We start from the raw sequence: 44,948 nt of genomic DNA on the forward strand, positions 1-44,948 counted from the left end.
GGTGGAGCGGATGATGCGGGACGCGAAGATCACCCAGATCTACGAGGGCACCAACCAGGTCCAGCGGATCGTGATGGCCCGCAACCTCCCGTAACGGGGTGCGGTCGGCCCCCGTCCGCGTGCCGCGGCCGGGGGCCTCCGACTGTCACACTGTGGCACATGGAGGCCAACCACTTCTCGCTCACCAGAGTCAGACTCAGGCACTACCGAAGCATCGCTTCGGCGGACGTCCGACTGGGTAACCTGCTGCTGCTCGTCGGTCCGAACGGCTCGGGCAAGAGCAACTTCCTCGATGCTCTTCGCCTGTTGTCGGAATCACTTCAGACCTCGCTGGACCAGGCACTCCGAACGCGCGGCGGTGTCGCGGAGGTGCGGCGACGCTCCACAGGCCATCCGACGCACTTCGCCATCGACCTTGAGTTCCAGGGGGTGGGCTTCAGCGGCGAGTACGGCTTCGAGGTCGCCGCTGTGAAGGGAGGTGGATTCCGTATCTCCCGCGAGAGCTGCCGAGTCTGGTTCGGCGAGCGTGACGGTGAGGGGCGTCGGAGCGCCGACGCGGAATTCCGTGTCGAGAACGGAGCGCTGGTCGCGCAGACCGAGCCGGTGATGCCGCCGGTCGGGGAGTATCGGCTGTACCTGGTCTCCGCGGCCGGGCTGGAGGTCTTCGCGCCGGTCTTCGACGGGCTGGCCGGCATCAGTGTCTTCAGCCTGAATCCTGACGTCATGCGCCAGCCGCAGACTCCGGACTCGGGGGACTTCCTGCACCGTGACGGCTCCAACATCGCCAGCGTTCTCCACCGCCTGGAACGTAGCCAGCACGGGCAGGTCGACAAAGCGCGGATCGAGGAGTATCTCCAGCAGATCGTGCCGGGTATGCATGGCGTCTCACGTTCGGAACTCGGCAACTGGGAGACGCTTGAGTTCGCGCAGGATGTGCCGGGATCCAGGAACCCGTGGCGCTTTCAAGCCCAGTCGGTATCCGACGGCACTCTCCGGGCACTGGGTGTGCTGGTCTCCTTGTTCGCCGGCACCGGACGGACGTTGAGCACGGTCGGGATCGAGGAGCCGGAGAGCGCACTGCACCCAGCAGCCGCCGGGGTTCTTCTCGACGCACTGCGGGACGCGAGCGAGCGCCGCCAGGTGATCGTCACCAGCCACAGCCCCGATCTGCTCGATCGGGACGACTTCGACCCCGACCAGTTGCGCGCGGTGCGGTCGATCGCGGGCGAGACGAAGGTCGCCGGCCTTGACCGGGCGGGTGCTCTGGCGCTTCGGGAACAGCTGTACACCCCCGGTGAGCTACTGAGGATCGATCAGCTCCTCCCTGATGTCTCGGCGGTTCGCGGGGCTGCCGAATGAGCGACGTAGTGATCGCGCCGATCGTCGAGGGGCACGGAGAGGTCAAAGCGGTACGTGACCTCATCACCCGGATCGCGATGGAGTACTGCGGAGCATGGGTCGAGGTGGCCCAGCCGTTCAAGCTCGACTCCAACAAGATGAGAAAGCCCGACGAACTGGCCCGGGCCCTCAGGGTGCAGGCGGCGCGCGTGCCGTCGCGGGGCGGCGTGCTGGTCCTGCGCGACGGTGACGACAAGGACGTCGACTGTCCTGTCGCGCTGGCCAGGAGCCTGGCTCCCGCGCCGGAGCTGGTCGGCGTGCCCGTGGAGATCGTCATCGCCCATCACGAGTACGAGGCGTGGTTCCTGGCGTCGATGGAATCGTTGCGTGGGCACTCGGCCGTTCGGGATGACGCGGTGTCGCCGTCGGAGCCGGAGGCCAAACGGGACGCCAAGCGTCAGCTGGAAGGCCTGATGAACGAGTCGTACAAGGAAACCCTCCATCAGGCGAAGTTCTCCGCGCTGGTCGACCTGCGGGCGGCCGCGGTGAGCAGTCGGTCGTTCCGTCGGATGGTCCATGCGGTCGAGTCCCTGGTCGGTGGGCTCGGGTAGGTCCGCGGAGGCTCGCCCGGACCGTCTGTCGCTGTGGTCCGGATCCCCGTCGACTCGTCCTTCCGGCAGGTGAGTGGCCAGGGACGAGCGGCTGTCCGCGGGAAGTCCACTGGTCGGAAGGGGCGCGGTCGGACAAAACCGCGCGACGGCGGGCAGCCGCGCTCCGTAGGCTGCCCGCCATGCCGATCACGCCCTCCCCGCTCAGCCTGGCCCCCCTCACCCCCGGGAACCTCGACGCCGCCCTCGCCCTGCGGGTCCGTCCCGACCAGGAGCACCTGGTCGCGCCGGTGGTGAAGTCACTGGCCGAGGCGTACGTCCACGGGGAGGCCGCCTGGCCCCGGCTGATCCTGGACGGCGGGCGGCCGGTCGGCTTCGTGATGGCCTTCTTCGACATCACCTTCTACCCCGACCGCCCCGGCGACGGCCCCCGCTCCGGCCTGTGGCGGCTGCTGATCGACGCCGGGGAACAGCGCGGCGGCCACGGCCGCTTCGCGGTCGAGCAGGTCTGTGCCGAGATCCGCCGCCGCGGCGGCAGCCGCGCCACCGTCACCTACCACCCGGGCCCGGACGGCCCGGAGGAGTTCTACGCCCGGCTCGGCTTCCGGCCGACCGGCGAGACCAGCGGCGGCCAGACGGTGGCCGAACTGGACCTCCCGCCGCTCAGCTGAGCAGCGCCGCCGCCTGCTCCCGCGCCTGCCGCAGCCAGCCGGCGCGCTCGGCGGCGGGGGAGCCGGTGACCGTGCGGAACACCGTCCGCCGTACGTCGGTGACCCCGACGTACGGCAGGACGCAGGCCGCCCAGATCCGCTCCAGCGGGTCGCCGAACTCCTCGCGCTCCCGGGCCTCCGGGGTGTCCGAGGTGTTCAGCACCAGGGCCCGTCCGGCCCGCAGCAGCCCGGCGGGCTCGCCGTCGGCCGTCCCGAGCTTGTACGCGACGCCCGGCACCAGCACCCGCTGCACCCAGCCGGTGAGCACCGCGGGCGGCATGCCCCACCAGTTGGGGTGGATCAGCACCAGCGCGTCCAGGGTGGCCACCTCGGCGCGGTGCAGGGCCAGCCGGGGATCGGCGGGCCGCTCCGCCGCGGCCACGGTGCCGGTCTCCTCGGCGGTGAGCAGTGGCGCGAAGTCCTCCGCGTACAGGTCGTGGGCGCGCACCTCGCAGCCGCGTCCGCGCAGTTCGCCCACCACCGCCCCGTACAGCGCGTGGTTGAAGCTGCCCGGCCGCGGATGCGCCAGGTAGACCCCGATCGTGCTCATCTTCCGTCCCCCCTCGGGCTGGTTGGCGGGAACGATGCTACGGCCGGGCCGCGGCGGGTAGGGTCCCGGGCCATGACCGAGCCGGACTTCATCGTCGAGACCAGGGCGTTCTACGACGCCGTCGCCACCGAGTACACCGACCTCTTCCGGGACCACCTGGGCGGCGCGCCGGTGGACCGGGCGATGCTGGCGCTCTTCGCCGACCTGGTCCGCACCGAGCGGCCGGACGCCAGGGTCGCCGAAGTCGGCTGCGGACCGGGCCGGATGACCGGCCCGCTGCACCGGCTGGGCCTGGACGTGCAGGGGATCGACCTCTCGCCGAGAATGGTGGAACTGGCCGGGCAGGCCCACCCCGAGGTGCCGTTCGTCGTCGGCTCGATGTTCGACCTCCCGTTCCGGGACGGGGAGTTGACCGGCGTGGTGGCCTGGTACTCGATCATCCACACCCCGGTGGAGCGGCTCCCCGAGGTGTTCGCCGAATTCGCCAGGGTGCTCGCCCCCGGCGGCCACCTGATGCTCGCCTTCCAGGTCGGCGACGTGCCCTCGCGCCAGGAACGGCCCTTCGGCTACCCGGTGACGCTGGACTTCCGCCGGCTGCGGCCGGAGCGCGTCGAGGAACTGGCCGGGGAGGTCGGGCTCGCGGTCACCTCCCGTACGGTCCGCGAGCCGGAGGGGGAGGAGCCGACTCCGCAGGCGTACGTGCTGGCCCGCAAGCCGAAGGCCTGAGGGCCCCCCGAGGGCGCCTACGCGGCCTCGGACGGCGGCCGGGCGGACGGGGGCTGCGCGGACGGCGGCCGGGCGGACGGCGGCCGGGCGGAGGCGGCCGCGATCACCTCGTCGAGCACCTCGCGGGAGCGCAGCAGGTCGCCGATCGTCCGGTCGATCCGCTCGCGCTCCGCGGTGAGCTCCTCGACCAGCATCGGGGTGGCGATCTCGTTCGGGCTGCCGTCGGAGTCCCGCATGCAGGGGAGGATCCGGTGGATGGTCCGGCTGTGCAGTCCGGCCGCGAACAGCTCCTGGATGTGCACGACCCGGTCGACCGCGGCGTCCGGGTACTCCCGGTGTCCGCCCTCGGTGCGGCGGGCGGCCAGCAGGCCCTGCTGCTCGTAGTAGCGCAGCGAGCGTTCGCTCACACCCGTGCGCCGGGCCAGTTCGCCGATCCGCATGCTGCCCACCCCGTCGTCCCGGTCGTCGTCCCGGGTGTCGTACCGCGCCAAGGTCCGAAGCCGACAGCGATGTTAGCGTTCCCGGCACCGGTGTGGAGCGGCCTGGACCGGGCCGGGAAAGCCGGGCCGGGCAACCGGATAACACAGCCGCTTCCGGCCTCGCCCGGCCGGGGGCGGCGCGCGGCGAACAGGTGATCGTGCCATCATCCCTGCATGTCTTCCAACGTTTTCTTCGACATCGAGATCGACGGCAAGTCGGCCGGCAAGATCGTCTTCAAGCTGTACGACGACGTCGTTCCGCAGACCGCCCGCAACTTCCGCGAGCTGGCCACCGGCCAGAACGGCTTCGGCTACGAGGGCTCCGGCTTCCACCGCGTGATCCCGGCCTTCATGCTCCAGGGCGGTGACTTCACCAACCACAACGGCACCGGCGGCAAGAGCATCTACGGCGAGAAGTTCGCGGACGAGAACTTCAAGCTCAAGCACGACCGCCCGGGTCTGCTGTCGATGGCCAACGCCGGCCGCAACACCAACGGCTCGCAGTTCTTCATCACCACCATCGTCACCGACTGGCTGGACGGCAAGCACGTCGTCTTCGGCGAGGTCGTCGAGGGTCTGGACATCGTGAAGAACATCGAGTCGCTCGGCTCGCAGAGCGGCCGCACCTCGGCCAAGATCACCATCGCCAAGTCCGGCGTGGTGGAGTAGTCACCACCGCCACCTGGCACGCACCGCCCCGGGGCGGGACGTCGGAGTTTCCGGCCTCCCGCCCCGGGGCGGTTCCGTGTCCGGATCCGGATACGGAACCGATGCCGCGCCCGGCCCCGGGCGCGGTGCGGCGGGCAGGGTAGCCCGGAGCGCGCTCCTTGGGGCCGGAACCGGGCAATCGCGCGGTCCTTCGCCGCCGGCGTCCTACGCTCGAATCGGACGCGGCCCCAGCCGCGGCCGAACTCGACTCCGCGGCAAGGTGGTTGACCGATGATGGAGCAGGGCGCCGACGACGGCGAGGTGACCTACGAGCAGGTGACGGTGGTATCCCTGGCCGGCTGCGAGCCGGTCGGCCCGGCGCGGTTCGCCGTCCGGGTCGTCCGCGAAGGCATGACCGTCAAGCGGGTGGCGGGCTACTGGGTGCGCTGGGACGAGTGCCGGGACGAGGAGGAGGTCCGCCACCACGCGCGCTGGGTCGCGGACGAGGAGTACGTGCGGCCGGACACCGGCAGCCTGGACGGCACGCTCGCGGTGATGGTCGCCGCGTACTGGACGGACCCCGCGGGCGCCTTCCCGCGCCGCCCGAGCACCGAGACGGCGGTGACCTTCCGGCCCGGCGAGACCGAGCACGAGCTGGTGCTGGAGCAGTGCGCCCCGCCCGGCCCGGCCGCCGCCGCGCACCGCCCGGCCTCCCTGTCGGTGCAGCTGACCCACGCGAGGTGGCTGAGCGGCGAGGGGCAGCCGATCCACTACGGCTTCTCGGGCGCGACCGAGGAGGCCGGCGGCGAGGGGGAGTGGCTGGTCCGCTTCCCGGAGTGCGGCACCGGCCTGCTGCCGTACGTCTGAGGCCGCCCGGAGGGGCCAGGGGCGGGCGGGGCCGGAGAGGGCCCCCAGGTGCCCGCCCGCATCCCCACCTTGCGGGCCGGCACCCCGGCCCAGATCTCCCCGGGCCCGGTGGAACGGGTGAGCACCGCGTTGGCCCCGACGACGGTGCCGGCGCCGACGGTCAGCACGCCCTGCTTGCACACCACCTTGGCGCCCGCGCACAGCACCGCGCCGTCCTCGACCACCACCCGCCGCATCGCGCTCTCCTCCTGCGGCACCCACGGGTCGGCCCGGCCGATGGTCACGCCGTTGTAGAGCGTCACGCCGGCGCCGAGGGTGGTGTACGGGTGCAGCACGGTGCCGAAGCCGCGGTGGAAGACGGCCAGCCCGGGCCCGATCTCGCAGGCGGCGGGCACCTCCATGCCGTAGAGCGCGAGCGCCTCCTGGACCAGGCGGCCCAGGAGGCGGTGGCGGCGGCGGTGGATCAGCGCGGTGACGAGTGACATCCACTCATTGTGGCGGCCCGGTCACCGGAAGTGGCCGGTTACTTGAACTCGGGCACCGCGGTGTCGTTCTTGAAGGCGTCGAAGAGCTGCTTGGACTTGCCGGCGTCCCACAGCACGGCGGACTCGCCGGTCTTGGTCCGGTAGTCCGGGTTGCCGATCGGCACGGTGAGCGACTTGCCGCTGCCGCCGTTGACGTCCTTCATGGCGAGGAAGAACGAGCCGAGGTCGGTCAGCCCGCAGTCCTCGTCGACGATCAGGGTGCCGAGCGCCGAGTCGACCAGCGGGTAGAAGGTGAACGGGTTGACCAGGTTGCCGGGGGAGGCGGCCTGGTGGGCGAGGGCGCCGAGGAACTTCTGCTGGTTGCGCATCCGGCCGAGGTCCTGGTCGGCCATCTGGTGGCGCTGGCGGACGAAGGCCAGTGCCTCCTTGCCGGTGAGGGTCTGGTCGCCCGCCTTGAGGTCGAGCCCGGAGTCCTTGTCCTTGATGTCCTGGTCGATGTGCATCTCGACGCCGCCGATCGAGTCGACGATGCCGACGAAGCCGCCGAAGCCGATCTCGGCGTAGTGGTCGATCCGCAGGCCGGTGTTCTGTTCGACGGTCTGGACCAGCAGCCGGCCCCCGCCGTTGCCGAAGGCCGAGTTGATCTTCGCGGTGGTGCCCTTGACCGGCTTGCCGTTGCCGCCCGGGTGCTCGGGGATCGGCACCCAGGAGTCGCGCGGGATGCTCATCAGGGTGTTCCCGGCGTCCCCGACGTGCAGGATCATCATCGAGTCGCTGCGCTTGCCCTCGGTGTCGTGCCCGGTGTGCAGGTCGTCCTGCTCGGAGTCGGTCAGGCCCTGGCGGCTGTCGGACCCGACGATCAGCCAGTTGGTGCCCTTGCCCGCGGCCGGGCGGCCGGGGTAGTCGGCGAGCACGTTCTCGTGGTTGAGCTTGGAGTCCGCCCAGAACCAGGTGGACACCGCGGTGACCATGACGGCGATCAGCACGCCGAAGACCGACCACTTGACGATCCGCCGCCGCGGCCAGCGCCGGGGCCGGGTGCCGGCGGGCCGGGCACCGCCGGGCCCGCCCGGGCGGCCGGGACCACCGGAGCCGCCGGGCCCGCCGGGGCGCCCCGGGCCCGCGGGCCGGTCGCCGGGCGCGCCGACCCCCTGCGGCGGGACGCCGCCGAGCCGGGACGGACCGGGCTGCCCGGGCTGTCCCGGGTGCCGCGGCGGGGGTGCCGCCGCCCCGCGCGGGTTCAGCGAGGCCGGCAGCGGCGGCTCGGCCGCGCCGCTCCCGCCGTACGGGTTCCCGCCGCTCCCGCCGTTGCCGCCGTACGGGTTCCCGCCGCCCCCCGGGCGGCCCTCCTGCCACGTGTTCATGCCGATGAGGATGCCCGACCCCGGTCGGGCTGACTCCCCCCGGGGTGCCCGCCGGGCCTCTTGTAGCAGTTTTGATGCACGTACCGGATCGTTCCGCCGAAACGTCCGGACACCCGGCGTTCCACCTGCTGAAACGTTTCTTGACCAGCTCGAACACAGCGTGTTTGCATTTCCGGCATGGACCAGCGTTGGGCACTCACGCGTCGGCGGCACGTCGACCTGCGGCGCGGTGTGGCCTGTTCGCTCTGTCGCGGCTGACGCTCGCCCGCCGAGTCCCCGCCCTTCCCGCACCCCCCGCACGTCCGCCGACGTAGCGCCTCCCCGGTGCCGCCTTCCCGCACCACCCCGGGTCCCGGCCCCCGGCACCACGCCGGATACCGGCCCCACCACGGCGCCCTCCACCGCCGCGCCGCGCCGCCCCGCTTCCAGCCAGAGGTGAACCCATGGCCGTCGTCCTGTCCGTTTCCGGCTCCCCGTCCGCGACCTCCCGCACCACCCGCCTGCTGCGCCACGTCGACGCGCGGCTGACGGAGCGCGGCCACCACGTCATCCCCTTCGAGGCCCGCAGCCTGCCCGCGCACGCGCTGCTGTCGGGCGACTTCGACCACCCCGGGATCGTCGCCGTCACCGAGCTGTTCGCCCGCGCCGACGGCGTGGTCATCGGCACCCCCGTCTACAAGGCCGCCTACTCGGGCCTGCTGAAGGCCCTGCTGGACGTGCTCCCGCAGTACGCCCTCGCCGGCAAGACCGTCCTGCCGCTGGCCACCGGCGGCTCGCCCGCGCACGTCCTCGCCGTGGACTACGCGCTGCGCCCGGTGCTCAGCTCGATGGGCGCCGGCCACATCACCCAGGGCTGGTTCGTGCTCGACCGCCACATCACCGCGGGGGAGGACGGGACGACCCTGGTGGAGCGCGAGACCGAAGCGCTGCTGGCCCCGGTGGTGGAGGGCTTCGCCACGGCCCTGGAGCGGCAGGCCGCACCCGCGCTGACGAGCTGACGGACCGTCGCCGCCGGCCCGTACGGGGGGTCCCCGAGACGGGCCGCGGCGACCCCTAGGGGGATGCGCTCCGGGCCCCGTAGAACCTTGGTTGAACCGCTTCATTCCGGCGGATGACGAGCCCTCCGCCGACGGCTCCTAACGTGGTTCACACATCCCCACCCGCCAGAAGAAGGCCCGGTCGCGTCGGGCCCGGTGGCCAGGTCCACCGGGAGGGTGGAGACAACTCCCGGTCGGGGACTACCGCCTGCGCCATGTCGCGGAGGCGGGTCAGCCCGCGAGGCTGGGGGCCAACGGGTGAGCGCATCTTCTGAGGAGACTCCAGTGACGACGGCCGCAGCCGTGTACGACCCCCAGCTTCCCGGCGGTGCGTCCGCCGTCGCCGCGTCGGCCCGTCAGGTCACCAAGGCCTACGGCGCGGGCGAGACCAGGGTCACCGCGCTCGACGCGGTCGACGTCGACATCCAGCGCGGCCGGTTCACCGCGATCATGGGCCCCTCGGGCTCCGGCAAGTCCACCCTGATGCACTGCCTGGCGGGCCTCGACACGGTGACCACGGGGCAGATCCGGATCGGCGACACCGAGATCACCGGCCTCAAGGACAAGCAGCTCACCCGGCTCCGCCGGGACAAGATCGGCTTCATCTTCCAGGCGTTCAACCTGCTCCCGACCCTGAGCGCGCTGGAGAACATCACGCTCCCGATGGACATCGCCGGCCGCAAGCCCGACCAGGCCTGGCTGGCCCAGGTGGTGGAGACCGTCGGCCTGGCCGGCCGGCTCAAGCACCGCCCGACCCAGCTGTCCGGCGGCCAGCAGCAGCGCGTCGCGGTGGCCAGGGCGCTGGCCGCCCGCCCCGAGATCATCTTCGGCGACGAGCCCACCGGGAACCTGGACTCCAGGGCCGGCGCCGAGGTGCTGACCTTCCTGCGCCGCTCGGTGGACGAACTGGGCCAGACCATCGTGATGGTCACCCACGACCCGGTCGCCGCCGGCTACGCGGACCGCGTGCTCTTCCTCGCCGACGGCGTGATCGTGGACGAGATGTACGCGCCCACCGCCGACTCCGTCCTCGAACGCATGCGCCGTTTCGACGGCAAGCGCACCAGCTGAGCGGCGGGAGGACACCATCATGCTGCTCAAGACCTCACTGCGGAGCTTCTACGCCCACAAGGGCCGGATGGCGCTCTCGCTCATCGCCGTGGTGCTGTCGGTGGCCTTCGTCTCCGGCACCCTGGTGTTCTCGAACACCGCCACCGGCACCTTCGACAAGCTCTTCGCCGCGACCTCCTCCGACGTCTCGGTCCAGCCGCCCAAGCCTGCCGAGGACGAGGGGCAGCAGGCCGCCGTCAAACCGCCGACCGTCCCGGTCGAGCTGGAGAGACAGGTCGCCGGGCTGCCCGGGGTGAAGTCCGCGGTCGGCCAGGTCATGGTCGAGAACGCGGTCCTGGTCAACCCGGCCACCAACAAGCTGGTCGGCCCGACCACCGGCGCGCCCACCCTGCTCGCCAACTGGACGGACACCCCGGGCAACCCGGTCAGGCTCACCTCGGGACACACGCCGCGGGGCCCGACCGAGCTGGTGCTGGACGCGGACACCGTGAAGAAGGCCGGGCTCGGCCTCGGCGACCGGCTCAGGGTCGACAACCCGACCGGGCGGCACGACTTCACCGTCGTCGGCATCGGCACCTTCACCACCACCAACCCGGGCGCGGCGCTCGCGTTCCTGGACACCCCGACCGCCCAGCAGGTGCTGCTCGGCGAGCCGGCCTTCAGCACGATCGAGGCGTACGGCGACGGCAGCCGCAGCAACGACCGGCTCAAGGCGGACGCGCTGGCCCGGCTCGGCGGCGGGTACCAGGTCAAGACGGCGGCCGAGCAGAAGGCCGACCGCAGCGAGCAGGTCGGCCAGGGCCTCGACTTCATGAAGTACGCGATGCTCGGCTTCGCCTTCGTCTCGGCGATCGTCGGCGCCTTCCTGATCGTCAACACCTTCTCGATGCTGGTCGCCCAGCGCACCCGTGAGATCGGCCTGCTGCGCGCCGTCGGCGGCAGCCGGAGCCAGGTCAACCGCTCGGTGCTGGTCGAGGCGCTGATCCTGGGCGTGCTCGGCTCGACCCTCGGGGTCGGGGCCGGTCTGGGCGTGGCGGTCGGCCTGATCGAGCTGATGGACGCGATCGGCATGGACCTCCAGGCGGCCGACCTGCGGATCGGCCCCGACGTCTTCGTCGCCGGCTACGCGCTCGGCATCGTGGTCACCCTGGTCGCGGCCTGGTTCCCGGCCCGCCGGGCGAGCCGGATCTCGCCGATGGCCGCGCTGCGCGACCACGGCACCCCGGCCGAGGGCAGGGCCAACCTGATCCGCACGGTGCTGGGCCTGCTGCTGACGGCGGGCGGCGGCGCGCTGCTGGCGCAGGGCGCGAGGGCGGAGAAGGCGTCCGCCGGCGGCCAGTACCTGGGCCTCGGCGTGGTGCTCACCCTGATCGGCTTCGTGGTGCTCGGCCCGCTGCTGGCCTCGGCCGTCGTCCGGGTGCTCGGTGCGCTGCTGCCGGCGCTGTTCGGCCCGTCCGGCAGGCTCGCCCAGCGCAACGCGATGCGCAATCCGCGCCGCACCGGTGCCACCGCCGCCGCGCTGATGATCGGCCTGGCGCTGGTGATCGCCTCCGCGGTGTTCAGCTCCTCGGCGGTCAACTCGACCAGCGCGCAGATCGACAAGTCGGTGGGCGCGGACTACATCGTCTCCGGCGGCCGCACCGCGATCACCCCCGAGGTGCTGGCCGCGGTCGAGCGGACCCCGGGCATCGACCACGTCACCACCCAGCGGTTCTACCCGGCCAAGGTCCGGCTGCCGGACGGGCAGCAGGCCAAGACCTCGCTGACCGCCGTGCCGCCGGCCTTCTTCGGCACCGACTTCCGGCCGACCGTCGACTCCGGTGCGGTGGACTCGATCCAGCGCGGCTCGCTGGGGATCGGCGCGGCCTTCGCCAAGGACCACGGCCTGAAGGTCGGCGACCAGGTCACCGTCGACTACGGCCGGGGCCGTACCCAGGTGGTGCCGGTCGGCGCGGTCTTCGGCAAGGGCGAACTGTTCGGCGACGGCTCCTTCGTGGCCATGGACACCGTGGACAAGGTCGTCCCGGCCGCCGAGCAGCCGCCGGTGTGGACCTTCTTCGCCAAGGCCGCCAAGGGCGCCGACGTCGACCGGACGCTGACCGCCCTCCAGGACGGGCTGAAGGAGTACCCGCAGCTGACCATCAAGGACCGGGCCGGCTACAAGGAGCTCGTCCAGTCCCAGATCAACACCCTGCTGTACCTGATCTACGGGCTGGTCGCCCTGTCCATCACGGTCGCGGTGCTCGGCGTGGTCAACACCCTGGCACTGTCGGTGGTCGAGCGGACCCGCGAGATCGGCCTGCTGCGGGCGATCGGGCTCTCCCGCCGCCAGCTGCGCCGGATGATCCGGCTGGAGTCCGTGGTGATCGCGGTGTTCGGCGCGGTCCTCGGTACCGGGCTGGGCCTCGCCTGGGGCGTCACCGCCCAGCGGGTGCTGCGGGACCAGGGCCTGGGGACGCTCTCCGTCCCGACCACCACGGTCGCGATCACGCTGGTCTCCTCGGTGGTGATCGGTCTGTTCGCCGCCCTCTTCCCGGCCTTCCGGGCCGGCCGGATGAACGTTCTCGCGGCCATCGCGACGGACTGACCCGGCGTCGGGGGGCGCCGGGCACAGGCCCCGCGGGGCCGGGGGAGCACGGGGGAGCACGGGGGAGACCGCGGGGAAACGGGGAAGCGGGGGGACGGGGGCCGGGTGCGCACAGCGCCCGGCCCCCGTCGTGTTCCGGGCGCCCGGAACACGGCGGGCCGGCCACCGGACTGCTGAGATGATCGTCCGATGTTCCCCTCGGACGCTCCGCCGCTGCCCAGCGCCGCTCCCCTCACCGCGGCGGCCGCCGCCCGCTGGCGCGCCGCCAGGACCGCCTGGCGGCTGGACGGCCGCTGGCTCGCGCTGGCGCCGATCGGGTTCGTCATCCTGGCCGGCGCGGTCGAGCCCGAGGCGGTCCGGTGCAACGCCCAGGGCATCTGCCGGGACGCCTGGGGCTCGGCGCTGGCCGGCTGGTCGGTGCTGGCCGAGGTCCTCCTGCTGGCCACCAGGGCCAGGGTCAGGGTGCTGGTCCCGCCGGTCGTCCTGGCGCTGCTCTGGTACCTCCCCGAGGGCCTGGTCACCCCGCTCGCCCGGTGGTCCGCGGTGCTGCTCCACGTACTGCTCACCGCCGTCCTGCTCGGCGCCGAGGCCGGCCGCCGCCGCGCCCGCCAGCAGCTCGACGAGCTGATGGCCCCGCCCGTCGACTACCCCTGGACGGCCGCCGGCGCGCCCTCGCCCGTCCACCGGGACGGCCCGCCGGTGCTGCGCCGCACCCTCGGGGCCCTGCTGCTGGTGGTCGCGGTGGCCTTCCCGGCGTACGGCCTCTGGGAGCAGGCCAGGGCGGACTCCGCCGCCGAGCGGGCCACCCGGATCACCGGCACCGCGGGCACCAGCGACCGGGACGGCGTGCTGACCGTCCGCTTCCAGCCGCCCGGCGGCGGCCCCGAGCGCACCGCCGCCCTGGACGTCCGGTGGCAGCGGCAGCCGCAGCCGGGCGAGCCCGTCCCGCTGCTGGTGGACGGCGACTGGGTGCGCGCCCCGGGCGACGACTACGACGTCTCCGGCCAGCTGAGCGCCGGCGGCCTGATCGCCCTGCCCGGCCTGGTGCTGCTCGGCGCGGCCGCCGCCGCGAGCGCCCGCAGGACCGGGCCCGCCTTCGTCGGCGCCGCCCCCGCGCTCGCCGTCCGGGTGCGCGCCGACGAGCGCGGCGACCTGCTGGTGCTGCCGCTGGACGGTCCGCCCGACGGCCCCGGGCTCTGGCGCCTGGTCGAACACGACCGCTACCGCTGGGCCCGCAACGGCGCCCCGGACGGCGAAGGACCGGCCTGGGTGCCCGCGCACCTGGAGACCGAGGAGCAGGACGAGGACTACCCCGACCCCCCGGTGCCCGACTACGACGAGGAAGAGGAGGAGTACGAGGACCTGGTCCACCGGGCGACCCCGGCCGAGGCCGCCGAGTGGCTGGCCAGGGCCGGCCGCAGCGTGCCCGCCGTGCTGTACGTCGGCCCGGACGGGCCCGGCCACCAGCTGCTCGTCCGTCCCGGCGTGCTCGACTGCGACCCGCACTGGGTGGCCACCGTGGTCGCCCCCGCCGCCCGGGCCCCGCGGTTCGGCCGGCGCTCCGGGCGCTACCGCGAGCGCGACCTGGCCGTCGCCGCGCTGACCGCCGAGACCGTCGCCGCCGCCCCCGCGGCCGGCCCCGGCACCGCACCGCTGGCCGCCCGGCGCTGGGAGATGCCGCTGCCGCTGCGGGCGGCGGCCGGACCGCTGGCGGCGCTGGTGGTCGCCACCGCCGTGGTGCTGCTCGACGAGGACGGCTGGTGGCAGGGGCTGCTGCACCCGCTGTGGATCGGATCGGCGGCGATCCTCGCCTGCGCCCAGACGCTGTCCTGGCAGGTGGTGGCCGACCGCCGCGGGCTCCGGGTGGCCACCGCGCTGCGCACCCGCAGCTACCGGTGGGCGGAGGTCTCCGCGGCGGCGGTGCACCGGAACCTGCTCACCATCCGGCTGCACAGCGGGCGGGAGTTCTCCTTCGTCTGCCGCCCGACGGGCCGGCTGGCCGAACTCCTCGGCGACCGGTACGACCCCCAGGCGCTGGCCAGGACCGTCGCCACCGCGGCCCACCGCCCGGACCTGCGCCCCGAGCAGGCGCTGCCGGAACGGCTGGGCGGCCCCCAGCACCTGCTGAACCGGCTCGCGCTGACCGGCTACGCGGTGTTCACCGTCGCCCACTACGCACTCTGAACCCGCCCCGGATCGGCACCGGATCCACACCGTCCCGGGCTCACCCGTACGGGGGAGTACGGTGTTCTTGATCACAGTGCCCGTGTCGCGCCGCGAAGCGGGCGCAGCCGCCCTGACCGGGACAAGACGGGGACGCGTCCGCACCGGTACGGTGGGCCCCGATGAACACCAAGGCTGCTGAGGAGCTGCCGGCTGTTTCCGTGATCATGCCGGTGCTCAACGAGGAACGTCACCTGCGCACGGCGGTCAGGCGCATCCTGGACCAGGAGTACCCCGGGCCGATGGAGGTGGTGATCGCCCTCGGTCCCTCCACCGACCGCACCGCCGAGATCGCGGCCGAGCTGGTGGCCGAGGACCCGCGGGTGCGGACGGTGGAGAACCCCACCGGCCGGACGCCGGCCGGGCTGAACGCCGCGATCCGGGGCTCCAGGCACCCGATAGTCGTGCGGGTGGACGGTCATGGACTGCTCACCCCCGGCTACATCACCACGGCGGTCGGGCTGCTCGGGGACATGGAGGCGGCCAACGTCGGCGGCATCATGCACGCCGAGGGCGAGACCGAGTGGGAGAACGCGGTCGCCGCCGCGATGACCTCCAAGATCGGCGTCGGCAACGCCGCCTTCCACACCGGCGGCCTGGCGGGCCCGGCGGACACCGTCTACCTCGGGGTGTTCCGGCGCGAGGTGCTGGAGAAGCTCGGCGGCTACAACGAGGAGTTCGTCCGCGCCCAGGACTGGGAGCTGAACTACCGGATCCGCCAGGACGGCGGCCTGGTCTGGTTCACCCCGCAGCTCAAGGTGACGTACCGGCCCCGGCCCTCGGTGCGGGCGCTGGCCAAGCAGTACAAGGACTACGGGCGCTGGCGCCGGGTGGTCACCCGCTACCACCGCGGCTCGGTCAACCTGCGCTACCTCGCGCCGCCGTCCGCGCTGCTGGCGGTCACCCTCGGGCTGGTGCTCGGCGTCGCCGTCCACCCGGCCTTCCTCGCGGTGCCGGGCGGGTACCTGCTGGGCATCCTCGGCGGCGCGGCCGTCGAGGGCCGCGGCCTGTCGTTCAAGGCCAGGGCGCTGCTGCCGGTGGCCCTGGCGACCATGCACCTCAGCTGGGGCTTCGGCTTCCTCACCTCGCCGCGCTCGCTCGCCCGGAGGGTGATCGCCAGTGTCGGCCCGTCCTCCGAGGACGTGCTCTCGAAGACCGGCTGATTCGTTTCGGCACCGCTATCGTCGGTGCGCATGGCGACAGTTGAGGGCGGGTCGGGTGCGGCCAGGATCGAGCCGAGCGCGGACGTCGACGAGCGGGCCGCGATCGGCGCCGGGACGACGGTCTGGCACCTCGCCCAGGTCCGCGAGGGCGCGGTGGTCGGCGCCGGCTGCGTGATCGGCCGCGGCGCGTACGTCGGTCCTGGCGTGCGGATCGGGGACCGGGTCAAGGTGCAGAACCACGCGCTGGTGTACGAGCCGGCGGTGGTCGAGGACGGCGTGTTCATCGGCCCGGCCGCCGTCCTCACCAACGACCGCTATCCGCGCGCGGTCACCCCGGAGGGCCGTCCCAAGGGGCAACTCGACTGGCGGGCCGAAGGAGTGACGCTCCGTCAGGGCTGCTCGATCGGCGGCCGGGTGGTGCTGGTCGCCGGGGTGACGGTCGGCCGCTGGGCGCTGGTCGCGGCCGGCGCCGTGGTGCACCGGGACGTCCCGGACTTCGCCCTGGTCGCCGGCGTCCCGGCCCGCCGGATCGGCTGGGTGGGACGGGCCGGCGAGCCGCTGCGGCCGGCCGGGGACGGCCTCTGGCAGTGCCCGGGGACCGCCGAGCGCTACCGCGAGGAGAACGGAACCCTCGTGCTCCTCTAGGGCGTGTCGGACACGCCCTGGCTACTTGGCGCAGGCGTCGACGTCGTCCGCCTGCACCCGCTGGAGGTCCTCGGGCGCCTCGGTGGGCACCGCGGGCGGGGCGGCGGGGGCGGTCAGCACGTCCTTGCCGAGCACCAGCAGCAGCCCGCCCTTCGGGTCCGGCTTCGCGGCCGGCCGGACGGCGTCGCCGGGCAGGCCGAGGGCGGCGGCCAGGGCGTTGGCCTCGGCCTCCAGGCCGGCCGGGTAGGACACAGTGGTGGTCTCGGCGAGCGGCGCGTCGCTGCCCACCGCGGCCTTGGCGAAGCCCTTCGTCCGGAGCTTCTCCGCGGTCGGCCCGGACTGCCCGCGGGTGCCGCTGCCGTTGCGCACCGTCAGCTGGACGCCCTTGGTGTCGGCGGGCGGGGCGGCGGCCGACTGGGTGGCCGGTGCGGCGGGGGCGGCGCCGGTGGCCGGGGCCTCGGGGGCGGCCGGGGCGGCGGTCTCGGTCAGCGAGCGGTCGCCCGCGATCATCGCGAACAGCTGCCCGGCGTCCGGCTGCTTGAGCACCAGCCGGTCCTTGTCCTTGGGGTCGTCCAGGACGGGGACGGTGGCGAAGGTGATGTTCTTGGTGTCCACCTTGCTGATGTCCAGCGCGAGGTCCTTGAGCTTGTCCACGCTGCCGATCCCGGAGTCCACGGTGAGCGCCTTGGTGGCGGCGTCCGCGAGCTTGTAGAGCTTGGTCGGGCTGGTCAGGGTGTCGTCGCTCTTGATCTTTCGGATCATCGAGCTGATGAACTGCTGCTGGAGCGGGATCCGGGTGAGGTCGCCGCCCTGGCCGACCGCGTGCCGGGTGCGGACGAAGGCGAGCGCCTCCTCGCCCTGCACCACGTGCCGGCCCTTGGTCATCCTGAGGTGGGAGCCCGAGTCGTTGATGTCCTTGGCCGCGCAGACCTCGACCCCGCCGACCGCGGTGGACAGGGACTTCACCGCCTCGAAGTTGACCTGCACGAAGTGGTCGACCCGGATGCCGGTGCTCTTCTCGACGGTCTTCCAGGTGCAGCCCGCGTCGCGGCCGTCCTGGCCGAGGCTGGTGTTGAACATGTCCCGGGCCGAGCCCGGGATCTTCTTCCCCTGGGCGTTCTGGCACTCCGGGATCGGCAGCATCAGGTCGCGCGGGAGGCTGACCACCGTCGCGTTGGTGCGGTCCTTGGCGATGTGGAACAGCAGCGTGGTGTCGGCGTGCCCGGCGCTGCCCTCGTCGCCGTACTCGCGCCCGAGGCCCTCCCGGCTGTCCGTGCCGATCACCAGGATGTTCAGCGCGTCCCCGGCGGCCTGGGGGCGCTCGGCCTCGTCGCCCAGCTGGACCTTGACCGAGGTCAGGTTGTCGTTGAAGTGCCGGTAGAGGTAGTACGCCCCGCCGCAGCCCGCCACCATCACCAGGGCGCCCGCCCCGGCGGTCCACTTGAGCACCCGTCGGCGCCGGTGGCGCTTGGCGACGGCGGCCGCCCGCCGCCGGCTGTCCCGGCGGCCCTCCGGGGCCGGTGCCGTGGGCTCCTCGGTGCCCCGGTGACGCTGCCGGGGGACGCCGGGGGCCGGGTCCACCCGGTAGCGGCCGGATTCCGGTTGCTCCTCGTGCACGGGGTTCCCTACGTTCGACCGGTACGGCTCGGGCCCACCCGTACGAACGGGCCGATCCGGACACAGTAGACGAGCCGGACGAGACAGTCGTTCCCGGTGTGATCTCCGCCATGTTCCGGCCGTGCGAGGGCAAATACCGTTCGTGGCCGCGCAATTGCGGAAAGACCCGGCTCGGCCTGCGGTGCGGCCCCGGGCCGTCCGTCCGGTCGGCTCAGTGCGGCGCGCAGGCGTCCACGTCGGCGGTGCGTCCCTCGAAGGTGGGCGAGGCGCCCGCCGAGGGTGACGCGCTCGCCAACGCCGCCGCCACCTCGGCGGTCGGGTCCGACCCGGGGTCAGTCCCGGGTCGCGGCGACGGGGACGCCAGGGACGACAGGGTGGACGGGGACCGGCCCGCGCCCGGCGAGGCCGCCGGCCCGGGCGGCCGGACGGCGACCGGCCGGTCGTCCCGCAGCGCGGTGAACAGCTGCCCGGTCTGCGGCTGCACGAACTCGTCCCGGTCCGAGTCGTAGCGGTACGGGCGGCGCGGCGCGGTCAGGAAGACCACGTTCGCCGAGGGGATGCCGCGCAGGTCCTGGGTGAGGTCGTACAGCGCGCCGAGCGAGGACAGTTCGCCGTCCGCCCGGACCGAGGAGGTGGCCGCGTCCAGCACCGGCCACAGCTTCGCCGGGTTCAGCAGCACGCCCTGCGACTGCACCCTGCGGATCAGCGAGGCCAGGAACTGCTGCTGGCGGCCCATGCGTTGGGTGTCGCTGCCGTCGCCCAGGCTCTCCCTGGCCCGGACGTAGCCGAGCGCCTGCTCGCCGTGCAGGGTCTGTCGGCCGGCGGGCAGGTCGAGCCTGGCGTCCTTGTCGTGGATCGGCTGCGGCACGCACACCTCGACCCCGCCGATCGCGTCCACCATCGTCTTGAAGCCGCTGAAGTCGAGGATCACGTAGTGGTCGATCCTGATGCCGCTCAGCTGCTCGACGGTCCGGATCGAGCAGGCGGGGCCGCCCGTCTCGAAGGCCTGGTTGAACTGCGCCAGCGCCGGCCTGCTGCGAGTGCCGTCCGGCTTCTCGCAGGCGGGGACGGTGACCATGACGTCGCGGGGGACGGAGACCGCCGTCGCGTGCTTCCGGTCGGCGGCCAGGTGCAGCAGGATCGTGGTGTCGGAACGCTCGGTGCCGGCCTCGCCGCCGTAGGAGCCGTTCGCCCCGGAGCGGTCGTCGCTGCCGATCAGCAGGATGTTCTCGGCACCCCTCGCCCCGGCGGTGCGGCTCGGCCGTTCGGCCTCCAGCTGGGCGAGCAGCCGGTCGGTGGCCGAGTCCGCGCGGATGTTGCCGTCCAGCTTGCGGTAGGCGATCCAGAGCAGCGCCCCGGTGGCGACCAGCAGGAACGCGACGACGCCGGCGGTGATCGTCAACCACCGCCGGCGCCTGCGCGGGCGTCCGGTGCCGCCCGGAGGAGCGTCCGCCGCCGGGCCGTCGTGCGCCGGGCCGTTCGTCGGGGGAGTGGCGGTCGGGGGGTGCTCGGTGTCGTCCTCGGCCATGGCAGCGATCCCTACCCGCAGGGCCGGGGCCGGGGGTTAGCCGAGGCGCAGTGTCACCCGTTCGGATTCCACCCGCTTCTCCCACTGCCCGGCGTCCAGCCCCTGCGAGTTGCGGCACAGCACCACCGAGGCGCCGGCCGCCAGCGGCGCCAGCAGGCCGGCCTCCAGACCGGTCCAGTCGTCGAACGAGAGGGTGGACAGCACGCGGTCACCGGGGTTCAGGCCGAGCCGGACGGCACCCTCCCTGGCCAGCGCCACGGTCTGCTCGCCCGTCAGCTTCAGCGGCAGCCCGTCCACCGCGGTCTCCAGCGCCTGCCCGTCCGGGGCGACGGGGGAGTACGGCGCGAAGCGGTCGCCCTGGCCGGGCACCTCGGCGGCGTAGTCGAGGAAGCCGTCCGGACGCTGCGGGAAACGGCCGCCGAGCGGACGCAGGGCGAGCGCGACCCGCTCGCCCTCGCAGGCCTGGGCGGCGTCCAGCCCGTCCGGGCCGCTGACCACCAGGTCGGCGGCGGCCGGGTCGCCGACCGGCGCCGCCGTCACCCCGACCGACCAGCAGGCCAGCAGCCAGACGGCGCTCTGCCAGTGGGCGGGCAGCAGCAGCGCGGCCCGGTCGCCGGGACCGGCGTTCAGCTCGTCCTGGAGGAGGTTGGCGGTCTTGGCCACCCAGTTGTCGAAGGTGCGGGCGGACAGCTCCACCCGCTCGCCGGTGGCGTCGTCGTAGAAGGTGACCAGCGGGGCCGCGGGATCGACCGAAGGGGTGCCGCCGCGCAGGAATGCGTGCAGCAGCTCGACGGGGGTGCGGGCATCGGCAGCGAAAGGCGCAGTCATGGTGCGCCCCAGCCTACGGCCTCCCGACCGGAGGCCGGGAGGGGCCGCCGAACGGGCGAGGAGTGCGTGGCGGGCGGTCCGGTTTGCGGCGACGATCCGATGCATGCGCCTCTCACCGCCGGCCGCGCTGCTCGTCGGCTGCACCGCCGCCCTGCTCCTCCACCCGGCCGCCGCCGCGACCTCCTCGCCGGCCCCGCAGCGCCGCGACTTCCCCGGCGGCGCCTCGACCACCTCGCTCGCACTGCCCGCCGGGTCCGGCCTCGCGCCGCGCGGCACCCGGCCGTTCGAGCTCCTCGGCCTCGGCTGGGACGGCCCCGCGGACGCGCTCGCCGGTGCGGTGGTCCGGGTCCGCACCAGGGACGCGGCCACCGGCCGCTGGGGCGACTGGCACCGGCTGGAGACCGCCGCCGAGGACGGCCCCGACCGGACGCCGCACGGCGCCACCGCCCCGCTGTGGACCGGCCGCAGCGACGGCGTCGCGGTCGAGGTCGGGCCCGGGCCCGCGGGGACGCCGCCGGGGCTGCGGCTCGACCTGGTCGACCCGGGGCACGGCGCCGCCGGGGACGCCGTACGGACGCTGCCCGCGCAGCCGCCCGTCGGGCCGCCGGCGCCGCCGTTCGGCGAGCCGCCGACGGGGCCGCCCGCCGGGCCGGTCAAGGGGCAGGCTCCGCGTCCGGCCATCGTCACCCGGGCCGGCTGGGGTGCCGACGAGTCACTGCGCGACCAGGGCTTCGAGTACACCGGCCCGGTCCGCGAGGTCTTCGTCCACCACACCGCCACCGCCACCGACTACGCCTGCTCCGACGCCCCCCGGGTGATCCGGGCGATCTACCAGTACCACGTGAAGACCAGCGGCTGGCGGGACATCGGCTACAACTTCCTGGTCGACCGCTGCGGCACCGTCTACGAGGGCCGCGCCGGCGGCGTCGAACTGCCCGTCCACGGCGCCCACACCCTCGGCTTCAACACCGACTCCGCCGGCGTCGCCGCGATCGGCACCTACGTCGGCGACCAGCCGCCCCGGCCCCTGCTCGCCGGCCTCGCGGCCGTCGCCGCCTGGAAGCTCGGCCTCGCCGCCCGGCCCGCCGACGGCCGCACCAGGCTCACCTCCGGGTCCGACGGCAGCCGCTACCCCGAGGGCACCGCCGTCGACTTCGACGCCGTCTCCGGCCACCGCGACGCCTTCGACACCGAATGCCCGGGCAAGGCCCTCTACGCCCGCCTCCCCGAGCTCCGCGCCGCGGCGGCCCGCCTCCAGACCCGCTGACCCGGCCCCGCCCGCGACCCACCGGCCTGTCCGACCCCCCGCGTATGGTTCATATCCGGAGGCGACCCGGGAGGCGACGGCGGTGGAAGCAGCACGGCGCTGGCGCCCGGCCTTCCCGCTGGACGTCGCCCGCACCCTGCTCCCGCTGCGCCGCGGCCCCGCCGACCCGGCGTACCGCAGCACCGGCGACGGGGCCGTCTGGCGCGCCTCCCGCACCCCGGCCGGCATCGGCACCCTGCGGGTGCGGCCGCACCCCGGCACCGGCGAGGTCGAGGCGAGCGCCTGGGGCCCGGGCGCCGACTGGCTGCTCGACCGCCTCCCCGCCCTGCTCGGCGCCGAGGACGCCCCGGAGGCACTGGTCCTGCCACCCGGCCCGCTGCGGGACGCCCAGCGCCGTACCGCCGGGGTCCGGCTGACCAGGACCGGCCTGGTGCTGGAGTCGCTGGTCCCGGCGATCCTGGAGCAGAAGGTCACCACCGACGAGGCCTACCGCGCGTGGCGCACCCTGCTGCGGGACTTCGGCACCCCGGCGCCGGGCCCGGCCGAGGGCATGCGGGTGGCCCCGTCGGCCCGCGAGTGGGCGCTGCTGCCGAGCTGGGAGTGGCACCGGGCGGGCGTGGACCCGAAGCGCTCCGCGACGATCGTGCGCGCGGTGCGGCTGGCCCCGCGCCTGGAGGAGGCCTCGGCGATGGGCCACGAGGAGGCCTTCGCCCGCCTCACCGCCGTTCCCGGCATCGGCGTCTGGACGGCCGCCGAGACCCTCCAGCGCAGCAACGGCGACCCGGACGCGGTCTCCGTCGGGGACTTCCACCTGCCCGACCTGGTCGGCTGGGCCCTGGCCGGCCGCCCCCGCAGCGACGACGACCAGATGCTCGCCCTGCTGGAGCCCTACCGCCCCCAGCGCCACCGCGTCTGCCGCCTCCTGCTGGCCACCGGCGCCCGGGCCCCCCGCTACGGCCCCCGCCTGACCCCCAACGACCACCGCCACCGCTGACCCCGCAGCCAGCACCCACCCCCAGCACCCACCCCCAGCACCCACCCCCAGCACCCACCCCCAGCACCCACCCGCCCACCTGTCCCACCCACCCGCCCACCTATCCCACCCACCCGCCCACCTATCCCACCCACCCGCCCACCTATCCCACCCACCCGCCCACCTATCCCACCCGCCCTTCCCCCTCCCGGCGAGAGGGATGTGCTGCGGGCGGGGGCGGCGCAGGGGGTGGCCCGGAGAGGGGCGTGACGGGTGATTTTCAGACTGCCACCGCCGTCGGGCGTCGCACCCACGAGCAGGGCAGTCCGAAAATCATCCAGCCCCCGGAGCGGCCACCCCCGGAGCCGACCCCGCCACCCCACCCTCCCGAAAGCCCCCGCTCCCAACAGCAACCCCCCCCTACCGGACCACGACGAACGCGTCGGCACCCCGCTCCGGCCGGGCCTTCGGCGGTTCGGCGGGGCGGCCGACGGCGACGGCGCCCATCGGGTCCCAGTCGGCCGGCAGGTCCAGTGCCTCCCGCACGGTGTCGCGGCAGAACATGGTGGACGAGACCCAGGCGGAGCCGTAGCCCTCGCCGGTGAGGGCGACCAGCAGGTTCTGCACGGCGGCGCCGGCGGCGACGGTGAACATCTCCCGTTCGGCGGCGGCCCGGCGCGGGTCGGGGTAGTCGTGCGATCCGTCCGTCACCAGGCAGGGCACCACCAGGTACGGCGCGTCGCGCAGGACGTCGCCGCGGGCGGTGCGCCGGGCGATCTTCGCCTCGTCCCAGCCGTCGAGTTCGCGCAGGTCGCGCTGCCAGGCGGCGAGCATCGCGTCGAGCAGCCGTACCCGGGTGTCCGCCGACTCCAGCAGCACGAACCGCCACGGGGTGGTGTGGTGCGGGGCGGGCGCGGTGACGGCGGCGGCGACGGCCCGCCGGACGGCGGCCGGGTCGACCGGCTCGGCGGTGAAGGAGCGGACGGTGCGCCGCAGGGTGACGGCCTGCCGCAGCGCCTCGGAGGTGCCGAGCCGGAACATGTCGTCCACGGAGGGCCGGACCAGTGGCCGGACGCCCTCGCCGTCCTCGGCGGTGACCAGGTGTCCGAGCCCGCGCACGACCGCCACCGGGACGCCGGTGGCCTTGCCCTTCACCAGGTCGGCGGCGGCGGCGAGTTCGTCGGCGGTCGCGGTGACGGTCATCTCCAGCGTGTTGCCGTGGCTGTCGGTGCGTCCCCGGTGGTCCTCCAGGACGGCGAGCCCGGCGGCGCCGATCGCCACGTCGGTCAGCCCGTTGCGCCAGGGCCGTCCGAAGGTGTCGGTGACGAGGACGGCGAGCCGGCGGCCGGTGAGCTGCCGGAGCCGGGCCCGCAGCGCCCGGGCGGAGGCGTCCGGGTCCTCGGGCAGCAGCAGCACGGTGCCGGGGGCGGTGTTGGAGGCGTCGACGCCGGCGGCGGCCATGACGAAGCCGTTGCGGTTCTCGACGATCCGGATCGGTCCGCGCCGGGCGACCAGCCGGACGGTCTCGGCGTCGATCGCGGCCTCGCGGTCGGTGGCGTGCAGCAGCCGGTCCTCGGCCTTGCTGACGATCTTCGAGGTGACCAGCAGGATGTCGCCGTCCTGGTAGGTCCCCGCCTTGGCGAGCAGCTCGCCCAGGTCCGCCCCGGCCTCGACCTCGGGGATGCCGGGGACCGCCAGGATCTCCAGCGAGGCGGTCACTTCCGGACCTGCTCCGCCAGGGCCAGCGCCGTACGCGCCATCCCCGCGGTGGCCTCGACGTCGGTCATCAGCAGCGGGACGGCCCGGCAGGCGATCCCGGCGGCCTCGACGGCGGCCACCGAGGCCTCGTCGACGGTGTCCACCAGCCACCCGTCGAGCAGGCCCGCCCGTCGCCCGCCGCCCTCGCCCGGACCGCCCCGCGGTGCCGTCCTGCTGCCGTAGTCCAGCGCCACCGCCTCCGCCGTGGCCTCGACGCCGACCGCGGCGAGCACCTTGTCGGCCATGCCGCGCACCGGCGCGCCGCCGATGATCGGGGAGAGCCCGACCACCGGCGCGGACGCGCCGGCGATCGCCTCCCGGATGCCGGGGACGGCGAGGATGGTGCCGATCGAGACCACCGGGTTGGACGGCGGGAAGAGGATGACGTCCGCCTCGGCGATCGCCTCCAGCACGCCGGGCGCGGGCTTGGCGGTGTCCGCGCCGACCGGGACGATCGCCTCGGCGTCCACCGCGGCGTGCAGCCTGACCCAGTACTCCTGGAAGTGGACCGCCCGGCTGCCCTGCTCGTCGGTGATCCGCACGTGGGTCTCGACCCGGTCGTCGCTCATCGGCAGCAGCCGCACGCCCGGCTTCCAGCGCACGCACAGCGCCTCGGTGACCTGGCTGAGGCTGTACCCGGCGGTGAGCATCTGGCTGCGCACGAGGTGGGTGGCGAAGTCGCGGTCGCCGAGCCCGAACCACTCGGGGCCGACGCCGTACTCCTTCATCTCGGCCTTGATCGACCAGGTCTCGTCGGTCCGGCCCCAGCCCTGTTCCTCGTGGATGCCGCCGCCGAGGGTGTACATCACGGTGTCGAGGTCGGGGCAGACCTTGAGGCCGTAGAGGTGGATGTCGTCACCGGTGTTGCCGATCACGGTGATCTCGTCCTGCGGTCCGACCGCCGCGCGGAGTCCGCGCAGGAAGCGCGCTCCGCCGATTCCGCCTGCCAGTGCCACGATGCGCATGTGGTTCATCCTGCCACGGTCGGACGTCCCGTCAGGCCGTGATCAGTGCGTCCCGGCCCGGTCCTGCCGCTCCGGGTGCTGCTCGGGGACGGCGGTGGCGCCGTACTGGTTCATCTCGGTCAGGCCGGGGGTGTAGAGGTGGATGGAGACGGCGGGTTCGAGCGCGCCGTTGACCACCTCGTGCAGGTAGCCGGAGGAGAACACCCGCTGCCCGCCGGGCCGCAGGACCCGGGCGCCCTCGCCCGCGTGCGTGAGGGAGCGTTCGGTCAGCTCGCCCTCGACGACGCTCATCACGCCGGAGGACTCGCCGTGGTCGTGGAAGCCGCTGGACTGGCCGGGCAGCCAGCTGAGCAGCCAGACCTCGTAGCCGGGGCCGGTCTCCAGCCTGGCGTACCAGCGGGTCAGCGCGTCGTAGCGGACCAGCGGCTCCCAGCGGGCGCGGTCGGCGGCGATCTCGCGCACCAGCCGGGCGTACCCGGCGACGGTGGTGGGGTGGGCCGGCAGGTCGGTGCGGGCCAGGTGCGGGAAGGCGAGCGGGTCGCCGGCGATGGAGACGTCGCTGAGGCCGTCGGCCCACTGGCGGGTCCTGGCGTCGGCGGGGGTGCCGGTACGGACGGTGGCGGGGCCGCGGCGGGCGAGCTTGTTGCGGTCGCGGTTCCGCTTGCGGATGCGGATCATGCGCACGGGAGTCGTCCTCGGAGGAGTCGGCTGGCGTCGGGATCAGCCGGATCCGGGATGTCCTGGGACGGGAATCGCGGGCGGCCTCTGTGCTTCCTGGGGGCGGCGCGCGGTGGGACGCGGGCGCCTAGATACAGCAGGAGCAGAGGCGACAACAAGAGTTCACGGCACGGCGGAGGGTGGAACCGCTCCGGGGGCCGACGAACTCTGACATAGAGAAAAGGACACCGCATCCGGAGGGGCGGTGTCAAACCGAAGGATGCGGCATTCGAGTGGGTTAAGTCCGGATCTTGCCCGGATGGGGTGATTCATCACTCTCTATGTTTCGATGGGAAGATCGCCGGGAAAGCAGGCCGATGACCGGCCCGTGGCGGTGACCGAGCGTCACCTGGCGAATGGTTGCGGATGGTTCGGCACTGTTCGGGACCTTGAGGCTGAAGGCCCGATGTGTCCGGATATGTACACTATTCGTAACGGCTTGGTGCCAGGGAGTGAATCCCGGCCCCAATACCAGAGCTCGGCTTGACTGAGCCAGAGTGACGCAACTGTAATTTCACTCGTGTCGTCAGCCGCACGAGGCAACGGCAACCACGGGGACGCCAAGTAGGGGCAGAGGAGGCGCGCCAGATGAGCGAGCTCTTTGAGCTGTTGATCGGGGACGGCATCACGGAGGACGAGGAGGAACTCGGTTGGCAGGAGCGCGCGTTGTGCGCCCAGACCGACCCCGAGTCCTTCTTCCCCGAGAAGGGCGGCTCGACTCGGGAGGCGAAGAAGGTCTGCCTCGCCTGCGAGGTCCGGTCGGAGTGCCTGGAGTACGCCCTCGCCAATGACGAGCGCTTCGGCATCTGGGGCGGCCTCTCCGAGCGCGAGCGCCGTCGGCTCAAGAAGAGCGCGGTCTGACCGGGGCGGCCCCTGACCCCCGCTGACCCTCCGACAACGAGGGACAACCGCAAAGCTGTACGGGCGCCTCACCGCGGTGGTGGGGCGCTTTCGTGTTCCCGGAGCCCCCTTCACCGTCTCCGCACGCACACCCCGGACGAACCGGCCATCCGGAGCCGTTAGTGTGGTGCGCCATCCGGTTGCCGTTCACCGGCTGTGTCCACCGAGAACTGGGGCCCGCGCACGCGATGACCGTCTACAGCCACCAGAGCGGCTCCACCGCTTCCCGGCCGCCCGCCTATCCGCGCCACCTGGTCACCGCCGTGATCGTCTCGCACGACGGCGCCCGCTGGCTGCCGCGGGCACTGGCCGGCCTGCTCGGTCAGGACCGTCAGGTCCAGCGGATCCTCGCGGTCGACACCGGCTCCACCGACAACTCCCCGCACCTGCTCGCGGACACCCTCTCCGACTGGCTGCCGGAGAGCGGCCCGCTGGTCCTCGGCCGCCGGGCCGGCTTCGGCACCGCCGTCGCCGAGGCCGTGTTCAACAGCCCGCCGCTGCGCCCCGAGGACCTCCCGTACCGGCTCGACCCCTCCGGGTACGACCCGGTCACCGGCGGCTGGGACGACTACGGCGACCCGCTCGCCCAGGAGGACGACCTCGGCCGCAGCGGCCCGCGCGAGACCCGGCCGGTCGAGTGGCTCTGGCTGCTGCACGACGACTGCGAGCCGCAGACCGACGCGCTGCGCCGGCTGCTCCAGGTCGCCGACTCCACCCCCAGCGCCGCCGTGGTCGGCCCCAAGCTGCGCAGCTGGTACGACCGCCGCCAGCTCCTCGAGGTCGGCGTGACGATCGCCCACTCGGGCCGCCGCTGGACCGGACTCGACCGCCGTGAGCAGGACCAGGGCCAGCACGACCAGGTCCGCCCGGTGCTCGCCGTCTCCAGCGCGGGCATGCTGGTGCGCCGGGACGTCTTCGAGGAACTCGGCGGCTTCGACAAGGCCCTCCCGCTGATGCGGGACGACACCGACTTCTGCTGGCGGGTCAACGCCGCCGGCCACCGTGTGGTGGTCGCCCCCGACGCCGTGCTGCGGCACGCCGAGGCGGCCGCCCGCGAGCGCCGCGCGATCGACTGCGGCCCCGCCCACCCGCACCGGGTGGACAAGGCCGGCGCCGTCTACACCCTGCTCACCAACTGCAAGGGCGCGCTCTTCCCCTACGTCCTGCTGCGGCTGGTGCTCGGCACCCTGCTGCGGGTCGTCACCAACCTGCTCGGCAAGGACCCGCGCCAGGCCTTCGACGAACTCGCCGGCCTCGGCCACGAACTCGTCCGCTTCCCGAGGCTGCTGGCCGCCCGCAAACGCCGGGCCAGGACCAGGGCCGCGGACGCCCTGGACGACCGCACGCTCTTCCCCGCCCCCGGCGCCACCACCCGGCTGGCGGTCGAGGGCGTCGTCGGCTCGCTCGGGATAGGGGGCGGCGACGACACCGGCGGCCGGCACGGCTCGGCCGAGGCCGGCGGCGACGAGGACGCCGAGGACCTGGTCGTCGAGCAGTTCGCACTGGTCAGGAAGCTCGCCCGGCGCCCGGCGCCGGTGCTGTTCGCGGCCCTGCTGGTGTTCGCGCTGGTCGCCTGCCGCAGCCTGCTCGGCGGCGGAGAGCTGTTCGGCGGCGCCCTGCTGCCCGCGGCCGACGGCGCCGGCGGCCTCTGGTCGATGTACGCGGACGCCTGGCACCCGGTCGGCACCGGCTCCGCCGCCGCCGCACCGCCGTACCTCGGCGTGCTCGCGGTGCTCTCCTGGCTGCTGTTCGACCACGCCGACCTCGCGCTCACCCTGGTCGTGGTGCTCGCCGTCCCGCTGTCCGCGGTCAGCGCCTACCTGGTGTCCCGGCCGCTGCTGGACTCCAAGCTGGTCCGCGCCTGGGCCAGCGCCACCTACGCGCTGCTGCCCGCCGCGACCGGCGCGCTCGCCCAGGGCCGGATCGGCACCGCGGTGCTGGCCGTCCTGCTGCCGCCGCTCGCCCGCGCCGCCGCCATCGCGGCCGGCCTCGGCATCCGTGCCGAGAGCGCGGCCAAGGGCGCCCGCCCGGGCTGGCGCCCGGTCTGGATGACCGTCCTGCTGCTCACCCTGGCCACCGCCTTCGTCCCGATAACGTGGGCGCTCGCGGTGCCGCTCTGCCTGGCGATGCTGGTCGTCGCGGTGCTGCGCGGCGGGACCTTCGGCTCCGGCGGTGCCGCGCTGCGGCTGCTCGGCCTGCGCGTCCTGGTGATCCTCGCGGTGCCGGTGGCCGTCCTGGCCCCGTGGTCGCTCCAGGTGCTGTCGCACCCGCAGTGGCTGCTGCTGGAGGCCGGGCTGCCCGGCCTGCACGGCGCCGGCGCGAGCGCGGCCGGCCTGTTGATGGTCAACCCGGGCGGCGCCGGGGTGCCGCCGATCTGGCTCTCGGCGGGTGTCGTGCTCTCCGCGCTCGCCGCGCTGCTGCGCGCCGACCGCCGCCGCGCGGTGCTCGCCGCCTGGGGCGCGGCCGGCGCGAGCCTGGTCTTCGCGGTCGCGGTGGCGGGCACCTCCGTCACCCCGGCCTCCGGCGGCCCGGCGGTGCCCGCCTGGGCCGGCCCGGCCACCCTGATCGCCGGGATCGCCCTGCTGGCCGCTGCCGCGATCGGCGCCGACGGCGCCAACGCCCGGGTGGCCGGGATCGCCTTCGGCTGGCGCCAGCCGGTGGCCGCCCTGGTGGTGGCCGCGGCCGTGCTGGCCCCGCTGGGCACCGGCCTGTGGTGGGCGCTGACCGGCGCCGGCGGGCCGCTGCACCGCGGCCAGGCCGACCAGGTCCCCGCGTTCATCGCCGAGGAGGCCGGCACCACCGACCGGGCCCGCACCCTCGTCGTCACCGGGGAGAAGAGCGGCGGCGCGGTCCGCTACACCGTGCTGCGCGGCGCCGGTCTGACGCTCGGCCAGGCCGAGTCCACCGTCGACCCGGCGACCGGCACCCAGGGCGGCCTGGACAAGATGGTCGGCAGCCTGCTGGCCGGCTCCGGCGCCGACCAGGCGAGCGCCCTGGCCGGTTACGGCATCGCCTACGTGCTCGTCCAGCAGCCGGTGATCGACGTCTTCAAGGACGTCCTGGACACCACCCCCGGCCTGGTCAAGGCCAACCAGGACGGCGCCGCCGCGCTCTGGCAGGTCAACGGCACCCCTGCGGTCCGCGCGGTGATCACCGCCCCGGGTGCCAACCCGGTGGTCGTCCCGTCCGGGCCCCGCGACCTGTCCGCCACCGTCCCGGCCGGACCGGACGGCCGGGTGCTGCGGCTCGCCGAGTCCGCCGCCCCCGAGTGGAAGGCCACCGTGGACGGCACCGCGCTGGAGTCCACCACGGTCGACGGCTGGGCGCAGGGCTTCAAGCTCCCGGCCGCCGGCGGCAAGCTGGCCGTCACCCGGGAGGGCGGCACCGCCCACACCGGCTGGATCTGGGCCCAGGTGCTGCTCGGCCTCACCATCCTGGTGCTGGCCCTGCCCGGCCGCCGCAGCCACAAGGACGACGACCTGCCCGAGGAGGTGGTCGCCGCCGCCGCGCTGGCCGCCGCCACCCAGGCGCAGGCCCCCGCCCCCGGCAGCCGCCGGGCCCGCCGGATGGCCGAGCGCGCCGAGGGCACCGAGGGCGGTGCCGAGGAGGGCGGGGTGTACGACAAGCCGGGCGCGATCCCGGCGCAGCCGAGCGCCGAGCCGGTGACCGGAGCCGTCCAGGCCGCCGCCGTCCAGGACGCCGAGCAGTACACCGACCCGTACCAGACGTACCAGCAGGCCGACCCGTACAGCTACGACCAGTACGCGGCCCAGCAGCCGGTCGCCGCTCCCTACGGCGGCCAGGGGTACGACGCCCCCGGGTACGACGGCGGCGGGCAGGGCTACCAGCAGCAGGGCTACGAGCAGCCGTACCAGCAGGGGCAGCAGCAGCCGTACGGCTACGACGCCCACGGGTACGACGACGGCCACCGGCAGCAGCCGGAGCAGCAGCCCTGGCTGCCCGGGCAGCAGCAGGGCGAGCCCTACTACGACCCGAACGACCCCAACGGCCCCGGCCGGTACCCGCACCAGCACGGATCGGGGAGCTGACCCGCGATGAAGAAGCCCGCATTCAGGAAGAAGTCCGGCGCCGGGGAGGCCGCCAGGCCGGCCGCGCCCGCCTTCGCGGCGGCGCCGGCCCCGGCCGGCCGCGGCCGGTTCGCCGGGGGGTCCGCCGGGGCCGGCGGCGCCGCCAAGACCACCCAGTCCCTGCTCGCCGCGGCCGTGGTGCTCGCGGCCGTGCTCGGGATCGCCGAGCTGCGCCCGCCGGCCGCCCCGGCCAAGTCGGCCTCGGGAGCGGCCCCGACCACCGCGCAGGTCGAGCGGACGTCGGCGGTCTGCCCGCAGCCGGTCCAGGGCCTGACCGGAACGACCACGCTCACCGCCTACACCCCGCCGGGGACGGGCTCCGCCACCGGCGGGGCCGGCTGGCTCTCCGACGCGGCCGCGCCCGCGGCGCCCGCCGCCCAGCCGAGCACCGCCCCCTCGGCCCCGGCCGCTCCCGCGACCCCGGCCGGCTCGGGTGCCCCGAGCGCCCCGGTCCAGGACAAGAACGCGGCGCCCGCCGACGCCAGGCTGACGCTGGCCAAGCCCGGCACCCCGGCCACCGGCCCGGCGGCCAACGGCGACGCCGCGCCCGGCACCGGTGCCGTCGCCAACGGCGCCCTCGCCCCCGGCTTCACCGTCACCCAGACCTCGGTCGTCACCGAGCAGCGCGGCACCGGCCTGTCCGGCCTCACCTGCACCCCGGCCGGGACGAGCTTCTGGTTCGCCGGGGCCAGTACCGCCGGCGACCGGGTCGACTACCTCAGCCTGGTCAACACCGAGTCCTCCGCCGCCGTGGTGGACATCAAGCTGTACGGCGACAAGGGCCTGATCGACAACGACGCCGCCAACGGCATCACCGTCGCCCCCGGCAGCTCCCAGGCCGTCCTGCTGTCGACCCTCAGCAAGGGCGCCGTCACCGACCTCGCCGTGCACGTGGTGGTGCGCTCCGGGCGGGTCGGCGCCGCGCTGCACGCCGCCGACGGCGGCAAGGGCGCGGACTGGGTCCCGGCCTCGGCCGACCCGGCGCCCACCCAGGTGCTGCCCGGCCTGCCCGCCGACACCGCCGCCGCCCGCCTGGTGGTCTGGGCGCCGCCGGAGGACGACGCCGACCTGAAGATCCAGCTCTCCGGCAAGAACGGCTGGTTCAGCCCGGCCGGCAACGAGTCGATCCACGTCAAGGCGGGCATGGTGGCCGCCGTCGACCTCGGCAAGGTCACCCGGGACGAGGTCGCCGGGCTGCGGCTGACGCCCAGCGACGACAAGCACCGGACCCCGGTCGTGGCCGGGCTGCGGATCGACCGGGCGGCGGCCAACGGCAAAACCGACGCGGCCTGGCTGGCCGGCAGCGACCCGGTCGGCGCCCGCGCCACCGTCGCCGACAACCGGGCCGGCGCCTCCACGCTCTACCTGACCTCCAGCGGCGAGGCCGCCACCGTCCGGGTCACCGCCTCGGCCGGCAGCGGCGGCGGCACCCCGGCCACCAAGGAGGTCCAGCTCCCGGCCGGCGGCACCGTCGCGCTCCCGGCGCCCGAGCCTGCCGGGCTGAACGGGGTCTTCGCGCTCACCGTGGAGACCGTCTCCGGCGGCCCGGTGGTCGCCGCCCGGATGCTGTCCGTCCCGGCCAAGGACATCCCGATGTTCACGGTCCAGGCGCTGCGCGACGACCGGAGCACCGTCAAGGTCCCGCAGGCCGGCCAGGACCCGGGCGTCGTCCTGCGCTGAGCGCGAGCCCGCGCCGGAATCCCGGCGCGGGCTCAGTCCTCGTCGTAGCGCGGGTCGATGGCGTCCGGGGAGAGCCCCAGCAGCTCGGCGACCTGCTCGATCAGGATCTCGTGCACCAGCGCCGCGCGGTCCTCCCGGGTCTTCGCCCGGATCTCCACCGGCCGCCGGTACACCACGATCTGGCTCTTGCGCCCCTGCTTGCCCGGCGACACCCGCCCCAGCGGCACCCCGTCCTCGCCGTCGCCGCCGTCCGGCTCGTGCAGCGGCACCTCCTGGACGGCGAACTCCACCTCGATCAGCTGCGGCCACCGCCGTTCGAGGCGCTCCACCGACTCGCGCACGTAGTCGTCGAACAGTTCGGAACGGGTGAGCGAGATCGGCACCTGGGGAGGCGCCAGCGGGCCGCGCAGGCCCCTGCCGTGCCGGTCGCGGTGCCGGGGGCGGCGCGCTGGCCCTGTCGATGACTGCGGTGCGGAGCTGTCCATATCACTGCCGAGGGTAGTCCTTGGACGGTCGGAAGTGGACCACTCCGACCGGGAATCGCACGGGGCGTCGGATGCGCGGCCCCGGCGCCCGGACGACGACACGGCACCCCCTCCGGGCAGGCGGTCTTCGCTCCCCGGCGGGGAGTGCGGTACCGTCCACCCTCGTGAGCTCTGTACGTCGTTGTTCGCGGACCGCGTGCGGCCGGCCGGCCGTCGCGACGCTGACGTACGTCTACGCGGACTCCACCGCCGTCCTCGGCCCGCTCGCCACCTACGCCGAGCCGCACTGCTACGACCTGTGCGCCGAGCACGCCGAGCGCCTCACCGCCCCGCGCGGCTGGGAGGTCGTCCGGCTCGCCGCCGAGGCGGGACCGCTGCGCCGCAGCAGCGACGACCTGGAGGCGCTGGCCAACGCCGTGCGCGAGGCCGCCCGCCCGCAGACCCCCCGTCAGGGGCGCGGGCCCGGAGGCGAGTCCGTCGAGGGCAGCCGCCGCGGCCACCTCCGGGTGCTGCGCTCGCCCGACAACTGAGGCCTCACCTGGCACGGTGCGTTCGCCCGGCCCGGGTACGCTGCCCGTCTACCGTCACCGCGCGCCCGTCGACCGGACGGGCGGCGGCCCCGACGTACCGTGACCGACCAGTACAGAGACCAGGGTGGAGCCGCAGTGCGCGACCTCAAGCAGCTCGTGAAGGCGTACGACGTCCGAGGCGTCGTCCCGGACCAGTGGGACGAGAGCCTGTCCCGGGCCTTCGGCGCCGCGTTCGTGCAGGTCACCGGCGCGACCGCGATCGTGGTCGGGCACGACATGCGCCCCTCCTCCCCGTCGCTGAGCCTGGCCTTCGCCGAGGGCGCCGCGGCCTACGGCGCCGACGTGGTGCAGATCGGGCTGTGCTCCACCGACCAGCTCTACTACGCCAGCGGCAAGCTCGACCTGCCCGGCGCGATGTTCACCGCCAGCCACAACCCGGCCCAGTACAACGGCATCAAGCTGTGCCGGGCCGGCGCCGCCCCGGTCGGCCAGGACACCGGCCTGGCCGAGATCCGCGAGCTGGTCGAGTCCTGGACCGGCGAGGACGACACCGTCACCGTCCCGGCCAGGGACGTGAAGCCGGGCGGGCTGTCCGCCCAGGACACCCTGCGCGGCTACGCCGACCACCTGCTCGGCCTGGTCGACCTCACCGCGATCCGCCCGCTCAAGGTCGTGGTGGACGCCGGCAACGGCATGGGCGGCCACACCGTGCCGACCGTCTTCGACGGCCTGCCGATCGAGCTCGTCCCGATGTACTTCGAGCTGGACGGCACCTTCCCGAACCACGAGGCCAACCCGCTGGACCCGAAGAACATCGTCGACCTCCAGGCCAGGGTCCGCGAGGTCGGCGCCGACATCGGCCTGGCCTTCGACGGCGACGCCGACCGCTGCTTCGTCGTGGACGAGCGCGGCGAGCCGGTCTCCCCGTCGGCGATCACCGCCCTGGTCGCGGTCCGCGAGGTGGCCCGCGCCCGCGCCGCCGGCGAGGCCGAGCCGACGGTCATCCACAACCTGATCACCTCCTGGACCGTCCCCGAGGTGGTCCGCGAGCTGGGTGCCAAGCCGGTGCGCACCAGGGTCGGCCACTCCTTCATCAAGCAGGAGATGGCCGAGACCGACGCCGTCTTCGGCGGCGAGCACTCCGCCCACTACTACTTCCGCGACTTCTGGCGCGCCGACACCGGCATGCTGGCCGCGCTGCACGTGCTGGCCGCGCTCGGCGGGCAGCAGGGCGCGCTGTCCGAGCTCACCGCCGAGTACGACCGCTACGCCGCCTCCGGCGAGATCAACAGCACCGTCGCCGACCAGGCCGCCAGCACCGCCGCCGTCCGCGCCGCGTACGCCGGCCTGGAGGGCACCACGGTGGACGAGCTGGACGGCCTCACCGTGGCCGGCCAGGACTGGTGGTTCAACCTGCGCGCCTCCAACACCGAGCCGCTGCTGCGCCTGAACGTCGAGGCCAGGGACCCGGCGAAGATGGCCGAGCTGCGCGACGGCGTGCTGGCCGTCGTCCGCGGCTGACCTCGGGCCCGTCCGAGCGGACGCGCCTGACCTCGGCGGGTGGTGCCCCGGCCGGTAGGGTTTCCTATCGGCCGGGGCACCTCCGTGCCACCCCCGAACTTTGGAGAGCCCCCATGAAGCTCGAATCCTTCCTGCTGGAGATCCTGGTCTGCCCGCAGTGCCGGGCCGCGCTCGCCGAGGGCGGCACCGAGGAGCAGCCCGACCTGGACTGCACCGGCGCGGACTGCGGCCTCGTGTACCCGGTCCGCGACGGCATTCCGGTCCTCCTGGTGGACGAGGCCCGCCGCCCGGCCTGATCCTGGGGGCGACGCCCCACCCCGACCGCCCGGCGCGCGACCGAGCGCGCGCCCAGGACCGCAGCCGGAGGTTCGCCGCATGCTCGACGACACCCTGCTCGACGACCCGGCCGCCCTCCAGCGCGCCGACCACGACCGCGCCCTGCTGGCCCTGGCCGGCGCCGGCGCGCGGGTCCGCACCGCGCTGCGCCGGGCCGACGCGGCCGGCCTCGACCGGCTGCGCCCGGACGGCCGCCCGCGCGCCGTCCTGGTCGCCGGGCACGGCAGCGCGCTGACCGCGGCCGAGATGCTGTCCGTGCTGGCCGGCACGGCCTCCCTGGTGACTCCGCTGCCGCCGACCGAGGTGTCCGCCCCGCGGGTCGACCGGGCCGGCGCCCCGCCCGCCTTCACCGCCGGTCTCGGCTGGCAGCTGCCCGGCTGGGCAGGCCCGCTGGACCTGCTGGTGATCAGCTCCGCCGACGGCGGCGAGCGCGGCCTGGTCGGCCTCGCCGAGCAGGCGTACGCGCGCGGCTGCGCGATCGTGGTCACCGCCCCGGACGGCAGCGCGCTGGCCGAGGCCGCGCTCCAGGTGCGCGCGCTGCCGCTGCCGTTCGTCGCCTCGGGGCCGCCCGAGGACCTCACCCCCGCCCGGCCCGCCGAGCCCGACCTGCCGGCCGAGGACCCGGCGGCGCTCTGGTCCCACCTCGCCCCGCTGCTGGCGCTCGCCCAGAAGATCGGCGTCACCCAGCTCCCGTACGACGCGCTGCCGGCCGTCGCCGACCTGCTGGACGCCGCCGCCGTGCGCTGCCGCCCGGACGCCGCCGCGTACACCAACCCGGCGAAGGGCCTGGCCGCGCGGCTGGCCGGGACGGTCCCGCTGCTGTGGGCCGAGGGCCCGATCGCCGGGGCGGCCGCCACCCGGTTCGCCGTCCAGCTGGCCGACCGGGCCGGCCGACCCGCGCTGGCCGGGCCGCTGCCGCAGGTGCTCACCGCCCACCGCGGCATGTTCACCGGGCAGTTGGGCGCGGGCGCCGACCCGGACGACTTCTTCCGCGACCGGGTCGAGGAGCCGGACCCGCTGCACCTCCAGGTCCTGCTGCTGCGGCACGTCCCGGGCCAGACGGGCCAGGCGGCGGACGAGGAGCAGGACGGTCCGGCCGAGGTGCCGGAGGAGGACGCGGGGCCGCGCAGCTTCGGCGTGACCAGGGCGCACCGGCTGGCCGCCGCGCACGACGTCCGGCTGACCGAGTACGCGAGCACCCGTCCGGACGCGCTGCACGCGCTGGCCGACCTGGTCGCGCTGACCGACTTCGCCGCCGTCTACCTGGGGCTCGCCGCCGCGCAGTCCTGAGACGGTCGGCCGGGCGGAACCTCCCGGCCGGTACGGTAAGCGCTCGACAAGCCGATCGACCCGTGAGGAATCTTCAGGCATGAGTACCGAAGGCGGCACCAAGGCTCTGGTCGCGGCCCTGTCCGCGAATCTGGCGATCGCGGTGGCCAAGTTCACCGCCTTCGGCTTCACCGGCTCCTCCTCGATGCTGGCCGAGGGCGTGCACTCGGTGGCCGACTCGGGCAACCAGGTGCTGCTGCTGGTCGGCGGCAAGCGGGCGCGCCGGGCGGCGGACGAGGAACACCCCTTCGGCTACGGCCGCGAGCGCTACGTGTACGGCTTCCTGGTGGCCATCGTGCTGTTCAGCGTCGGTGGCCTGTTCGCGATCTACGAGGGCTGGCACAAGATCAGCCACCCGGAGACGCTGGACGCCTGGGGCTGGGCGGTCGGCGTGCTGGTCTTCGCCATCGGCATGGAGGGCTGGTCCTTCCTCACCGCGATGCGGGAGTCGGCCAAGGCCAAGGGCAGCCAGGGCTGGGTGCAGTTCATCCGCACCGCCAAGGCACCGGAGCTGCCGGTGGTGCTGCTGGAGGACACCGGAGCGCTGATCGGCCTGGTGCTCGCGCTGTTCGGCGTCGGGCTCACCGTGATCACCGGGGACGGCATCTGGGACGGCATCGGCACCCTGAGCATCGGCGTCCTGCTGGTGGTGATCGCCGTGGTCCTCGCGCTGGAGACCAAGTCGCTGCTGCTCGGCGAGTCCGCCGACAAGGAGTCGGTGCGGCGGATCCGGGAGGCGCTGGTGGACGGCGAGTCGGTCACCGGGGTGATCCACATGCGCACCCTGCACCTCGGCCCGGAGGAGCTGCTGGTCGCCGCCAAGGTCGCCGTCAACGCGGAGGACAGCGCGGCCCGGGTGGCGGAGGCGATCGACGCGGCCGAGGAGCGGGTCAGGGCGGTCGTGCCGATCGCCCGGGCGATCTACCTGGAGCCCGACGTCTACAGCGCCGAGAAGGCCGCGGCGGGCGACGACCCGGCCGCCACGCCCGGCGGTCCCGGCCCGGCCGCGGGGCACTGATCCCGCTCCGGGGCACGGCTGGAGGCGGGCTCGGGCCGGGAGCCGAAATCGGTCATCCGAGGACGGCCGACGGGACCGTCGGTGTAGATTCGTCACCAGAGCCAGAACGTCGCTGCTGATGGCGGTCGATCGGTGGTCCGCCCCCGTGGGGTGTGCGCCGGTCGAGGGAGAGAGGTCCTCCGACGGTTTGTGCTGCGCAGCGGGGAAGCCGGTCCACCGCGGACCGGGCAGCCCCGGCGCGGCCGTGCACCCGTACGGCCTGACGCTCGCGACGCACGCACACCCGGACCGTGGCCCCACCCCCATCAGCGAGGAGCAGACGCATGTCGACCGACATCACCGGTGACTTCAAGGTCGCCGACCTTTCCCTGGCGCCGTTCGGCCGCAAGGAGATCCAGCTGGCCGAGCACGAGATGCCCGGTCTGATGGCGATCCGTGCCGAGTACGCCGAGGCCCAGCCGCTGGCCGGCGCCCGCATCACCGGCTCGCTGCACATGACCGTGCAGACCGCCGTCCTGATCGAGACCCTGACGGCGCTCGGTGCCGAGGTCCGTTGGTGCTCCTGCAACATCTTCTCCACCCAGGACCACGCGGCCGCCGCCATCGCCGTCGGCCCGGAGGGCACCCCGGAGAACCCGCAGGGCGTGCCGGTCTTCGCCTGGAAGGGCGAGACCCTGGACGAGTACTGGTGGTGCACCGAGCAGGCCCTGACCTGGCCTGACGGCAAGACCCCGAACATGATCCTGGACGACGGCGGCGACGCCACCCTGCTGATCCACAAGGGCGTCGAGTTCGAGAAGGCCGGCGTCGCGCCGGACCCGGCCACTGCGGACAACGACGAGTTCCGGATCATCCTGGAGCTGCTCAACCGCACCCTCAAGGACACCCCGAACAAGTGGACCGAGGTCGCCGCCACGATCAAGGGCGTGACCGAGGAGACCACCACCGGTGTCCACCGCCTGTACGAGATGCACCGTGACGGCAACCTGCTGTTCCCGGCCATCAACGTCAACGACGCCGTCACCAAGTCGAAGTTCGACAACAAGTACGGCTGCCGCCACTCGCTGATCGACGGCATCAACCGCGCCACCGACGTCCTGATCGGCGGCAAGGTCGCCGTCGTCGCGGGCTACGGCGACGTCGGCAAGGGCTGCGCCGAGTCGCTGCGCGGCCAGGGCGCCCGCGTGATCATCACCGAGATCGACCCGATCTGCGCGCTCCAGGCCGCGATGGACGGCTACCAGGTCACCACCCTGGAGGAGGTCGTCTCGATCGCGGACATCTTCATCACCACCACGGGCAACAAGGACATCATCCTTGCCGCGCACATGGAGAAGATGAAGCACCAGGCGATCGTCGGCAACATCGGCCACTTCGACAACGAGATCGACATCGCGGGCCTGTCGAAGCTGCCCGGCATCGTGAAGACCGAGGTCAAGCCGCAGGTCCACGAGTGGCGCTTCGCCGACGGCCACACCATCATCATGCTGTCCGAGGGCCGCCTGCTGAACCTGGGCAACGCGACCGGCCACCCGTCCTTCGTGATGTCCAACTCCTTCGCCAACCAGACGATCGCCCAGATCGAGCTGTTCACGAAGACCGAGCAGTACCCGATCGGCGTCTACGTGCTGCCGAAGCACCTGGACGAGAAGGTCGCCCGCCTGCACCTCGACGCGCTGGGCGTGAAGCTGACCACCCTGACCAAGGACCAGGCCGACTACATCGGCGTCCCGGTCGAGGGCCCGTACAAGGCGGACCAGTACCGCTACTGACCGGTTGACGGAACCGACGGCCGGCGTCCTCCCCGAGGGGGCGCCGGCCGTCGGCGTCCGCCGTCAGCGGCCCCCGTCCGCGCTCCAGGAGGCCTCGTCGGCGCCGAGCACCTCGAACCGGGCGAGCAGGCCCGCCAGTCCGCCGATCCGCTGGACGGACGGAATCCCCGCCGCAGTGCCGTTGGCGCAGAGCCGGACGCCCTTCTCGACCCGGCAGACCGGTGTGCCGCCGTCCGTCCGGCCGTCCGCGAACACCCCGAAGTCGGCCGGCTGGGCCGTGACGCTCAGCCACTTCCCGTCGACGGTGTACGACACGATGGTGCTCCACGGGGGCTCGGAGTCCCTGGAAGGCCGGTGGAGTTCGACGTTGCGCAGCGTGAGGTCGGCGGGCACGGCGGTCGGCCGCACCGGGAACGGGACGTCCCGGCCGGCGAACTCGGCGCCGGCCGCGACCCGGAGCAGGTCGCTCTGGACCTTCGCCCCCGACCACAGCGAGGCGGTCAGCTCGGCCCAGCGGCCGGAGGCGGTCATCCAGCGCAGGACGACCGGGCCCCCCGACGGTTCGTCGGAGCTCAGCCAGTGGGCCTCCCGGCCGTCGACCGCGGGAGCGGTGACCTTGTGCAGCCCGGGGGCGACGGACTCGGCGGTGCCGTTCAGCAGCGAGAGCCTCAGGCTGGGGTACGCCCCTTGGACGGCGGTCCTCGTGGAGGCCGTGGCGACGGACCGGCCGTCGCTCTTCGCGTAACCGACGGCCGGCTGGGCCAGCCACGACGGCAGCCAGCCGAAGCGGGCCTCGGTGCTCAGCGGCCCGGCGGACGCCGTCGGCTTCGGCGTGGCGGTCGGGGACGGTGCGGCCAGGGTCGGGGCGGTCGGCGTGGGGAGGGCCGGTACGGAGGCCCCGTCGGTCGGGCGCAGCAGCAGCACGCCGGCCAGGACGGCGGCGGTCGACCCCGCCACCACGCCGATCAGGGCCTGCCGGCGGCGGCGCAGCCGGACCCGTCCGCGGGCGATCGCCGCCGTGGCGTCGAGGGCGGCGGGCGGTGCGGGGCTCTCGGCGAGGGCGTTCAGCCGGGCGGTCAGATCACGCTGTTCGTGCGACCTCATGACGTCCTCTCGGCGTTGGCGGGACGCGGGGAGAGCGTCGTGCGGAGGGTGGTGAGAGCACGGGAGGTCTGGCTCTTCACATTGCCCGAGGAGCAGCTCATCGCATCAGCGGTCTGATCGACCGTGAGATCGCAGTAGTACCGGAGCACCACGGCGGCCCGCTGCCTGGGCGGCAACGCGGCCAGCGCCTTGTGCAGGTCGAGCCGGACGTCGAGGTCGGCGGCCACCGAGGCGATGTCCGCCGTCGTCGCGGTCCGGGTCGTCCGACGCCACCAGGGCGAGCGCTGCTCCGCGAGGAAGGTGTTGACCAGCACCCTGCGGGCGTAGCCGTCCAGGTTCTCGACCCGGCCGGCCCGCGACCAGTTCACGTACAGCTTGGTCGCGCACTCCTGGACCAGGTCGTCGGCCCGGTGCCAGTCCCCGCACAGCAGATAGGCGACCTTGCGCAGCCAGCCGCTCCTGGAGGCCACGTACTCCGTGAACTCCGCGTCGCGCGCGTGCTTCGCCATCCGCACCCCCTCTCGTCGTGGTGGCGGCCTCCTGCCGCGCCGTCCGCCCCTCTAATGCGGGCACCGCCCGGAACGTTGCACGCGATGTGCGCACGTAGGCTTTCCGGCATGCCCAACGGCCGTTACTCCCTCTCCGACCCGCACGACCACGTCCAGCTCGGCGAGGAGCGCTTCAGCTGCGCCCCCGGGGCGGCCGGGTGGCGGTACGTCTCCAAGACCTACGCGCCGGACGGCCGGGTGCTCGGCAGCACCGATCTCACGCTGGACTCGCGCGCCCGGCCGCTGCGGATGGAACTGCGGGCCGGCGGCTGGCAGGTGCGTGGCGGGGCGGTGGACGGGGTGGCCTGGGTCCGTACCGACCCGGCCGACCCCGGTGGTGAGAACGCGGCGGAGGGGCACGACCGGGCGCACGCCTTCACCGGCCGCTCGCCGGGCTTCCTGGTCGCGACCGCCCGGCTGCTGCGGCTGCGCGAGGGGGCGAGCGCGCGGGTGCGGCTGGTGGCGTTCACCGAGCCGGTGCTGGCGCCGCGCACCCTCGACCAGGGGTGGCTGCTGGAGGGCGTCGACACCCACCCGACGGACTCGGGGCCGCTGCTGGTCGAGCGGTACCAGGTGGCCGACCTGGAGACGGGGGAGCAGCAGGTCGTCCACCTGGCGGGGGACGTGGTGCTGGCGGCCGGGGGCATCGAGCTGGAGGAGCTGGAGTCGCCGCCGAACGCCTGGCGGGTGGGGGCTGAGGAGGAGGAGTAGCGGGGCCGTGCCGTCCGTCGCCGGGGCCCTGGCGCGGAGTCAGGCGGGCGGGGCGAAGCCGGTGCCGGCGGCGGGCTTGTCGAAGGACGGGGCCGCCGGTGCGGCCGGTGCGCCGGGTGCGGCCGGGGCGGCGGTCGGCGCGGGCGCGGGTGGCGTCGGCAGGCCGAGGACCCGGACGGGCCGTCCGTCGGCGGGGCCCGTCGGAGCCTGGGCGGGAGCGGGAGCGGGGAAGGTTCCGGAGGCCGGACGGGGAGCGGGCACCTGGGCGGGACCCGGCTGGGCGGGTACCGGACCGGCCGCCCACAGCCGCTGGTGGGCCCGCGTCCACTCCCGCCGCTGGCGCTCGGTGAGCACCGCACCCAGGTACGCCGCCGGGTGCAGCCCCGGCGCGACCGGGTGGCCGATCCGCGCGGCCAGGTCATCGGCCAGGCCGGCGGACATCCTGTGCATCACCGACTCGTCCAACTGGCCGATCCGGCCGAGGAGTTGGCGGATGGACAGCCAGAGCGGCTCCGGCACCGCGGACAGGTCCATCGCGACCAGCTCGTGGCCCATCGCCTGTAGCAGGTGCGGGTGCACCGGCGGCAGCGGGGAGGCGGAGCCGCCCGCGACCGGGGTGCGCTCGCGGACGACCACCGTCCCGGCGAAGATGTCGCCGAGCCGCTTGCCCTCCGAGTGCACCGCCGAGGTGATCACGGCCGGGGCCCCGGTCAGCACGACCATCTCGAAGAAGCCGACCAGCCCGCGGACCAGCGAGTGCCGGAACCGCACGGGCCCGCCGTCGGTGCGTACCACCCGCAGGCCGAGCGCGGCCTTGCCGAGCGAACGGCCGCGGGTGAAGGTCTCGATCATCACGGGCACGGCGACCAGGAAGAACACCATCAGGCCGATCATCGTGGCGGCCAGCGCCGCGCCGTCGAGGCCGATCAGGGCGAGGCTCAGCACCAGCGTGAACACCAGCAGGGCGGCGAACTCCACCAGCAGGTCGATCACGATCGCCAGCGCCCTGCTGGGAAGCTTCGCCGTCTGGAGGCCGAGGACGACCGCCTCGCCCGTCACCAGGTCGCTCAAGACACCTGTCCGTTCACGCTCTTGGAGCCGGTACGGCTCGCCCATGGAGAATCCCGGTCCGCGCGGGCGGCGGTGCAGGGGAGGGAATCACCCCGGATCGGCCCCCGTGACCCGCTCTGCGCGGTCTGATCCGCAGCCGCCAACATACGGGGCCCGGTGGGCGCACGGGAAGTGAGATCCCGACGGCCGGGGCAGCGGCCGCTGCTGGCATGCTGGGCCGCACGTGTCCGCCCGTACCCGCCCGCGCACGCACGTCCGCGTCCGCCGCCGATCATGGAGCCGCCGAAATGGACCTGGACGTCTTCGTCGCCACCCACCAGGGGGAGTGGGCCCGGCTGGACGCCCTCGCCCGTCGGCGCCGGCTCACCGGGGAGGAGGCCGACGAACTGGTCACGCTCTACCAGCGCGCCACCGGCCACCTCGCCAAGGCCCAGGCCTCCGCGCCGGACCCGGCCCTGGTCAGCCGGCTGACGGGCCTGGTCTCGCGCGCCCGCAGCGCGGTGACCGGCGCCAGGACCAACGGCTGGCAGGACGTCGCCCGTTACTACACGGTGAGCTTCCCGGCCGCGCTGTACCGCGCGCGCCGCTGGTGGGTGCCGGTCGCGGTCGTCTCGATGGTCGCCACCGCGCTGCTCGCGTGGTGGGTGGCCACCCATCCGGAGGTCCGCAACAGCCTGGTCGCGCCCGAGCACCTCCAGGAGCTCACCCGCCCCGGCGGCCAGTACGAGGCGTACTACTCGGACCGGCCGGCCGGCTCCTTCGCCGCACAGGTCTGGACGAACAACGCCTGGATCGCCGTGCAGTGCCTGCTGTTCGGGATCGCGCTGGGCATCCCGGTGCTCTACGTGATGTGGACCAACGTGGTCAACCTCGGCATCGGCGTCGGACTGATGGCCTCCGCCGGGCGCCTCGACGTCTTCCTCGGCCTGCTCATCCCGCACGGCCTGCTGGAACTGACCGCGGTCTTCGTGGCGGGCGGACTCGGTCTGCGCCTCGGCTGGACCGTCATCGACCCGGGCCCGCGCACCCGCGCGGTGGCTTTGGCGGAACAGGGCCGCTCCATCATCGGAATGTCGATCGGCCTGGCGACGGTCCTGGCGGTCTCCGGCGTCCTGGAAGCCTTCGTGACCCCGTCCGGCCTGCCGACCTGGGCCCGCATCGCGATCGGCGTACTGGCCGAGGCGGCCTTCCTCCTCTACGCCCTGGTGCTGGGCCGGCGGGCCGCCGAGGGCGGAGAGTCCGGTGATCTGGACGCGGCCGACCGGGCGGACCTCCAGCCCGTCGCGGCCTGAGCCGATGTGATCAACAGGCCTCTGACCTGGTACTCTTCTTCCCTGTCCGGCCAAACCATTGACGTGGTGAGGGTGGACTAGTAGGTTTCAACGGTTGGGACTGGCTGGACAACAGTCGGGCCCGGGCGTTAGTGTCTACGACACCGCCGAATCGAGGCGAGCGCATTTCACGGAATGCGCGTCCTCTGACGAAGCAAATCCCGCGGACTGAACACTCCGAAAGCTTTGATAGGCTTCGGAACGAAGTTTGCAGGAATCCCGCCGGCGGGAATCGGATGAATGAAACTCCGGAAAACGGAGCGGAAAACATCTGGTAAGCTGGAAACACGAAAGAACGAAGCCCGGAGGGCCTGCTGGAAGGCAGTCCGAAGGAAGCGTCCGTTCCTTGAGAACTCAACAGCGTGCCAAA

40 protein-coding genes are annotated in these 44,948 nt (G+C 74.0%); 26 read left to right on the forward strand and 14 right to left on the reverse strand.

Annotated elements, in window-relative coordinates; translation table 11 throughout:
- From ACZ7C5_RS36905 to ACZ7C5_RS36920, 4 genes are all read left to right on the forward strand, one after another.
- Positions 1–94, forward strand: a 94-nt coding sequence (locus ACZ7C5_RS36905) for an acyl-CoA dehydrogenase family protein (protein ID WP_132919430.1), incomplete at its 5' end; no start/stop codon positions are given.
- A 65-nt stretch (positions 95–159) separates the two neighbouring features.
- On the forward strand, positions 160–1,359 hold the full coding sequence (locus ACZ7C5_RS36910; protein WP_470324373.1) for an AAA family ATPase: 1,200 nt from the start codon (positions 160–162) through the stop codon (positions 1,357–1,359).
- Between the two features lie 8 nt (positions 1,360–1,367).
- The gene (locus ACZ7C5_RS36915) at positions 1,368–1,949 is read left to right on the forward strand and encodes a DUF4276 family protein (RefSeq protein WP_401092781.1); all 582 of its coding nucleotides are present in this window, start codon (positions 1,368–1,370) and stop codon (positions 1,947–1,949) included.
- Between the two features lie 179 nt (positions 1,950–2,128).
- A complete protein-coding gene (locus tag ACZ7C5_RS36920) occupies positions 2,129–2,617 on the forward strand; it encodes a GNAT family N-acetyltransferase (protein ID WP_401092779.1) in 489 nt (162 codons plus the stop codon).
- Here ACZ7C5_RS36920 and ACZ7C5_RS36925 read toward each other — a convergent pair.
- Positions 2,610–3,206 (reverse strand): NAD(P)H-dependent oxidoreductase, encoded by a 597-nt coding sequence (locus tag ACZ7C5_RS36925; RefSeq protein ID WP_470324374.1) that lies wholly within the window; start codon positions 3,204–3,206, stop codon positions 2,610–2,612. The two genes, ACZ7C5_RS36920 and ACZ7C5_RS36925, sit on opposite strands and share 8 nt — an antisense overlap.
- A gap of 72 nt (positions 3,207–3,278) precedes the next feature.
- Here ACZ7C5_RS36925 and ACZ7C5_RS36930 point away from each other — a divergent pair, with 72 nt between their 5' ends.
- Entirely contained in the window at positions 3,279–3,932 is a 654-nt protein-coding gene (locus tag ACZ7C5_RS36930) for a class I SAM-dependent methyltransferase (RefSeq protein ID WP_470324375.1), read from the forward strand.
- A gap of 17 nt (positions 3,933–3,949) precedes the next feature.
- On the opposite strand, the gene ACZ7C5_RS36935 is transcribed toward ACZ7C5_RS36930, so the two are convergent.
- Positions 3,950–4,372 (reverse strand): MerR family transcriptional regulator, encoded by a 423-nt coding sequence (locus ACZ7C5_RS36935; protein WP_470324384.1) that lies wholly within the window; start codon positions 4,370–4,372, stop codon positions 3,950–3,952.
- A gap of 213 nt (positions 4,373–4,585) precedes the next feature.
- On the opposite strand from ACZ7C5_RS36935, the gene ACZ7C5_RS36940 reads away from it, so the two are divergent.
- Complete coding sequence (locus tag ACZ7C5_RS36940) at positions 4,586–5,080, forward strand: peptidylprolyl isomerase (RefSeq protein WP_188296544.1); 495 nt, start codon at positions 4,586–4,588, stop codon at positions 5,078–5,080.
- Positions 5,081–5,350: 270 nt separating this feature from the next.
- Positions 5,351–5,926 carry a hypothetical protein gene (locus ACZ7C5_RS36945; RefSeq protein ID WP_401092772.1) on the forward strand — a complete coding sequence of 192 codons (576 nt, stop codon included), beginning with the start codon at positions 5,351–5,353 and terminating at the stop codon, positions 5,924–5,926.
- Here the strand turns inward: ACZ7C5_RS36945 and ACZ7C5_RS36950 are convergent.
- Together ACZ7C5_RS36950 and ACZ7C5_RS36955 are read right to left on the reverse strand one after the other, a co-directional pair.
- On the reverse strand, positions 5,830–6,411 hold the full coding sequence (locus tag ACZ7C5_RS36950; protein ID WP_401092770.1) for an LbetaH domain-containing protein: 582 nt from the start codon (positions 6,409–6,411) through the stop codon (positions 5,830–5,832). The two genes, ACZ7C5_RS36945 and ACZ7C5_RS36950, sit on opposite strands and share 97 nt — an antisense overlap.
- 38 nt (positions 6,412–6,449) lie before the next feature.
- Positions 6,450–7,775 carry an LCP family protein gene (locus tag ACZ7C5_RS36955; protein ID WP_401092768.1) on the reverse strand — a complete coding sequence of 442 codons (1,326 nt, stop codon included), beginning with the start codon at positions 7,773–7,775 and terminating at the stop codon, positions 6,450–6,452.
- A gap of 443 nt (positions 7,776–8,218) precedes the next feature.
- On the opposite strand from ACZ7C5_RS36955, the gene ssuE reads away from it, so the two are divergent.
- The 6 genes from ssuE (at position 8,219) to ACZ7C5_RS36985 (ending at position 16,501) form a co-directional block, all read left to right on the forward strand.
- A complete protein-coding gene (gene ssuE, locus ACZ7C5_RS36960; protein WP_401092767.1) occupies positions 8,219–8,773 on the forward strand; it encodes an NADPH-dependent FMN reductase in 555 nt (184 codons plus the stop codon).
- A 324-nt stretch (positions 8,774–9,097) separates the two neighbouring features.
- Entirely contained in the window at positions 9,098–9,883 is a 786-nt protein-coding gene (locus tag ACZ7C5_RS36965; protein ID WP_401092765.1) for an ABC transporter ATP-binding protein, read from the forward strand.
- A 19-nt stretch (positions 9,884–9,902) separates the two neighbouring features.
- On the forward strand, positions 9,903–12,470 hold the full coding sequence (locus tag ACZ7C5_RS36970) for an ABC transporter permease (protein ID WP_401092763.1): 2,568 nt from the start codon (positions 9,903–9,905) through the stop codon (positions 12,468–12,470).
- Positions 12,471–12,659: 189 nt separating this feature from the next.
- On the forward strand, positions 12,660–14,654 hold the full coding sequence (locus ACZ7C5_RS36975) for a hypothetical protein (RefSeq protein WP_470324376.1): 1,995 nt from the start codon (positions 12,660–12,662) through the stop codon (positions 14,652–14,654).
- A gap of 161 nt (positions 14,655–14,815) precedes the next feature.
- The gene (locus ACZ7C5_RS36980; RefSeq protein ID WP_401092760.1) at positions 14,816–15,856 is read left to right on the forward strand and encodes a glycosyltransferase family 2 protein; all 1,041 of its coding nucleotides are present in this window, start codon (positions 14,816–14,818) and stop codon (positions 15,854–15,856) included.
- Between the two features lie 30 nt (positions 15,857–15,886).
- Positions 15,887–16,501, forward strand: coding sequence for an acyltransferase (locus tag ACZ7C5_RS36985; RefSeq protein ID WP_401092758.1), 615 nt, complete (start codon positions 15,887–15,889; stop codon positions 16,499–16,501).
- 21 nt (positions 16,502–16,522) lie between these two features.
- Here the strand turns inward: ACZ7C5_RS36985 and ACZ7C5_RS36990 are convergent, their stop codons facing one another.
- From ACZ7C5_RS36990 to ACZ7C5_RS37000, 3 genes are all read right to left on the reverse strand, one after another.
- On the reverse strand, positions 16,523–18,118 hold the full coding sequence (locus tag ACZ7C5_RS36990; protein ID WP_401092756.1) for an LCP family protein: 1,596 nt from the start codon (positions 18,116–18,118) through the stop codon (positions 16,523–16,525).
- Between the two features lie 211 nt (positions 18,119–18,329).
- The gene (locus tag ACZ7C5_RS36995; protein ID WP_470324377.1) at positions 18,330–19,646 is read right to left on the reverse strand and encodes an LCP family protein; all 1,317 of its coding nucleotides are present in this window, start codon (positions 19,644–19,646) and stop codon (positions 18,330–18,332) included.
- 36 nt (positions 19,647–19,682) lie between these two features.
- Positions 19,683–20,474: a TIGR03089 family protein gene (locus ACZ7C5_RS37000; RefSeq protein WP_401092752.1), complete on the reverse strand. Its 792-nt coding sequence runs from the start codon at positions 20,472–20,474 to the stop codon at positions 19,683–19,685.
- Positions 20,475–20,577: 103 nt separating this feature from the next.
- Between ACZ7C5_RS37000 and ACZ7C5_RS37005 the strand changes: the two genes are divergently transcribed.
- Together ACZ7C5_RS37005 and ACZ7C5_RS37010 are read left to right on the forward strand one after the other, a co-directional pair.
- Positions 20,578–21,741 carry a peptidoglycan recognition protein family protein gene (locus ACZ7C5_RS37005; protein ID WP_401092750.1) on the forward strand — a complete coding sequence of 388 codons (1,164 nt, stop codon included), beginning with the start codon at positions 20,578–20,580 and terminating at the stop codon, positions 21,739–21,741.
- Positions 21,742–21,823: 82 nt separating this feature from the next.
- Positions 21,824–22,735, forward strand: a complete 912-nt coding sequence (locus tag ACZ7C5_RS37010) for a DNA-3-methyladenine glycosylase family protein (RefSeq protein ID WP_401092748.1) — start codon at positions 21,824–21,826, stop codon at positions 22,733–22,735.
- 399 nt (positions 22,736–23,134) lie between these two features.
- On the opposite strand, the gene ACZ7C5_RS37015 is transcribed toward ACZ7C5_RS37010, so the two are convergent.
- The 3 genes from ACZ7C5_RS37015 to ACZ7C5_RS37025 are packed head-to-tail and all read right to left on the reverse strand — an operon-like array spanning position 23,135 to position 26,121.
- Positions 23,135–24,433, reverse strand: coding sequence for a coenzyme F420-0:L-glutamate ligase (locus tag ACZ7C5_RS37015; protein WP_401092557.1), 1,299 nt, complete (start codon positions 24,431–24,433; stop codon positions 23,135–23,137).
- The gene (gene cofD, locus ACZ7C5_RS37020; RefSeq protein ID WP_401092559.1) at positions 24,430–25,437 is read right to left on the reverse strand and encodes a 2-phospho-L-lactate transferase; all 1,008 of its coding nucleotides are present in this window, start codon (positions 25,435–25,437) and stop codon (positions 24,430–24,432) included. Before cofD ends, ACZ7C5_RS37015 begins: the two co-directional genes overlap by 4 nt.
- A 42-nt stretch (positions 25,438–25,479) precedes the next feature.
- Positions 25,480–26,121 carry a cysteine dioxygenase gene (locus ACZ7C5_RS37025; protein ID WP_317620348.1) on the reverse strand — a complete coding sequence of 214 codons (642 nt, stop codon included), beginning with the start codon at positions 26,119–26,121 and terminating at the stop codon, positions 25,480–25,482.
- A gap of 621 nt (positions 26,122–26,742) precedes the next feature.
- Here ACZ7C5_RS37025 and ACZ7C5_RS37030 point away from each other — a divergent pair.
- The 3 genes from ACZ7C5_RS37030 (at position 26,743) to ACZ7C5_RS37040 (ending at position 32,822) form a co-directional block, all read left to right on the forward strand.
- Entirely contained in the window at positions 26,743–27,015 is a 273-nt protein-coding gene (locus ACZ7C5_RS37030) for a WhiB family transcriptional regulator (protein ID WP_188299667.1), read from the forward strand.
- A gap of 227 nt (positions 27,016–27,242) precedes the next feature.
- Positions 27,243–31,103 (forward strand): glycosyltransferase, encoded by a 3,861-nt coding sequence (locus ACZ7C5_RS37035; RefSeq protein ID WP_470324378.1) that lies wholly within the window; start codon positions 27,243–27,245, stop codon positions 31,101–31,103.
- A 6-nt stretch (positions 31,104–31,109) separates the two neighbouring features.
- Positions 31,110–32,822: a DUF5719 family protein gene (locus tag ACZ7C5_RS37040; RefSeq protein ID WP_401092566.1), complete on the forward strand. Its 1,713-nt coding sequence runs from the start codon at positions 31,110–31,112 to the stop codon at positions 32,820–32,822.
- A gap of 32 nt (positions 32,823–32,854) precedes the next feature.
- On the opposite strand, the gene ACZ7C5_RS37045 is transcribed toward ACZ7C5_RS37040, so the two are convergent.
- The gene (locus ACZ7C5_RS37045) at positions 32,855–33,205 is read right to left on the reverse strand and encodes a metallopeptidase family protein (protein ID WP_470324379.1); all 351 of its coding nucleotides are present in this window, start codon (positions 33,203–33,205) and stop codon (positions 32,855–32,857) included.
- A gap of 173 nt (positions 33,206–33,378) precedes the next feature.
- Between ACZ7C5_RS37045 and ACZ7C5_RS37050 the strand changes: the two genes are divergently transcribed.
- The 6 genes from ACZ7C5_RS37050 to ahcY all read left to right on the forward strand — a co-directional run bounded on the left by ACZ7C5_RS37050 (position 33,379) and on the right by ahcY (position 39,813).
- Positions 33,379–33,837, forward strand: coding sequence for a DUF3499 domain-containing protein (locus ACZ7C5_RS37050; protein WP_188295265.1), 459 nt, complete (start codon positions 33,379–33,381; stop codon positions 33,835–33,837).
- 135 nt (positions 33,838–33,972) lie between these two features.
- Entirely contained in the window at positions 33,973–35,358 is a 1,386-nt protein-coding gene (locus ACZ7C5_RS37055) for a phosphomannomutase/phosphoglucomutase (protein ID WP_401092571.1), read from the forward strand.
- Between the two features lie 113 nt (positions 35,359–35,471).
- Positions 35,472–35,654, forward strand: a complete 183-nt coding sequence (locus ACZ7C5_RS37060) for a Trm112 family protein (protein ID WP_470324380.1) — start codon at positions 35,472–35,474, stop codon at positions 35,652–35,654.
- 79 nt (positions 35,655–35,733) lie between these two features.
- Entirely contained in the window at positions 35,734–36,984 is a 1,251-nt protein-coding gene (locus ACZ7C5_RS37065) for an SIS domain-containing protein (RefSeq protein ID WP_401092575.1), read from the forward strand.
- Between the two features lie 79 nt (positions 36,985–37,063).
- Entirely contained in the window at positions 37,064–38,041 is a 978-nt protein-coding gene (locus ACZ7C5_RS37070) for a cation diffusion facilitator family transporter (RefSeq protein WP_401092577.1), read from the forward strand.
- Between the two features lie 323 nt (positions 38,042–38,364).
- Entirely contained in the window at positions 38,365–39,813 is a 1,449-nt protein-coding gene (gene ahcY / locus ACZ7C5_RS37075) for an adenosylhomocysteinase (RefSeq protein WP_401092579.1), read from the forward strand.
- Positions 39,814–39,876: 63 nt separating this feature from the next.
- Here the strand turns inward: ahcY and ACZ7C5_RS37080 are convergent, their stop codons facing one another.
- Together ACZ7C5_RS37080 and ACZ7C5_RS37085 are read right to left on the reverse strand one after the other, a co-directional pair.
- Positions 39,877–40,917: a hypothetical protein gene (locus ACZ7C5_RS37080; RefSeq protein WP_470324381.1), complete on the reverse strand. Its 1,041-nt coding sequence runs from the start codon at positions 40,915–40,917 to the stop codon at positions 39,877–39,879.
- Entirely contained in the window at positions 40,914–41,426 is a 513-nt protein-coding gene (locus ACZ7C5_RS37085) for a SigE family RNA polymerase sigma factor (RefSeq protein WP_470324382.1), read from the reverse strand. Before ACZ7C5_RS37085 ends, ACZ7C5_RS37080 begins: the two co-directional genes overlap by 4 nt.
- A gap of 108 nt (positions 41,427–41,534) precedes the next feature.
- On the opposite strand from ACZ7C5_RS37085, the gene ACZ7C5_RS37090 reads away from it, so the two are divergent.
- Positions 41,535–42,176: a hypothetical protein gene (locus ACZ7C5_RS37090; protein WP_401092585.1), complete on the forward strand. Its 642-nt coding sequence runs from the start codon at positions 41,535–41,537 to the stop codon at positions 42,174–42,176.
- 39 nt (positions 42,177–42,215) lie between these two features.
- Here ACZ7C5_RS37090 and ACZ7C5_RS37095 read toward each other — a convergent pair whose 3' ends face one another.
- On the reverse strand, positions 42,216–43,247 hold the full coding sequence (locus ACZ7C5_RS37095) for an RDD family protein (RefSeq protein WP_470324383.1): 1,032 nt from the start codon (positions 43,245–43,247) through the stop codon (positions 42,216–42,218).
- 287 nt (positions 43,248–43,534) lie between these two features.
- Between ACZ7C5_RS37095 and ACZ7C5_RS37100 the strand changes: the two genes are divergently transcribed.
- Positions 43,535–44,539 (forward strand): stage II sporulation protein M, encoded by a 1,005-nt coding sequence (locus tag ACZ7C5_RS37100; protein WP_401092588.1) that lies wholly within the window; start codon positions 43,535–43,537, stop codon positions 44,537–44,539.
- Positions 44,540–44,948 lie beyond the last annotated feature (409 nt).

This window comes from Kitasatospora sp. NPDC036993, assembly GCF_055607525.1.

Coding starts and splice junctions, on each gene's coding strand:
- cofD (WP_401092559.1), bottom strand. CDS start 25,437: ATGCGCATCGTGGCACTGGCAGGCGGAATCGGCGGAGCGCGCTTCCTG.
- ACZ7C5_RS37035 (WP_470324378.1), top strand. CDS start 27,243: ATGACCGTCTACAGCCACCAGAGCGGCTCCACCGCTTCCCGGCCGCCC.
- ACZ7C5_RS36950 (WP_401092770.1), bottom strand. CDS start 6,411: ATGTCACTCGTCACCGCGCTGATCCACCGCCGCCGCCACCGCCTCCTG.
- ACZ7C5_RS36995 (WP_470324377.1), bottom strand. CDS start 19,646: ATGGCCGAGGACGACACCGAGCACCCCCCGACCGCCACTCCCCCGACG.
- ACZ7C5_RS36920 (WP_401092779.1), top strand. CDS start 2,129: ATGCCGATCACGCCCTCCCCGCTCAGCCTGGCCCCCCTCACCCCCGGG.
- ACZ7C5_RS36970 (WP_401092763.1), top strand. CDS start 9,903: ATGCTGCTCAAGACCTCACTGCGGAGCTTCTACGCCCACAAGGGCCGG.
- ACZ7C5_RS36940 (WP_188296544.1), top strand. CDS start 4,586: ATGTCTTCCAACGTTTTCTTCGACATCGAGATCGACGGCAAGTCGGCC.
- ACZ7C5_RS36980 (WP_401092760.1), top strand. CDS start 14,816: ATGAACACCAAGGCTGCTGAGGAGCTGCCGGCTGTTTCCGTGATCATG.
- ACZ7C5_RS36955 (WP_401092768.1), bottom strand. CDS start 7,775: ATGAACACGTGGCAGGAGGGCCGCCCGGGGGGCGGCGGGAACCCGTAC.
- ACZ7C5_RS37000 (WP_401092752.1), bottom strand. CDS start 20,474: ATGACTGCGCCTTTCGCTGCCGATGCCCGCACCCCCGTCGAGCTGCTG.
- ahcY (WP_401092579.1), top strand. CDS start 38,365: ATGTCGACCGACATCACCGGTGACTTCAAGGTCGCCGACCTTTCCCTG.
- ACZ7C5_RS36925 (WP_470324374.1), bottom strand. CDS start 3,206: ATGAGCACGATCGGGGTCTACCTGGCGCATCCGCGGCCGGGCAGCTTC.
- ACZ7C5_RS37090 (WP_401092585.1), top strand. CDS start 41,535: ATGCCCAACGGCCGTTACTCCCTCTCCGACCCGCACGACCACGTCCAG.
- ssuE (WP_401092767.1), top strand. CDS start 8,219: ATGGCCGTCGTCCTGTCCGTTTCCGGCTCCCCGTCCGCGACCTCCCGC.
- ACZ7C5_RS37100 (WP_401092588.1), top strand. CDS start 43,535: ATGGACCTGGACGTCTTCGTCGCCACCCACCAGGGGGAGTGGGCCCGG.
- ACZ7C5_RS37050 (WP_188295265.1), top strand. CDS start 33,379: ATGCGCGGCCCCGGCGCCCGGACGACGACACGGCACCCCCTCCGGGCA.
- ACZ7C5_RS36945 (WP_401092772.1), top strand. CDS start 5,351: ATGATGGAGCAGGGCGCCGACGACGGCGAGGTGACCTACGAGCAGGTG.
- ACZ7C5_RS37030 (WP_188299667.1), top strand. CDS start 26,743: ATGAGCGAGCTCTTTGAGCTGTTGATCGGGGACGGCATCACGGAGGAC.
- ACZ7C5_RS37060 (WP_470324380.1), top strand. CDS start 35,472: ATGAAGCTCGAATCCTTCCTGCTGGAGATCCTGGTCTGCCCGCAGTGC.
- ACZ7C5_RS37070 (WP_401092577.1), top strand. CDS start 37,064: ATGAGTACCGAAGGCGGCACCAAGGCTCTGGTCGCGGCCCTGTCCGCG.
- ACZ7C5_RS37080 (WP_470324381.1), bottom strand. CDS start 40,917: ATGAGGTCGCACGAACAGCGTGATCTGACCGCCCGGCTGAACGCCCTC.
- ACZ7C5_RS37040 (WP_401092566.1), top strand. CDS start 31,110: ATGAAGAAGCCCGCATTCAGGAAGAAGTCCGGCGCCGGGGAGGCCGCC.
- ACZ7C5_RS36975 (WP_470324376.1), top strand. CDS start 12,660: ATGTTCCCCTCGGACGCTCCGCCGCTGCCCAGCGCCGCTCCCCTCACC.
- ACZ7C5_RS36930 (WP_470324375.1), top strand. CDS start 3,279: ATGACCGAGCCGGACTTCATCGTCGAGACCAGGGCGTTCTACGACGCC.
- ACZ7C5_RS36910 (WP_470324373.1), top strand. CDS start 160: ATGGAGGCCAACCACTTCTCGCTCACCAGAGTCAGACTCAGGCACTAC.
- ACZ7C5_RS36985 (WP_401092758.1), top strand. CDS start 15,887: ATGGCGACAGTTGAGGGCGGGTCGGGTGCGGCCAGGATCGAGCCGAGC.
- ACZ7C5_RS37065 (WP_401092575.1), top strand. CDS start 35,734: ATGCTCGACGACACCCTGCTCGACGACCCGGCCGCCCTCCAGCGCGCC.
- ACZ7C5_RS37085 (WP_470324382.1), bottom strand. CDS start 41,426: ATGGCGAAGCACGCGCGCGACGCGGAGTTCACGGAGTACGTGGCCTCC.
- ACZ7C5_RS37005 (WP_401092750.1), top strand. CDS start 20,578: ATGCGCCTCTCACCGCCGGCCGCGCTGCTCGTCGGCTGCACCGCCGCC.
- ACZ7C5_RS36935 (WP_470324384.1), bottom strand. CDS start 4,372: ATGCGGATCGGCGAACTGGCCCGGCGCACGGGTGTGAGCGAACGCTCG.